56 protein-coding genes (2 of these 56 cut by a window edge) are annotated in these 57,671 nt (G+C 48.7%); 28 read left to right on the top strand and 28 right to left on the bottom strand.

Annotated features, from left to right (window positions below):
• The 8 genes from KGF70_RS02520 to KGF70_RS02485 all read right to left on the bottom strand — a co-directional run.
• Positions 1-3,176: the 5' portion of a WxL domain-containing protein gene (locus KGF70_RS02520; RefSeq protein ID WP_367114978.1), read on the bottom strand. Its footprint begins 106 nt before the window's first position; 3,176 of the gene's 3,282 nt are visible here — the first part of the coding sequence; its start codon is at positions 3,174-3,176; its stop codon lies beyond the left edge, outside the window.
• Complete coding sequence (locus KGF70_RS02515) at positions 3,173-3,541, bottom strand: LPXTG cell wall anchor domain-containing protein (protein WP_088769675.1); 369 nt, start codon at positions 3,539-3,541, stop codon at positions 3,173-3,175. The genes KGF70_RS02520 and KGF70_RS02515 overlap by 4 nt, the downstream gene beginning before the upstream one ends.
• 42 nt (positions 3,542-3,583) lie before the next feature.
• The gene (locus KGF70_RS02510; RefSeq protein ID WP_216767613.1) at positions 3,584-4,633 is read right to left on the bottom strand and encodes a DUF916 and DUF3324 domain-containing protein; all 1,050 of its coding nucleotides are present in this window, start codon (positions 4,631-4,633) and stop codon (positions 3,584-3,586) included.
• Between the two features lie 9 nt (positions 4,634-4,642).
• Positions 4,643-5,320 carry a WxL domain-containing protein gene (locus KGF70_RS02505; protein ID WP_216767612.1) on the bottom strand — a complete coding sequence of 226 codons (678 nt, stop codon included), beginning with the start codon at positions 5,318-5,320 and terminating at the stop codon, positions 4,643-4,645.
• Positions 5,321-5,338: 18 nt separating this feature from the next.
• On the bottom strand, positions 5,339-6,052 hold the full coding sequence (locus tag KGF70_RS02500) for a WxL domain-containing protein (protein ID WP_216767611.1): 714 nt from the start codon (positions 6,050-6,052) through the stop codon (positions 5,339-5,341).
• Positions 6,053-7,227: 1,175 nt separating this feature from the next.
• Entirely contained in the window at positions 7,228-8,124 is an 897-nt protein-coding gene (locus tag KGF70_RS02495; protein WP_050340036.1) for a peptidylprolyl isomerase PrsA, read from the bottom strand.
• 235 nt (positions 8,125-8,359) lie between these two features.
• A complete protein-coding gene (locus KGF70_RS02490; RefSeq protein WP_216767610.1) occupies positions 8,360-8,719 on the bottom strand; it encodes a YtxH domain-containing protein in 360 nt (119 codons plus the stop codon).
• Positions 8,720-8,734: 15 nt separating this feature from the next.
• On the bottom strand, positions 8,735-9,187 hold the full coding sequence (locus KGF70_RS02485) for an HIT family protein (protein ID WP_216767609.1): 453 nt from the start codon (positions 9,185-9,187) through the stop codon (positions 8,735-8,737).
• A 196-nt stretch (positions 9,188-9,383) separates the two neighbouring features.
• Between KGF70_RS02485 and KGF70_RS02480 the strand changes: the two genes are divergently transcribed.
• The 10 genes from KGF70_RS02480 to KGF70_RS02435 all read left to right on the top strand — a co-directional run bounded on the left by KGF70_RS02480 (position 9,384) and on the right by KGF70_RS02435 (position 18,201).
• Entirely contained in the window at positions 9,384-10,121 is a 738-nt protein-coding gene (locus tag KGF70_RS02480; RefSeq protein WP_050340038.1) for an ABC transporter ATP-binding protein, read from the top strand.
• Complete coding sequence (locus KGF70_RS02475) at positions 10,114-11,319, top strand: ABC transporter permease (RefSeq protein ID WP_216767608.1); 1,206 nt, start codon at positions 10,114-10,116, stop codon at positions 11,317-11,319. The genes KGF70_RS02480 and KGF70_RS02475 overlap by 8 nt, the downstream gene beginning before the upstream one ends.
• Before the next feature lie 136 nt (positions 11,320-11,455).
• Positions 11,456-12,241, top strand: coding sequence for a phosphotransferase family protein (locus KGF70_RS02470; RefSeq protein ID WP_050340040.1), 786 nt, complete (start codon positions 11,456-11,458; stop codon positions 12,239-12,241).
• Between the two features lie 81 nt (positions 12,242-12,322).
• Positions 12,323-12,967, top strand: coding sequence for a tRNA (guanosine(46)-N7)-methyltransferase TrmB (gene trmB / locus KGF70_RS02465; protein WP_003638472.1), 645 nt, complete (start codon positions 12,323-12,325; stop codon positions 12,965-12,967).
• A 263-nt stretch (positions 12,968-13,230) separates the two neighbouring features.
• Positions 13,231-14,016: a hypothetical protein gene (locus tag KGF70_RS02460; protein WP_216767607.1), complete on the top strand. Its 786-nt coding sequence runs from the start codon at positions 13,231-13,233 to the stop codon at positions 14,014-14,016.
• Positions 14,017-14,082: 66 nt separating this feature from the next.
• A complete protein-coding gene (locus KGF70_RS02455; protein ID WP_216767606.1) occupies positions 14,083-14,499 on the top strand; it encodes a GHKL domain-containing protein in 417 nt (138 codons plus the stop codon).
• Positions 14,489-15,232: a LytTR family DNA-binding domain-containing protein gene (locus KGF70_RS02450; protein ID WP_216786394.1), complete on the top strand. Its 744-nt coding sequence runs from the start codon at positions 14,489-14,491 to the stop codon at positions 15,230-15,232. The genes KGF70_RS02455 and KGF70_RS02450 overlap by 11 nt, the downstream gene beginning before the upstream one ends.
• 13 nt (positions 15,233-15,245) lie before the next feature.
• Positions 15,246-16,022 carry a hypothetical protein gene (locus tag KGF70_RS02445; RefSeq protein ID WP_216767605.1) on the top strand — a complete coding sequence of 259 codons (777 nt, stop codon included), beginning with the start codon at positions 15,246-15,248 and terminating at the stop codon, positions 16,020-16,022.
• Positions 16,023-16,250: 228 nt separating this feature from the next.
• A complete protein-coding gene (locus tag KGF70_RS02440) occupies positions 16,251-16,715 on the top strand; it encodes a PH domain-containing protein (RefSeq protein WP_050340044.1) in 465 nt (154 codons plus the stop codon).
• Entirely contained in the window at positions 16,705-18,201 is a 1,497-nt protein-coding gene (locus KGF70_RS02435) for a PH domain-containing protein (RefSeq protein WP_216767604.1), read from the top strand. Before KGF70_RS02440 ends, KGF70_RS02435 begins: the two co-directional genes overlap by 11 nt.
• Positions 18,202-18,245: 44 nt before the next feature.
• Here the strand turns inward: KGF70_RS02435 and KGF70_RS02430 are convergent, their stop codons facing one another.
• Positions 18,246-18,569 carry a PepSY domain-containing protein gene (locus KGF70_RS02430; protein ID WP_003638476.1) on the bottom strand — a complete coding sequence of 108 codons (324 nt, stop codon included), beginning with the start codon at positions 18,567-18,569 and terminating at the stop codon, positions 18,246-18,248.
• A gap of 167 nt (positions 18,570-18,736) precedes the next feature.
• Here KGF70_RS02430 and ytpR point away from each other — a divergent pair, with 167 nt between their 5' ends.
• The 3 genes from ytpR to murC are packed head-to-tail and all read left to right on the top strand — an operon-like array spanning position 18,737 to position 23,878.
• Positions 18,737-19,378 (top strand): YtpR family tRNA-binding protein, encoded by a 642-nt coding sequence (gene ytpR, locus KGF70_RS02425; protein WP_216767603.1) that lies wholly within the window; start codon positions 18,737-18,739, stop codon positions 19,376-19,378.
• Positions 19,379-19,411: 33 nt separating this feature from the next.
• Positions 19,412-22,507, top strand: a complete 3,096-nt coding sequence (locus KGF70_RS02420) for a DNA translocase FtsK (RefSeq protein WP_216786393.1) — start codon at positions 19,412-19,414, stop codon at positions 22,505-22,507.
• Between the two features lie 60 nt (positions 22,508-22,567).
• Positions 22,568-23,878, top strand: a complete 1,311-nt coding sequence (murC, locus tag KGF70_RS02415) for a UDP-N-acetylmuramate--L-alanine ligase (RefSeq protein WP_065674675.1) — start codon at positions 22,568-22,570, stop codon at positions 23,876-23,878.
• A 142-nt stretch (positions 23,879-24,020) separates the two neighbouring features.
• Here the strand turns inward: murC and KGF70_RS02410 are convergent, their stop codons facing one another.
• The 3 genes from KGF70_RS02410 to KGF70_RS02400 form a co-directional block, all read right to left on the bottom strand.
• A complete protein-coding gene (locus KGF70_RS02410; protein WP_003638480.1) occupies positions 24,021-24,185 on the bottom strand; it encodes a FeoB-associated Cys-rich membrane protein in 165 nt (54 codons plus the stop codon).
• Positions 24,186-24,383: 198 nt separating this feature from the next.
• The gene (gene feoB, locus KGF70_RS02405) at positions 24,384-26,372 is read right to left on the bottom strand and encodes a ferrous iron transport protein B (protein WP_216786392.1); all 1,989 of its coding nucleotides are present in this window, start codon (positions 26,370-26,372) and stop codon (positions 24,384-24,386) included.
• A gap of 1 nt (position 26,373) precedes the next feature.
• Positions 26,374-26,595: a FeoA family protein gene (locus KGF70_RS02400; protein ID WP_003638482.1), complete on the bottom strand. Its 222-nt coding sequence runs from the start codon at positions 26,593-26,595 to the stop codon at positions 26,374-26,376.
• Between the two features lie 254 nt (positions 26,596-26,849).
• On the opposite strand from KGF70_RS02400, the gene sufC reads away from it, so the two are divergent.
• The 6 genes from sufC to KGF70_RS02370 are packed head-to-tail and all read left to right on the top strand — an operon-like array spanning position 26,850 to position 33,132.
• Positions 26,850-27,647 (top strand): Fe-S cluster assembly ATPase SufC, encoded by a 798-nt coding sequence (sufC, locus tag KGF70_RS02395; RefSeq protein WP_003638483.1) that lies wholly within the window; start codon positions 26,850-26,852, stop codon positions 27,645-27,647.
• Positions 27,648-27,660: 13 nt separating this feature from the next.
• On the top strand, positions 27,661-28,962 hold the full coding sequence (gene sufD / locus KGF70_RS02390) for a Fe-S cluster assembly protein SufD (protein ID WP_216767600.1): 1,302 nt from the start codon (positions 27,661-27,663) through the stop codon (positions 28,960-28,962).
• Entirely contained in the window at positions 28,946-30,184 is a 1,239-nt protein-coding gene (locus tag KGF70_RS02385) for a cysteine desulfurase (RefSeq protein WP_216767599.1), read from the top strand. The genes sufD and KGF70_RS02385 overlap by 17 nt, the downstream gene beginning before the upstream one ends.
• Complete coding sequence (sufU, locus tag KGF70_RS02380) at positions 30,171-30,638, top strand: Fe-S cluster assembly sulfur transfer protein SufU (RefSeq protein ID WP_003638486.1); 468 nt, start codon at positions 30,171-30,173, stop codon at positions 30,636-30,638. Before KGF70_RS02385 ends, sufU begins: the two co-directional genes overlap by 14 nt.
• Positions 30,635-32,041: a Fe-S cluster assembly protein SufB gene (gene sufB / locus KGF70_RS02375; protein WP_003638487.1), complete on the top strand. Its 1,407-nt coding sequence runs from the start codon at positions 30,635-30,637 to the stop codon at positions 32,039-32,041. Before sufU ends, sufB begins: the two co-directional genes overlap by 4 nt.
• Before the next feature lie 23 nt (positions 32,042-32,064).
• Positions 32,065-33,132: an ABC transporter substrate-binding protein gene (locus tag KGF70_RS02370; protein ID WP_216767598.1), complete on the top strand. Its 1,068-nt coding sequence runs from the start codon at positions 32,065-32,067 to the stop codon at positions 33,130-33,132.
• Between the two features lie 337 nt (positions 33,133-33,469).
• On the opposite strand, the gene KGF70_RS02365 is transcribed toward KGF70_RS02370, so the two are convergent.
• From KGF70_RS02365 to KGF70_RS02355, 3 genes are read right to left on the bottom strand one after another with little or no spacing between them, the layout of a single operon-like run.
• On the bottom strand, positions 33,470-34,240 hold the full coding sequence (locus KGF70_RS02365) for an ABC transporter ATP-binding protein (RefSeq protein ID WP_216778927.1): 771 nt from the start codon (positions 34,238-34,240) through the stop codon (positions 33,470-33,472).
• Positions 34,237-35,238 (bottom strand): iron ABC transporter permease, encoded by a 1,002-nt coding sequence (locus KGF70_RS02360; protein WP_050340054.1) that lies wholly within the window; start codon positions 35,236-35,238, stop codon positions 34,237-34,239. Before KGF70_RS02360 ends, KGF70_RS02365 begins: the two co-directional genes overlap by 4 nt.
• Before the next feature lie 3 nt (positions 35,239-35,241).
• Positions 35,242-35,697: a flavodoxin gene (locus KGF70_RS02355; protein WP_050340055.1), complete on the bottom strand. Its 456-nt coding sequence runs from the start codon at positions 35,695-35,697 to the stop codon at positions 35,242-35,244.
• A 1,222-nt stretch (positions 35,698-36,919) separates the two neighbouring features.
• Between KGF70_RS02355 and KGF70_RS02350 the strand changes: the two genes are divergently transcribed.
• The 6 genes from KGF70_RS02350 (at position 36,920) to KGF70_RS02325 (ending at position 41,164) form a co-directional block, all read left to right on the top strand.
• Positions 36,920-37,321, top strand: coding sequence for a molybdenum cofactor biosynthesis protein MoaE (locus tag KGF70_RS02350; RefSeq protein ID WP_216767596.1), 402 nt, complete (start codon positions 36,920-36,922; stop codon positions 37,319-37,321).
• Positions 37,322-37,323: 2 nt separating this feature from the next.
• Positions 37,324-37,569 (top strand): MoaD/ThiS family protein, encoded by a 246-nt coding sequence (locus KGF70_RS02345; protein WP_050340057.1) that lies wholly within the window; start codon positions 37,324-37,326, stop codon positions 37,567-37,569.
• Positions 37,570-37,606: 37 nt separating this feature from the next.
• The gene (gene moaA, locus KGF70_RS02340; RefSeq protein ID WP_101873660.1) at positions 37,607-38,605 is read left to right on the top strand and encodes a GTP 3',8-cyclase MoaA; all 999 of its coding nucleotides are present in this window, start codon (positions 37,607-37,609) and stop codon (positions 38,603-38,605) included.
• Positions 38,606-38,608: 3 nt separating this feature from the next.
• Positions 38,609-39,799, top strand: coding sequence for a NarK/NasA family nitrate transporter (locus KGF70_RS02335; protein ID WP_120768394.1), 1,191 nt, complete (start codon positions 38,609-38,611; stop codon positions 39,797-39,799).
• A gap of 105 nt (positions 39,800-39,904) precedes the next feature.
• Positions 39,905-40,243 (top strand): metal-sulfur cluster assembly factor, encoded by a 339-nt coding sequence (locus tag KGF70_RS02330; protein WP_003638496.1) that lies wholly within the window; start codon positions 39,905-39,907, stop codon positions 40,241-40,243.
• A gap of 42 nt (positions 40,244-40,285) precedes the next feature.
• On the top strand, positions 40,286-41,164 hold the full coding sequence (locus KGF70_RS02325; RefSeq protein WP_105961874.1) for a helix-turn-helix domain-containing protein: 879 nt from the start codon (positions 40,286-40,288) through the stop codon (positions 41,162-41,164).
• 280 nt (positions 41,165-41,444) lie between these two features.
• On the opposite strand, the gene KGF70_RS02320 is transcribed toward KGF70_RS02325, so the two are convergent.
• The 13 genes from KGF70_RS02320 to KGF70_RS02260 all read right to left on the bottom strand — a co-directional run bounded on the left by KGF70_RS02320 (position 41,445) and on the right by KGF70_RS02260 (position 51,943).
• A complete protein-coding gene (locus KGF70_RS02320) occupies positions 41,445-42,344 on the bottom strand; it encodes a hypothetical protein (protein WP_216767595.1) in 900 nt (299 codons plus the stop codon).
• A gap of 15 nt (positions 42,345-42,359) precedes the next feature.
• The gene (locus tag KGF70_RS02315) at positions 42,360-43,340 is read right to left on the bottom strand and encodes a hypothetical protein (RefSeq protein WP_065674677.1); all 981 of its coding nucleotides are present in this window, start codon (positions 43,338-43,340) and stop codon (positions 42,360-42,362) included.
• Positions 43,341-43,350: 10 nt separating this feature from the next.
• The gene (locus KGF70_RS02310) at positions 43,351-43,671 is read right to left on the bottom strand and encodes a hypothetical protein (protein ID WP_088769654.1); all 321 of its coding nucleotides are present in this window, start codon (positions 43,669-43,671) and stop codon (positions 43,351-43,353) included.
• Between the two features lie 430 nt (positions 43,672-44,101).
• A complete protein-coding gene (locus KGF70_RS02305) occupies positions 44,102-44,755 on the bottom strand; it encodes a response regulator transcription factor (protein ID WP_050340064.1) in 654 nt (217 codons plus the stop codon).
• A gap of 249 nt (positions 44,756-45,004) precedes the next feature.
• The gene (locus KGF70_RS02300; protein WP_216767594.1) at positions 45,005-46,039 is read right to left on the bottom strand and encodes a sensor histidine kinase; all 1,035 of its coding nucleotides are present in this window, start codon (positions 46,037-46,039) and stop codon (positions 45,005-45,007) included.
• On the bottom strand, positions 45,972-46,457 hold the full coding sequence (locus tag KGF70_RS02295) for a GAF domain-containing protein (RefSeq protein WP_253955596.1): 486 nt from the start codon (positions 46,455-46,457) through the stop codon (positions 45,972-45,974). The genes KGF70_RS02300 and KGF70_RS02295 overlap by 68 nt, the downstream gene beginning before the upstream one ends.
• 937 nt (positions 46,458-47,394) lie before the next feature.
• Positions 47,395-47,655, bottom strand: coding sequence for a hypothetical protein (locus KGF70_RS02290; protein WP_216786391.1), 261 nt, complete (start codon positions 47,653-47,655; stop codon positions 47,395-47,397).
• On the bottom strand, positions 47,645-48,214 hold the full coding sequence (locus KGF70_RS02285) for a molybdenum cofactor guanylyltransferase (RefSeq protein WP_216767592.1): 570 nt from the start codon (positions 48,212-48,214) through the stop codon (positions 47,645-47,647). Before KGF70_RS02285 ends, KGF70_RS02290 begins: the two co-directional genes overlap by 11 nt.
• Positions 48,215-48,230: 16 nt before the next feature.
• A complete protein-coding gene (gene moaC, locus KGF70_RS02280) occupies positions 48,231-48,722 on the bottom strand; it encodes a cyclic pyranopterin monophosphate synthase MoaC (RefSeq protein ID WP_050340068.1) in 492 nt (163 codons plus the stop codon).
• Between the two features lie 5 nt (positions 48,723-48,727).
• Positions 48,728-49,231: a molybdopterin-guanine dinucleotide biosynthesis protein B gene (gene mobB / locus KGF70_RS02275; RefSeq protein ID WP_216767591.1), complete on the bottom strand. Its 504-nt coding sequence runs from the start codon at positions 49,229-49,231 to the stop codon at positions 48,728-48,730.
• Positions 49,210-50,424 carry a molybdopterin molybdotransferase MoeA gene (locus KGF70_RS02270; protein WP_216767590.1) on the bottom strand — a complete coding sequence of 405 codons (1,215 nt, stop codon included), beginning with the start codon at positions 50,422-50,424 and terminating at the stop codon, positions 49,210-49,212. The genes mobB and KGF70_RS02270 overlap by 22 nt, the downstream gene beginning before the upstream one ends.
• Before the next feature lie 20 nt (positions 50,425-50,444).
• Entirely contained in the window at positions 50,445-50,912 is a 468-nt protein-coding gene (locus KGF70_RS02265; protein ID WP_216767589.1) for a MogA/MoaB family molybdenum cofactor biosynthesis protein, read from the bottom strand.
• Positions 50,909-51,943, bottom strand: coding sequence for a HesA/MoeB/ThiF family protein (locus tag KGF70_RS02260; RefSeq protein ID WP_216767588.1), 1,035 nt, complete (start codon positions 51,941-51,943; stop codon positions 50,909-50,911). The genes KGF70_RS02265 and KGF70_RS02260 overlap by 4 nt, the downstream gene beginning before the upstream one ends.
• A 307-nt stretch (positions 51,944-52,250) precedes the next feature.
• Here KGF70_RS02260 and KGF70_RS02255 point away from each other — a divergent pair, with 307 nt between their 5' ends.
• The 3 genes in view from KGF70_RS02255 to narJ are tightly spaced (each overlapping or abutting the next) and all read left to right on the top strand, a layout consistent with a single transcriptional unit that may run on beyond the window.
• Positions 52,251-55,922, top strand: coding sequence for a nitrate reductase subunit alpha (locus KGF70_RS02255; RefSeq protein WP_216767587.1), 3,672 nt, complete (start codon positions 52,251-52,253; stop codon positions 55,920-55,922).
• Complete coding sequence (gene narH / locus KGF70_RS02250) at positions 55,912-57,471, top strand: nitrate reductase subunit beta (RefSeq protein ID WP_216767586.1); 1,560 nt, start codon at positions 55,912-55,914, stop codon at positions 57,469-57,471. The genes KGF70_RS02255 and narH overlap by 11 nt, the downstream gene beginning before the upstream one ends.
• Positions 57,464-57,671, top strand: partial view of a nitrate reductase molybdenum cofactor assembly chaperone gene (gene narJ / locus KGF70_RS02245; RefSeq protein ID WP_088769646.1) — the start only. The gene runs 362 nt beyond the window's last position; the window shows 208 of its 570 coding nt (coding positions 1-208); its start codon is at positions 57,464-57,466; its stop codon lies beyond the right edge, outside the window. Before narH ends, narJ begins: the two co-directional genes overlap by 8 nt.

Here is a 57,671-nt window from a genome sequence, read left to right as displayed (position 1 = left end):
CAGACGTTGGTTGAAAGGTCTTTCCCCACGTTGGCCGTTGCTGGGGCTGCAAAGACGGGTTGTTCGGCGGTTGTGAGATCGACCGCGTAGCTTTTGAGCTGGCCCGTAGCGCGTTCATTATAGGTCTGCCCGGCAGGAATGTGTAACTTCGCGCCGGTGAGTTGGGCGCCACTAGTACTAGTAAAAGGACTGTTCTGACGGGCAGTGACGGTCCAACCGTGAGTTGCTAACCGATTATCCGAAACTTGGAGCCACTGTTTCGCGACACCGTTGATTGTCTGGGCGGCGTAAGTTTTAGGCTGCATACTTGTTGTGACACTGCCAAAGTTAAATTGGCTTGGCGCGTAGTCTAAACGAAGTTCGCCCGTATTACCGGTCCCAGTGTTTTCGCTACCACTGGTATTGGTCGTACCAGGGTGCTCGGGCTCAGTTGGTGCTGTCGGGCCGATTGCCGGTGCGACGGTGTATTGGGTAGCGGCGGCAAACGTGGCATCATGATAAGTTGTACTGGTGACCGGATTTTCGTTCCCCGCACTATCTTTCACAAAAATCTGAATGACGTCGTTAGCTTTTAATTTAGTGGCTGGCATCGCAAGGGACCAACTCCCATCACTGGCAGCGGTTGCTGTGATGGCATTGCCGTTGCTATCAGCTGCGGAGGTCCCGTTAACCGTGTAACGAAGTGTGTTACCAGCCGTCGTCGTGGAACCGCTGGCAATCGTTTTTTGGTCGGCAACGATTTTTCCATCTTTAACGGTTACCGGCGTCGGTGGCGTCTTATCCTGGACGGTTATGGTGACAGGATCTGAAGTATAGGTGGTCGTTGCTTGAGCTGTCATAGTCGTGCCGGCCGTTGGAAAATGATTTAAGGTGAAATTGACGTAACCACTGCTGTCGGTCGTGCCAGTTTGCGTTGCACCCTGATCATCCGTCAATTTGACGGTGGCAGTCCCAGCACCTGCATAGACCGGTGTTTGTGCGCCGTTCGATTCAGTATAACCGGTAATGACGCGAACACGAACCTTTTTATCCGCATTGGTCACGAGCTGAGCGTTCAAATCACTCGTATACGGTGAACTGAATTGGACCGTGGGTAATGCGAGGGTGTTCGCAATTCGACGGGCAGCGGAGAAGGTGAGCAGTCCAGGTAAGACGCTTCCGCTGTTCGTAATCAGGGCCCCGTTTTGTTCAATTGCGGTAATCCCTTGATAGGTCACACTCGCACTCAGCAGGTTCAGTAGTGATAATGACCACATACTGAGGTTACTATTCGTGATTTTGAAACTCTTGATGGTGGTCTCCACGATGGAGCCGGTTTGAACGAGGAGCGCAAAGTCCGTATTTTTAATATCATAGGCCTTCGGTGAATCTAGCAGAACGCTCAAACCGGACATGTAGCCGCCGAAGATTGGGGCCGAGCCACTACTGGTAATGTACAATTCACCGCCAGTGACCGTAAACGTACTGTTATTACCAAGGGGAATCAGCGGTGTGACGTAGTAGAGGGCATTACTACTGGTGGTGGCTAGGTTTTCAAACGTGACCTTACTACCAGCGTTGGCGGTGAAGGTGTTGGCAGTTTCTGCGCGATAAACATTACCATACATCTTAGCCGTTAGTATCGCGTTTGTCTCCACGTTAACGGCATCATACTGATCATAGAAGATCCCGCGCGTCGCATCCGACGTACTTCCCAACAAGTTGACATTGGCTGCGCTCCCAATGTTGACTTTCCGGTTCCCAGTACCGACCGTGCTGGTTGCGGTAAAGTTGAAGAACGCCTTATTTGCAGCACTACTGCTGGCTTTGCGACCAACATAGGTGCTACTAGCGGCAAAGGTCATGCCACCGGTAATCATGTTTTCGGCGACGGTCGTAGCAGTGACAGAACCGCTGACGTTGACTTGATTACCTGGCGCGTTGACGAGCCGATAGACGTCACTAGTGGTAATCAGGTCGGCGACTGTAATTGTCCAACGGGCACCACCGGCATTGGTGCCAGCGTCAACCCCACTTTGGATAAGGCCAGCCGCACCGCCACTACTGGTTCCACTGGCGATTGCCCCGCGAATACTCGCAAAGTTTTTTAGTGTCATCGTCTGGGCGGTGGATGTGGTACCAAGCGTGAAGTTCCCGATACCCAGATCAAGGCTGTGGTTTTGACCATCAATGGTGAGGCTGGTCGTGCGTGTGCCCAGTTCTGTTACGCTGGTTGAAGTGTGGGTAATCGATGCCCCTAATTTAATCGTCGTGACGGCAGTATTCGTATAGGCTGATTTTAAGTCATCGTAGGTTGAAACGGTGGTGCTCCCATCTGGGTTAACTACGATTGCTGCAGCTGCAATGTCACTCGCTTTTTTGGGATCAGCTGCCTTGGTTGTTTGTGTCGACTCATCGGTGGCTGCTGACGAATCCGATGTTTTAGCGCGATCAAGTTCAGTGTCATTGTTAGCAGTTGTGCTGGATTCATTGGCAACTTGGGATGACGAGTTGGTTCCTTGGGTATCATCAATTTCGTTATCCTGTGCCGATTCATCCTCGGTTGACACTTGCGCTGAATCAGCACTTGAACTGTCATCAGCCGCCTGTGCATCGTTGGAAGTCTCAAGATTGACGTCGGCGGATGGCTGGCTCGATGTTTCGGTACTGGCAGGCGTCACCGTGAAAGTGAGTGGTTCGGCCGTGATGGTTTGCGTCATCGACTTATCCGCACTTGAGTCGGTGCTATCAGACACTGCAGCTAACGGTGGTCCGCTAATCAGCGCCTTGGCAGTCAATCGGTAGGATTTAGCCTCGCGAGCAGTCAGTACCAAATCAAAAGTACTAGTGGGTGATGAATCTGAGACGGTCAAGGTCAAGCGGCGTTGCTGTTCATCAAACTCCAGGTCGGCCAGGGCTTGTTTGTTGGCTTTGCGCGTTTGCTCTTGATTGACAGTGAGCGCCTCGGGAATCGTGACCACGATTTGCTGCTCCTGGGGATCCTGTAAAGTGAGTTGAATCGTGAATGCTTGGTCGACAACTAATTTTTCTGGGGCCGATTGAAATTTAAGTGGGGTGGCCGTTGTGGTCGCGGTTGCATAGATGGTACCCCCGTTCACAACGAACAGGCCCATCAAGAGAATCAGCAATCCGAGCCAAGCAGTCACTGATTGGCGTAATCGATGCAAATGAATCACTCCCTTCGGCGTTGTTTGAGCCATACCAGCCAGCCGGTCAAGCCCGCAATGACCAGCCCTAACCAGGCCAGAAACTGATGGGCTTCATCAGTTTGCGGTAGTATTGATAAGGCGCGCGGCCTTGTCTGGTGCGGTGCCTGGGTTGAGGCTTGTTGATTAGCCGTTGCGATAACATTGGGTACCGCCAGATATTGATTGGGATGTGGGTGCTGAAAGTTAGTCAGATCAGTCCCCGTTTGCCAGTCAGATAGTCTCACGGTCGTCTGAGTAGTTGTCGCCGCGTGGGCGTCGGGACTCCGACAACCACCAGCGAGGGCTAGTCCGATGCCCAATGACACCAAAACCAGCTGCTTAAATTGCGCCATAATGGTAACCTCCTCGGGTCTCAAATTGAAAGTTGCTTGCAATCATGAAGCGTCATGATGGTGACGTTTCATGATGAAATAGACGATTCCGGCAGATAAGCCCGCAATGACCACGACGATTAAGAGATACCACCAGATACTGATTGGCGCAGCTGGATCGTTTTTGGCTTTTTGATTATTTTGACGGGCTTGTTCGCTCGTAATCGTAAAGTCGCGAGTCCAGCGCCAAGTCTTCTTAGACCACTTTGAGTCAGTGGTGGTCGCGGTGACAGTCAACGTATAATCGCCAGCGCGCATCTTTTGATCATCCAGGAAAGTTGGGTAAGTGAAGCTCGAGTTTGGTGCCATGATCAAGTGGTCGCTTTTATTCTGGTAGTGGACCTTGGTGCTTCCTTTTTTCGTGATTTTGGTGGTCAGTTTCAACTCAGAAACCACGGCAGGTTCTGGGTTGCGAATCGTTGCGAGGACGACTTTGCGGTAGTTGCGTAATCCGGGGGTGACTTTGCCTAAAGTCAGTTTGGGTTGTGCAATTTCTTTAGCCGTTAGTTTGACGGCTAAAGCGTAACTGTACTTTTGGTTAATGTTGACCCCTTTAGTGGCAGTATTGGTGCCTTGTCCCGTCTTTTCGAAATACCATGAGCCTAAGATGACCCCGTTATCGAAATTCTTCGGAATATTGATAGTCGCCGTCACGACGCGATTACTTTTGGCAGGGACGGTGACTTTGTCAGAGCCACGAGCTAAACTGGCGATTTGATCAAAACGATATTTTAAACTTGGATCGTATCGTTTCGCCGTTTGGGTGTAGGCAATTTGACCCGAGTCGTTCGTGAAGGTGGTCAGCAAACGGGTCTTGACGGTAATTTCCTTGTCAGTTGGGTTGTAGATACGCGCTTGAATTTGACGTGTCGTTCCCGCCTTGGCCTTCAAGTCGAAAAAGGGACTGCTGGCATCAACTTCTTGACCAGGATTGATTTTATTCACACTGTATTGAACTTCGGCATTGGCATCGGCGGCCTGGATTTGTCCTGAGGTGAGACTCATGAAAACCAAGCCACCGATTACGCCGAATAAGCACATTAACTTTTTCATGATACCCTCCTAGTTGGTGGTCGCAGCGACTAGTGTCCAGACTAGACTGTTCGTATAGTTACCAACGCGAGCAGTTAGTTTGGGAATGGATAGGGTGACGGCGTTCGCGTTCCAAGTGGTGGTCGAAGTGGCTTTTCCGACACCGGCGAGATTTGCCGCGTTAAAAACAACTTGGTCGGAATTGGAAACGCTTACGGCGTTAGTGACAAGGTTGGCATCGGCGGCTGACGCGGGTTCATTTAAGGAATTACGTGGGGTCCCTTTTGGCAAATGAATCACCGCGCCAGTGAGCACGTGATTATTACTATCATTAGTTAACGTGCGATCCTGTTTAACATTGACTTGCCAACCGTTGGCAGTGGTGCGTTTATCTGAAACTTGCAAGTACTGATAATAGGTTCCAGTTGCATTGTAAGTTTTGGCAGCATTGGAAGTCGTGACCGTCCCAAAGTCAATACTTTTGGGCGCAACGTCCAGCGTCAACGTCCCCGTATTATTAGTTGCTGGGTTATTGGGGTCAGCCGGAGTTAATGGGATGTTGGGACTCGTTGGGTCGACAGGGGCAGTGGCACTCGTGTCATCTTGAAAAGTCACGGTACCAGTCGTAGTTGCTGCCGTGGCGGTCAATCCAATAGGAACTAGCCCCAGGACAACCAGTCCAACGCGGATGCTAACACGGGTGAACATGGGCCATCCCTCCTTGTGCTAACTTGAAACGTTGGCGGTCAACGTCCAAGTCAACGTATTCGTGTAGGTTCCTGGTTTGGCAGTATTCTTAGGAATGGTCAACGTGACATCAGTTGGATCCCAGGCTTTTACCGATGTGCCTTTTCCTGCATTCTCTGCCGCAGTCGTGCTGAAGACGGTCACTGCGCCACTGGTATTGGTAACGTTGGCGACCGTCGCATTCAGATTTGAGTCAGCGGCGGTCGGGTCAGTTGCCAGACTGTTACGGGCAGTCCCGGCAGGCACGTGAATAGTCGTTCCAGTTAAGACGTGTGAGGCATCACCACTGGTTTCGGTTAAATCTTGGTCCTGTTCGACGGTCACTGTCCAGCCTTGCTCGTCAGTCCCACGATTATCAGTGACCTGCAAGTATTGATAGCCACTGGCCGTCGCAACTGCCTTGTAAGTGTGTTCGGCCGCATACGTTTGAACGGAACCGAAGTTAAAGGTTTTAGGTGCAACGTCTAACGTTAAGGCTCCGGTATTACCGGTAGCGGGGTTATCTGGATCGTCTGGATCTTGGGGATTTGTTGGGTTGGTTGGGTTGGTTGGGTCGACTGGAACGGTTGGACCCGTGTTTTCAGTCAATTCTAGAGTAGTGTTCGTGTTCGCACTGGATGCAGCATTCGCCGTAATGGCAGGGGTTCCCAGTAAGCCTAGCAGCATGGTTGCCGTAATCACTGTTTTTTTCATGATAGCTCGCTCCTTTTTTTGCTGTTCGTGCCTGCGCTCATCAATCAACATACAGTAACGATAATAAAATTCTGGCCAGAATATTACTTGTAGCGTATCGTTGACATTAGATTAGCATAAACCATCCGAATCCAGCTAGCGTTATGCATGTTGATGATTGGCACGCCTTAGCAAGGCGTTATCTTGCCAAGGCGACAGACTGAAGGCAGCGCATTGTTTACTTGCGAGGAGAGTGGGGGAACTTCATCTGCAAGTCTTGTTGGATTAACAGCGTGCGACGATACCGAAATCAAAAGAAAATAGCGTCCTTAGAATGAACTAATCATTAGCACTACAGATGATTAAATCATGCCATCGTTTGGCGTACTGTTCGTCAGCCGGTGAGCTCCCTACTCCGACTTCCAGGGCCGGCTGACAATTGCTGGAACGTAAGCCGACATCGATTTGAACTCACGCAGAAACCCATTGCGCAATTTCAAATACGAGTCTTATTCTAAGCCGGAAGAAAATCACTTCCGACTAAGAATAATTTGGCTACTGAGCATTGTCAGCCAGCCCCTACAGTCGGGAGGCCGCTCGAATGGCGGATGAACAAACACCTATCTGGGTGCAATTGACCATTGAATATTAGGAGACAGGTCTTTCAGGCAAACTATGAATCAGTATTGTATGTTGGTTTATGGTATTTAAATACTGACAAGACGATTTGAAGATTACAGACGAGTTTCAATGAAAATCAATCCTGAAGATAGACGCTAGAGTTGTTATTAGTTCAGAATTCAGAGTTTTACTCCGTTAGCTGACTCAAAAATGCTGGCAAGATAACTTAGCTATTATTTGGAATCAGCCATACAGTTGAATGCCAAGATGACTGTGTACTAAGAGCCATCAACCGGTTCATTAAAGGTTGGATCCACACGTATCCGTCTTTCGAATGCCTGGAAGCTGGTGTAGTCTCACGTCTATTCATCAGTTTATGCTAACTCGCTTTGTTTCCAGCGGTCTCAAGCTGGCTGCTTTTGAACTTAACAATTGGCATGATTTATAATCATCTATTGTGCTAAAGAGTAACTAGCACGACGCATAATCATTGCCAATCAGCTTTTCAATTGAAGTCAGCACACAAAAAAACCACCCGAACCTAAACAGGTCCGGGTGGTTTAATAAGCTAAAAATTAGTTAGAGCTTGATGAAGATGAGGTTGAGAGGTATGACGATAAGATATCCTTCAAATCGCTATCCTTGATTGAAACATTCCCACCCTTAAGCACTTTAGAAACAACGTTTTGTAAGACAGTTGAGTCACTCATGTCGTTGTCCCAAATTTGCTTCTTCAATTCGGCAGTGTGATCAGACATCTTGCCCTTACCAGGGTTCTTGATCATCCGAATGATTTCGTAACCGTTGCTAGTCTTAACAGCAGAAGTGGTGTATTCACCGTTCTTCAGCTTGAATGCGGCGGTCAAGAATTTAGATGAGTAGCTGGTGTTCGTGTTATCGAAGGCAGCTAACTTCCCACCCTTGTTCTTAGTGGTCGTATCAGTTGAATACTTCTTAGCTAACTTCGTGAAGTTGGCTTGGCTAGAATCCTTCTTCAAGGCGTCTAAGACTTTGTCAGCAGTGGCACTCTTAGCAACTAAGATGTGTTGAACAGTCACTTCAGGTTCGTAAGACTTCCATTGTTTCTTCAAAGCCTTGTCAGTGATCTTAACCTTGTCTTTAACGGCTTCCTTCAATAGTAAGTTAGAACGTAATTGTTCCTTGAAGGTCTTGGTCGTCAAACCATTTTGGGTTAAGACTGTTGAGAATGAACTACCGTATTGTGACTTGTAAGTATTGTATTGCTTCGTAACTTGTTTCGTTGAAACTTTGTCGCCGTAGTCCTTTTCAAGCACCTTGTTTAAAATCATTTGTTGTAAGACTTGCTTACCAGAGGAGGTACCCTTCATACTACTATAATATTGGCTTTCGGTAATTTTACCACCGGAAGTTGTTGCAACGGTCTTGCTACCGCAACCAGCCAAGGTGAAGGTTAGTAAGACACCAGCAAGGGCAATGAGCCATTTCTTCATGCTTAAAACACATCCTATTCTTGAAATCGTTCTGCATCAGCAGACTTCACAGACTACTATACCATAACTATGAAAGCTTCTGCAGGCATATGGAAATCTTTACAAAATATTCAGAGATTTCACAGCGTCTTCATAAAGTTTACCTAATGTGTCAGTGAATTTAAACGAAACCAGCTTGTTCGGATACCAAACAAAAGAATCGTGAAACCAGCAATTAGGGTTTCACGATTCAGGTTTAGGACTGCTGATGAGGGTCAGTATCATCGCCAGTCAGTCGGTCTAAAGTCGACTGCAGATGTTCCGCGCGTTTCTTCATAATCGCCACGTGGGGTTCGATTTGAAACTGAAACTTGTCGAGTTCCGTTTGAATATCATCGAACACTTCAGCAGCATGGGCCATTTGAACACTGAGTTCCGATTGGGCATCACTGAATTCTTCACGGGCATCTTGTAAGTTGTCGGCAGCATCTAAGACGTCTTGGACGTAACTTTTGATGTCATGATACACCGCTTTGGGCGTCTTCTGATTGACCAGCATGTAAGCGGCGGCGCTGAGGCCTAAGCCAATTAGACTGTTGCGAATAAATTTTGCCATGGGCGTCCTCCTCGGTTAGTGTGCTAATTCAGATTTGATGGCATTCTGAAGGCGCGTGTAGTCCGTTTCATCATATTTCTTAGCGTTATCCTTGAAAATCATCCGGAAATCATCCTTATCGCTGTACCGTGGAATCAGATGGAAGTGCGAATGGAAGACGGATTGATAAGCGACCGCACCGTTGTTGTTAACGATGTTCATGCCAATGATGTTTTCGTCAGAAGCCTTGATTGCCCGCGCAATTTCAGGAATCCGTGCAAAAACGATGCTAGCCAGGTCACGATCATAGCCTAAGATGTCAGCGACGTGGGTCTTAGGAACGACTAACGTATGGCCGGGCGTCCCTTGAGAGATATCAAGAAAAGCTTTGACCATGTCGTCTTCGTATACCGTGTAGCTTGGAATATCACCTTTGATAATTTTACAAAAGATACAATCGTCATCGAGTTTTGGTTCAAAAGCTGTCATATGATAACCTTCTTTATTTATTAGTTGGGTTCATTATACACTATCGGCGCGACTGCAATCAAAACACGATGGCGTGGTGGGCGAAAATGCTGAATTTTCTTTAAAGACGATTCGTCTGAATGACTCCAGTACGGATTCCAGCCGGAGCTATGCTATAATAGGAACACTTATATCAACACAGAAAGAGGTTAACGTAATGGCATTAGCGGTACAGCACTTAGTTGGTGGGTATTCGCAAATTCCCGTCCTAAAAGATATCAGTTTTGAAGTCGAACCAGGCGAGCTGGTCGGTTTGATTGGATTAAACGGGGCTGGTAAGTCAACAACTATTAACCATATTATTGGTTTGTTAACGCCGATGAAGGGGACCATCAGTCTCAACGGCGTCACGCTTGCCCAAGACCCACAAGCGTATAAGCGGCAGATCGCTTATATCCCTGAAACACCCATCTTATATGAAGAATTAACACTCAAAGAACATTTAGAAATGACGATGTTGGCCTATGGTTTGGACCAGACCAAGGCATGGCAACGCGCAAACGACCTGCTCAAAACTTTCCGGTTAGCGAATAAGTTAGACTGGTTTCCAGCTAACTTTTCTAAGGGGATGAAGCAAAAGGTCATGATTGTCTGCGCCTTCATTACGGACGCCAAGCTGTTCATCATTGACGAACCATTTCTAGGGCTGGACCCCTTAGCCGTTCATGATTTATTAGCGCTGATTGCGGACGTGAAGCAACAGGGTGCGGCAGTTTTGATGTCGACCCACGTCCTGGATACGGCCGAAAAAGCGTGTGATAAGTTTGTCCTGCTACATGCGGGTGAGGTTCAAACGCAGGGGACGTTCGCGGAAATCAAAGCTAATTATCCGGATGCGGGTGAATCATTGAATGACATCTACCTTTCATTGACCGGGGTGACCCGCGATGAGTGAGTTATTTCAAACCCGGTTACAGCAACACTTGCGACGGATGTTGCGCTACTTGCGGCTGGTCTTTAATGACCACTTCGTTATTGCTCTGATGTTTTTTGTCGGTGGTCTTGGGTTGGCCTATTCCAACTGGCTGAAGACGCTCGGACCACAAAGTACTTGGTTAGTGTACGTCTTAGGCCTCATATTATGGGCTGGCTTGGGGCTGAATCACGTGGCGACGCTGCTAGAACCGGCCGACACGGTGTTCCTGTTACCGCGCGAACACGATGTGCATGACTATCTCGTTCGCGCCTGGCGCTACAGTTGGTGGCTGGCCCAACTCGTGCAAGTTGTTTTGGTTGGACTGACCGTACCGCTGTTGATGATTGTCGATCAGATTACCGGTTGGTCGTTATTGGCACTGCTCGTGACACAGCTTGCGCTCAAGGATGCGCAACTAACGTTAAGTGTGACGCGTCTGTACCAAATCCCGCTGAAGTTGCGGCGTTGGCTGCAGCTGGGCAATTGGGCATTGGCGTTAGTCGTGCTTGCACTCGGTCTGCTGATCACGCCATGGCTCAGCCTGGTGCTTGCGCTAGTGGTAGCTCTCGGACAACGTTTGCTACATCAACGACTTTGGCCGACAACCGTGATTGCTTGGCGGGATGATATTAGGGCCGAGGCCAACCGTATGCTGGGGATCTACCGTTTCTTCAATCTATTCACGGATGTGCCAATGGTCCAGGGCAGTGTCAAACGGCGCCGGTATTTAGATTGGTTACTCAAATGGTTACCGCGCGACCAACAGCACGCCTTTGGCTATTTGTATACCCGCGGCATGTTACGTGGCACCGAATTTAGTGGATTGGTCGTTCGCCTGACCGTCATTGGCGCGATACTGTTGTATTTCAGCGGTCATGGCTGGCTGGCAATGGCATTAGACGTGCTCTTTATTTATTTGATTGGGTTCCAATTGTTGCCGTTTTACAAGCAATACGATAATATAGTTTTTACGCACATTTATCCGTTAACGACGAAACAACGCCTGCAAAACTTCCAACGGCTCTTGCGAAACGTCTTGGGACTGACCGGAATTATCTTTTTAGCGGCGTTTTGGATAAGCAACGCACCGTTAGCTCAGGTGGGCATTTTAGCGGTAATCAACGTCATTGAAATCTATCTCTTAGTTACTTGGTATCTGAAAGTTAGATTAGCTTAAAACCTTGGTGTATCAAGGGTTAAAAAGGACTTGACGGATGCGGTTTTCGTCTATAGAATGTGATTGTTAAGTGAAATAATCATGTTAAGTGAAATGATAATGTGACATTAAATAAATTTTGAGAGGAGTGGGGCTGATGGATTTCGAACTTGATGATGGCTGGGACGTTTATCCGATATATGGGAATACGAATAAGGCTTTCATGGGCAAAAAAAATCACCAACGATTGTTCTTAAAACGAAACGCCTCGCCGTTCCTAGCGGCGCTGTCGATGGAAGAAATTACCCCGCGATTGATCTGGACGAAACGAATCTCAAGTGGGGATACGTTGACGGCCCAAGAGTGGCTAAACGGTCAAACTTTAACGAAGCAACAAATGCGGCTGCCTGATGTGGCGCATTTATTGGCACGTGTGCACAATTCCGAGTTGCTTCACCGGATGTTAAGAAAAGTCGGTGGTCAGAGCGTTCGACCACAAGATTTTATTCAACAATACTTACAAGATTTACCTGATGATTTGAGACATCACCCGCTGATGGCACGGGTCCTAGAAGAATTAAAAGGGACTTTGCCAAGCCTACCCGTTGCAAAATATCGGGTCTGTCATGGGGACCTCAACCATAAGAATTGGTTGTTATCTGATCGCCAGCAGCTCTATTTAGTTGACTGGGATTCCGCACGTTTTGCCGATCCAGCATCAGATATTAGTCTCTTGTTGTGCGAATATATTCCACTCAAGGACTGGCAACAATGGTTTAGTGCTTACGGCGAGACGATGACCACCGCACTACGAACACGGGTCGTGTGGTATGCCAAGATTAATTTGTTGTTGAATATCAAGGACAATTATTATCGGAACCAGTATCATCAGATGAACCATGAAATCATCTTTTTAGAAGAACTATCGCAGTACGAAGTATAATGACAAGTTACCGATAGCCGCGAGTCCCAGTCGGAATTCGCGGCTATTTTACTGAATTAAGCTTAAGAAGGAGTCAACGTTATGCGTGTCAGAAACAAACCATGGGCGCCCAAATTGATTGCGGCCCATCCCGAACTAATTACTGAGGACCCGACGCAATTGAAAGGTCAGTGGCAGAGTCGCTTTGCCAAGCAGCAACCGTTACAGATTGAAGTGGGGAGCGGCAAAGGTCAATTTATTATTGAAATGGCCAAACGCCACCCAGAAATTAATTACGTGGCCATTGAAATTCAAACTTCGGTGATCGCCATTATTTTGAAGAAGTTGGTTGAAGAACCCTTACCAAATCTGCAGTTGGCGCACGCTGATGGCCAAGCAGTGACGGCATTTTTTGAACCCCATGAAGTCGACCGCCTGTACTTGAACTTTTCTGATCCATGGCCGAAGTCGCGTCATGAAAAACGGCGCTTGACCTACAAGTCGTTTCTGGCTGGCTATCGAGAAGTGCTGAAGCCCAATGGCCAGATCGAGTTTAAGACCGACAACCGGGGCCTGTTTGAGTTCTCATTAACGAGTATGAACAACTTCGGCATGCAGTTTGAACAAGTCTGGCTGGACTTGCACGCGGTCGCAACGCCTGAGGACAACGTCGAAACAGAATACGAACAAAAATTCAGCCAATTTGGCCCAATTTATAAGATTATTGCCACATTCCCGGCCAAGTAAGGGGACAATTGCAGCGATGCTCAGTAGAGATCGCTGTTTTTTTGTCGATTCGCGGACTGGCCGAAACTAGGCTAGTGCCATTATGTTGATGAGCTGATGGTGCGCTTGCAACTAAACTTGGCCATGATTGTTCCTGTTCTTCAAAAATGAGTCGATAATGATTAAAAACGATGGTTTTATGATAAAAATAGTGATTGCCGGCTGGAATTGATAAGATAGGTGTAAGCAAGTGCAAGAGATGACGACAGAATGGAGGCGTACAGATGATACAGTTGGAAATTATTATTGAGGGGCTCTTGTTAGGCGCTTTTGCCAAAATCGTGACGCAGCGGTATCGATTCGATTGGTGGGACGGTGGATTCATTGTATGGGCGGTCATCACCGCATTCGTGTGGCCGAATACGGCAATTATGTTATTGGTACCGGGTGTGATGATTTTAATCGGCGGGCCAGACCAAGAGGTGATTGACATCAAGGCGACGGTAGTCCTGAGTTTTGAGTGTACCCTCATCCTGTTGATTGTGAGTCACTTTGCGGCACTGTTCGCTAAGATGATTGGCCAGACTAGTTGGCAGCTCGGGTTGACGATGATACTTGGAATTGCGGTCGGTGGGTTGTTAGCACTGATTTATCGACCGCAAAAGACCGGTCCGGGGCTACAACAGTTTAAGCTTACTGAGGCTGTGTTAGCCGTCGTCACCTTACTGATCGTCTATGAATATCTTAATTTTACCGGTCGTAATTATCCGAAAAGTCCGGGTGTGTTGTTCGACTTAGTCTTCTTTACGACCGTGAGCCTGATTGTGATCTGGTTACAATGGGAACATCACCAAATGCAGCTTAAAACGGCGACTTTGACGCACCAGCAGGAATTATTGGTCAGCAATGGCCGTTATACGGATGAAGTGGAAGCCCATTATGATCAGCTACGACGCTTCCGGCACGATTATCAGAATATGTTGTTGTCGCTTGATGAATACCTGGCTACTGATGATATTGATGGTTTGAAAAAATATTATTACCAAGCTTTGCGTCCCGTCAATTCGTGACTCACTTCGGAAAAATACGCGTTAGAAGATCTGGGCCGGTTACAAGTAAAAGAAATTAAGAGTCTGGTGTTTAATAAACTCAGCGCTGCCCAAGAAACGGGGACCAAGACGCGTTTCGAATGTCGAGAAACCGCCCCGACTGTTGGCGCAGATCCGGTCAGCCTCGTCATCGCGCTGGGAATTGTGCTGGATAATGCCGTCACGGCAACCGCCCACCAGCCTGATTCGGTTATTGAAATGGCCATCATGACTGATGATTACGGCTTAGTATTTGCGGTGCGGAATACCATTCACACGGAATTACCGCCGTTATGGCAATTAAAACGCAAGAATTTCTCAACGAACGGTCCCGGTCGCGGACTCGGGCTAACCAATTTGCAGGCTATCATCGACCAACACGCCGCTTACATGTTGGACACCGCGGTAACGGCACACCACTTTACCCAGAGAATCACAGTCAAACTGGGTGATCATGATGATTGATGTTTATATTTGTGAGGATGACGTCAAACAACTTGAACAGATTCAAACGATCGTGCGCCGCTACCTGATGATTGAAAAACTTGATATGCGGATTGCCATGGCAACGGCCGACCCCCAAGCGATATTAGCAGAGGCCGACAACCAGCATCAACGGTTGTATTTATTGGATATTGAACTCGGCACCCCGATGAATGGGATTGAGTTGGCGCAAAAATTACGCCAGGTCGATGTGAATTGTAAAATCGTCTTTATTACGACGCATGCTGAAATGCTGACCTTGACGTTTAAGTATCAGTTAGAAGTGTTGGATTTCATTATTAAAGACGAGCCAGAAGCGCTACAAGCCCGTCTGATTCAAATTTTAAATTTAGCGCAAACCAGACTAACGTCGTCTCAGCACCACCAAGCGGCGTACGTCCAGTTTAAAGTTGGGGAACAAGTGCGGTCGGTGCGTGCTGATGAGGTCTTGTTCATCGAAAGTGCTCAGGTTCCGCATAAGTTAATCGTTCATATGGCGAATGCACGATTTGAGTACTATGGCACGATTAAGCAGGCAGCGACACTCAATAAAAATTTTTATCGTTGTCATAAATCAATCGTCGTCAATCAGACCTGTATCACTGTGATCAATAAACGGTTGCATCAGCTGACGGTCAGTAATGGTGAAACCATTGATTGTTCGGTTGCTGCCAGCCGCGCACTAGCAAAATTAGTGCGTGTCTCGAAGATGTAAGGAGGAGATTCATTTGTTTAACATAATAACAGGCACGCGTCGTCGTGATTATCGGATGATTGCCATGGTCGCACTGATTTGGTTGTTGCCACAAATCGACCTCGCAATCTCAGCTTATGAAGAATTCAGCAATTATATGGGTGCCAAGTGGTTACTGACGCCAGCACTCGCAACGATGCTCGGAATGGGTGGTCATGGTGCCATCAGTTTACCGGTCCTTTATTTGGGCTTACCAATCATTATTTTGATGTTAGTGGCTGACCGACCAATTAGGACCAAAGCGGCCTGGAAAGCCTCAGCGGGAGGCACCAAGTTGGGCGACCAAGCCATGCGAGTCCGCGATGCAGTGCTGGTGTCAGTGGTCAACTTTGGCGGCTCTTTGGGATTGAATCTAATCCTGGCAATGATCGTTTTTCACAACGGCCGGTCATTTCAGGGCCTGTCCGTGAATGCTGCAAATGGTATTTTTGCTAAGTGGGAGTTGACGCATTCAATTACCGCTGTCCTCATTCGAATCATCTTATTCTTAGCAGTGATTGCCTTCATCACTAGTGTGGCAGTTATTTTAAGCCTAACGATTCAGAATTATGCCATTGTTTACGCACTGACCTTTATCTTATGGATGTTCATGATTCAAATTGGCATTGACCGGGTGCTTCAGCCCTTCACTGAGTACAGTTTGATTACCGGACTGCCAGTGGTTGGGGGGATGTTACTGGCCGGTGGCGTGTTGATTGGCCTTGGGCTAGGCTATCAGCAGTTACAACAGCGGCGGAGAACCAATTATTGACAGGTTATGCTGGTTAGCATTTTGCATTAAGGATGAGTTGAAAACATGTCATTTTTCGAGCCAATAGCACTCATTGCTGAAGGCTGAATGAGGAGGCGCACTGGCTGACGAGTAGTGAGTCAACCAATTGGCACGTTTTTAATCATGATTCAGATCAAATCAACCGCTCCTCGACGGTCGTGCTCAGGTATGCGATACTTGATTTAAGACTAACTTGGAGGGAATCGCATGACAGAACAGTTGCCAAAAGAAATCAAACACGTTTGGGTCGCGAGTATCGTGCTGAGTGGGGGTATCGGGTTGCTGCTGGCAATCGGTGTTTGGTTCGGCCATCTTTGGTGGCATTGGTGGTGGTGGCTAGCAGTAGTCGTTGGCGGTTTAACGATTCTAGATATTATGGTTGAACTTGCAATGGTGCCATATCGGTATGCTTTTTGGCGCTATCAGATTACAACGGATGCCGTGTATTTGCATCATGGTGTGATAATGAAAAGAGTTATTGCGATTCCAATCAGGCGTATTCAAAACGTGACGCTTGAAGCCGGTCCGCTACTGCAGTGGCAACACCTTCAGAAGGTAGTCGTGGCGACTTCTGCTGACAGTTATGAAATTGATGGTGTGGTACCGGAAGTGGCTAATCGATTGCGTGACCGAATCATGCAGCTTGCACGGGAGGCCCGCGATGAAGCCTAATCACTTGTCACCGCTCGCGTTACTACAGTTTAGCTGGCAAGCCATTCAAGTCGCATTTTATCTGGATGTGGGTATCGCCTTTTTAACAATGAAATGGCTAAAATTGTGGGAGCGCTATTCAACGCTAATCGTTAGCCTAATGGGGGTGATTGCTGGTGGCGCATTACTGCTGGCGGCGATTCGTTACTGGCGTTTTACTTATCTATTGACGGATGGCGGTCTTACAATCAATAAGGGCCTTGTTAATCGTCAAGTTCAGCATATCCCTTATCGTCAGATTCAAACGATTCAGCGGCAACAGTCGTGGTTTTTGCAACCTTGGCATCTAGAACAACTGACTATTGATACCGCAGAAAAGGTGAGTGAAGATGACCTCATTCAGTTGCCACTAGTCCGGCAAACGGTCGGGGATGAGTTAATTGCTCATCAGCGTCAAAGTCAAGACGCAACTGCATCCAAGCATAGTGACCAATCGGTACAATCAGAGCCGGCTACACAACGTTTACGGGTCAGCTGGCATGATTTAAACGTGTACGCCCTCAGCTCGGTGAACATCGTTCTAATCATGGGTGTGGTGGCCTGGTTCGGTCAGCAGGTCTTTGATGTTGGTCGTGGTGGTGTTTGGCGACGGATGACCAGTCTAGTGGGTCAGTGGTCGGTTTGGCAAATCAGCATGGTAGTGGGCGTTGTCATGCTTGTCAGTTACGCGTGTGCCTATGCTCAAATCATGGCACAATATTATCATTTTACGATTGAAAGACGTGCCACGGTGGTGACCGTGACGCGGGGCTGGTTGCAACGACGAGAAGCAAGCGTTGCACTATCACGTATCCAAGCTGTCAAATTGCAGCAGAATTGGTTGCGACAGTGGCTATATCTGACCACCGTCCAAGTGGTGACGGCTAGTCAGGTCGGGGATACTGAAGACAATAACGAATTGAAGTTGTTGCCAGTCGTGCCCCAATCACAAGCATTAACAACAGTCAGTCGCTTTATTGACTGGGTACCAACCATGATTACTAATTTAACGTCGCTCGATCGACGAGCACGTTGGGCCGTGATTCGCAATTGCCTGCTGTTATGGAGTAGTTTATTGTTGGTCGTTGGCCTGATTGTTCTAAAAATTGGCCGGCAATCCCTCAGTTGGTTGCTCATCAGTCTACCGATATGGGTCGCCGTTGCGGTGTTGCAGGGCAGCTATGCCAGTCACTGGCGGGGTGCAGCAATCAGTTCAGACGCGATTTTGATTTTAAAAACGAGTCACTTTTTCACTCGGCAACAGTGGGTACTACCGCGTAGTCAAGTTCAGGCACTAATAATTAAGCAAAGCTGGTGGATGCGTGCCAGTCATAGTGCACATCTGCAGGTTTCAATTCGCGATGGCCGCCATGAGCGAACAATTACGGTGCGTTATTTGCCGACGACGATGGTGCGTCAGATTCAAGCATGGTATGTGCCCAATGATAAAGCATTAAATGTAAACTAAAAAACTTTCGCACTTTTCATCATGAAGTGCGAAAGTTTTTTGATTTAAAGTCGGTAAATATCTAAAATACTGCCCGTATTGGCGTCCGCTAAAAATTCGTACTGTACCAGCTGGCCGTCTTCATAACGGGTAATGCCGCCATAGTAGACATCCGTGCGCAAGGCAAATTTTTGTAGTGGCGATTTTTTCATTTCGATCCATGAGCCTTCAATCGGTGCTTCTTTAAGAAAAGCACGTTTCACTTGTCCGAGGATTTGGTTAGGGGTGGGACGGCGCAACCGCTTGAACAGGCCGCCAACGGAAAAGCCCCCGGCGATACCAGCCATCCCAACCGCTAACAGGCCGCCATACTGTAATTGTTTATTCATGATGCTGCGTCTCCTTTCAGCTAACTTGACTAGGAAATGTTTCTTTAAATTTAGTATACCAATGATTGACGAGAATACAAAGAAAAGTCATAATTAATCAGTATGATTTAAGTAAAATACGCTATAATAATATTTGAACGCTAAAAATGAGAGTAAAGGGGTTTCACATGTTAATTACAAGTTATAATCCATCCGAATTAGGTGACACGTTAATCACTATCTTACGACCAGATACGGCCACCCAGACGATTGAAACACATGCCAACGTCACGCGTATTAGTGACGCTGACAGTGGCGAAACCTTGGGCTATAATTTTTTTGACGTTTCCAAGACGCTTGGGTCTTTGGATGTCAATGGTCAAGTTCACTTAACTGCCGAACAAGTTGATCAATTAAATAATTTATTACAAACGAACGATTTTGAGCCTGAATTAGTCTTAGATACAGATCCTAAATTTGTGGTCGGCTACGTCCAATCTGCCGAAGCCCATCCCAAATCTGATCATTTAAAAATTACGAAGACCGACGTTGGTGCTGATGAACCACTCCAAATTGTCAGTGGGTCACCTAACATGCAGGCGGATATTTTAGTTGTGGTTGCCAAAGTCGGTGCCATGATGCCAAACGGTTTGATTATTTGGCCCGGTGAATTGCGGGGCGTTAAGAGTAACGGCATGATCGTCTCTGGACGTGAATTACAACTGCCAAACGTGCCACAACGTCCCGGCGCGTTAATTTTGCCAGCAGACTATCAACCAGTCGGCGCAGCCTTTGATTTCGACCGCGCCCAAACGTTATTTACTGCTTAGACTTGCAGACATTAAAAATTAGGATGATTGAAAATGAACCATTATGATGGCCCGGCATTTTTCCGGAAATATCGATATAATCAACGACAAATGAATAATTCAGCGGCCAGTCAATCAACTCCAACAGCAGTGTCGGCTAGTTCTCAAGCGGCCTCTAGCGCTGCCAGTGCCGTTGAAACGCCTGCCCGCGCGGCGAGTCCTGTCCGTTCAAGCAGTGCTGGTGCGGATACCACAACGCTGTTCAATGGCGGCACCCATGGCGATTTCCATCCATCACGGGTCCCCGCACAGTTGACCAGTGCGTTAACTAATGGGGGCATTATTCAGGATAACGATGATCGTAATTACTTAGAAATTCAAGCCAGCTTGCACAAACGGCCTGAATCGTTTCTATTGTTTGCAGACGAGACGACGGCCGATTTGCCACTAGTCGACTTACAAGCGCCACAGACGAGTGCGTCATCGTTCAGCCAAACGCCATTAAGTCAGGCATCATCAAACAAGGCGGACAGCGCTATGTCTAATGAGCCAACTCGTCAGTCGATGGCTGCTACTTCGGCAAACGCGTCTGAGGCCACCGCAACTGCTGAACAGTCTGCAGCTGCATCGCAGGCAACGGTTGCAACTGCGAGCGTAGCGCCAACTGAGGTGTTTGAACCGAGTGATCCTGAGTTAGCGGCCTCAGCAGCGGCGATTAATCAGTCACGTGCAGCTGAATCTCAAGTCGCACGGCCAACGGAAATCTTCGAACCGAGTGATCCTGAATTAGCAGCTTCAGCAGCGGCCGTTAATCAGTCGCATGTCGCTGAGCCTCAAGTCGCACGGCCAACGGAAGTCTTCGAGCCGAGTGCCCCTGAGTTAGCAGCCTCGGCAGCGGCGCTCAATCAGCCACATGTCACTGAGCCTCAAGCCGCACGGCCGACAGAAGTGTTTGAACCGAGTGATCCTGAACTAGCGGCGTCAGCAGCCCAAGTTAATGCCCAATCAGCTGATTCGACAACGGATGCGGCAAGCGAAAGTGCGGCGGCTAAACCCGCCCATGGCTTAGGACTGTCCCTCGGCGATATTATGACCGCGGAGCACGATGCACAGGCGGATTTGGCATTGTTTAAGGACCAGCCGGCAACAACTTCAGAAGCAGCGGCACCGGTATCTTCAGCTGCCAAAACTTCAGACGCAAATCGCCTCGTGTCAGCTGCCGCAGATTCTGCAACACAGGAGTCTGAAGTGACTGATCAACATTCGTCAGAAGTAACAGAATATTCAGAAGTACCAGTTGGTTCCGAAGCGTCCGATGAATCGGATGATTTTAATGGACAAGCGCAATCGACATCAAATACAGAAGCCGGTTCACAATCGACAGATTCCATCACGCACAATAACGGGAGTGGGGGAGCGTCAACAGCTCCTCGTTCGCAGGCGCCACAACCCGATGAGCTGTATCAGCCAGTCGGTATGCGGCCCGCATCGAGTACGGCCGTGACGCCAGTTTCAACAACCGCATCCGCGACGACTTCCGCAACGTCTGTTCATCAAAGTCACGCTGACGCCACGACGGGAAATCGGCCAGCACCGTCAACCGCGGCAACTTCTGCGGTAACGGCACCGACGCCACATGCCACTGTTGAACAGACTTCTGATGAAGACCAGCCGGAATTAGTGCAAAGTGGTGAATCGGCAGCGCCAGTGTTGGAAGATAAAGAGCTGGCGGCGTACCATTTGCCACCATTGAACCTGTTGAAGGCGCCAATCGTGCCGAATGAATCTGAAATGGATGATTGGATCGAACAAAAAGCCAGTGCTTTAGATGAATCGCTGGATGCGTTTGGCGTCAATGCCAACGTGGTCGACTGGACGATTGGTCCGACCGTGACACAGTTTCAGGTCAAGCTCGCCCGCGGTGTCAAAGTCAGCAAGATTACTAACTTAAATGATGATTTGAAGTTGGCCTTAGCGGCGAAGGACATCCGAATCGAAGCGCCAATTCCTGGCCGTAACACGGTTGGCATTGAAATTCCAAACATGAAGTCACGGCCAGTCATGCTGTCAGAGGTACTGGATACGGATAAGTTCCGGCAGTCTAAATCCCCATTGACAGTCGCACTCGGTGTTGATTTATTCGGCAAACCACAAGTGACCGATTTACGTAAGATGCCGCATGGGTTGATTGCGGGGGCTACGGGTTCCGGTAAATCAGTCTTCATCAACAGTATTTTAGTTTCGATTTTGTACAAGGCCAACCCGCAACAGGTCAAGCTATTGTTAATTGACCCGAAAGCCGTGGAATTGGCACCGTACAATGAAATCCCGCACTTACTAGCACCAGTTATCTCAGAACCGAAGGCCGCTTCGGCCGCTCTTAAATGGGTCGTCGATGAAATGGATAATCGGTATGATAAGCTGGCAGCGGGTGGGGCGCGCAATATTGAGCAGTTTAATCAGCTGGCCGAAGAACATCATGAACCTGGCTTGAAAATGCCGTACATCGTGATCGTCATCGACGAATTAGCAGACTTGATGATGGTCGCGTCGAGTGAAGTGCAAGATTACATTGCGCGAATCACGCAGAAGGCCCGGGCAGCCGGGATTCATTTGCTGGTTGCCACCCAACGGCCGAGTGTCGACGTGGTGACTGGGTTGATCAAGAACAACATTCCGACCCGGGTCGCCTTCATGGTTGCGAGTCAAATTGACTCGCGGACGATTCTGGATAGTAGTGGCGCTGAACGCTTGCTTGGCCGTGGGGACATGCTGTACCTCGGTAATGGTCAAAGTAACGCCGTTCGCTTGCAAGGAACCTTCGTGGATAGCGAAATTGATTCGATTACTCAGTTTGTTCGCGACCAAGCCGCGCCACACTACGAGTTTCAGCCGGATAGTTTGTTGAAACACGAGGAGGCGGCTCGTAATGAGGACGACTTGATGCCAGAAGCCTTGGCCTATATTGCCAATGAAGACACGATGTCGACGTCCAAGTTGCAACGGAACTTCTCAATCGGCTACAACCGCGCGGCAAACATTATCGATGATTTGGAGAACCGCGGCTACGTTTCAGCGGCCAAAGGATCCAAACCACGTGATGTCTACTTTACTGCGGATGATTTAACTAGATTACAAGCCAATTCATAATTAAAAATAAACGATTCACCGGATGATTGATGAATTGTGAATATGGGAGATTATTTCATAATGGATAAAACGACGGTTTACTATTTTGTTGGGATCAAGGGTTCTGGGATGAGCTCGTTAGCGTTAATTTTGCACGATAAGGGTTATCAAGTGGAAGGCTCTGATATCGAGCAATATACGTTTACCCAAAAGGGCTTAGCCGCAGCCGGTATCAAAATGTTGCCATTCTCAGAGGAAAATATTCATGAAGGTTTGACGGTGATTGCTGGGAATTCCTTTACGGATGACCATCCTGAAATCAAGAAGGCCCGGGAGATGGGCTTACCAGTCTACCGTTATCACGAATTCTTGGGTAAATTGATGGAAGGCTTCACGAGTATTGGGGTTGCCGGCACACACGGTAAGACCTCAACGACTGGCTTGCTTTCACACGTTTTGAGTCACATTGCACCAACGAGTTACTTGATTGGTGATGGGACGGGTAAAGGCACGCCGGATGCCCGCTTCTTCGTCTTTGAAGCGGATGAATATCGCCGGCACTTTGTGGCTTACCATCCCGATTATGCGATTATGACCAACGTCGATTTTGACCATCCAGACTATTACAAGGATTTGGCCGACGTTCAATCTGCCTTCCAACAATTTGGTAATCAAGTTAAGAAGGGTATTTTTGCCTGGGGTGACGATGAAAGCCTGCGTAATTTGAACGTTGATACACCAATTTACTATTACGGGACTAGTGATCGTGATGATTTCCAGGCCGTCAATATTCAACGGACGACGAAGGGGTCTTCATTTGAAGTCAAGTACCATGACGAATCATTGGGTGAGTTCGAAATTCCATTGTTCGGTGAACATAATGTTCTGAATAGTACGGCCGTCATTGCGGTGGCGTACTTTGAAAAGGTCAACTTAGACGAAATCCGACGTGAATTGTTGGACTTCAGTGGGGTTAAACGGCGCTTCTCTGAACATGAAGTCGGCGATATGGTCATGATTGACGACTATGCGCATCATCCATCTGAAATCAAAGCGACGCTGGATGCCGCACGCCAAAAGTACCCGGATAAGGAAATTTTGGCCGTGTTCCAACCACATACGTTCTCACGGACTAAGGCTTTGATGGACGGGTTCGCCAAGAGCTTAAGTATGGCTGACCACGTCTTCTTAACGAATATTTTCAGTTCAGCCCGTGAAAAATCTGGCGATGTGTCATCGAAGGATTTAGCTGCCAAGTTGCCAAATGGCGGTGAGATCATTACGACTGATGATATGTCTGCATTGACGGCTTACCATAATGCTGTTGCAGTCTTTATGGGTGCCGGTGACATTCAGAAGTATGAAAAGATTTATGAAGATCAAATGAAATAGAGATAATTTAAAGCGCTCCGCTCTTTTGCGGGGCGCTTTTCTTCATGCGACGAGACTAAAAAGTCGCCACCAACATTCAAACGATGTCGATGGCGACTTTTTTGGTGCTGTTTAAATCTAGCGGCTGGCTGGCGCAACAACATTAACCATGCTGTTTCTGCGCCTTATTGAGCATTTTCTTGGCTTCACAGTCATAATCACATGCCGCACATTTGCCTTTCTTAGCCCGCTTGACGACCCGGACGATTTGATAGCCGGCTGCGCCAATAATCAGTGCAATAATCAAAATATTAATTAATAATGCCATTTGAATCAGACTCCTTTGAGATTTGGTTGGTAAGTGTGGTCATCATAAATACTAAGTTAAGTGGGTTGTGTTGGCTAATTTGTCATCAGTTACAAGTGGAGCAGGTCGTTTCTAAAGTTCGATGGTAGCCGGCACCGAGAGTCGAATCAGGGAGCGCATCAGTTGGCCATCAGTCAACCTACCCAGTCATCCATAACGTTAAATAAACAAACTGCCGACTTGATAAATAATGAAGGCTAAGCCATACGCAATTGCGAGACTGGAGAATACCGAGTAGACGGCCCATTTTGTGGAACCAGTCTCGGACTTGATCGTCCCAATCGTGGCAAAGCAGGGCACGTACAGTAGGATAAAGACCAGCATCGCGTAAGCGGATAGTGGGGTGAAAAAGCGCCCCATCATCGCAATCAACCTAGCTTGATTGGCACTGTGGAACATTACCATCATGCTGGAACTGATGACTTCTTTGGCGAGAATCCCGGTGAATAGTGCGGAGATCACTTGCCAGGCAGTGACGCCAAGTGGTGCGAACAGCGGCAGCAAGGTTTTACCAAGTGTGGCTGCAAAGCTGCGGTCGATATCGTTGACTAAGCCGCTGGTCCCAAATGAAGAGAGCAACCAAATCAAGACGGTCCCTGTAAAAATAATAGTCCCGGCTTTTTTGATGAAGCCCTTGCCCTTATCCCAGGTGCCACGCCAGATGATGTCGGCGCGTGGAATGTGGTACTGCGGAAGTTCAACGATGAAGACTGAACTATCGTCGACGTTGAAAATGACTTGGTAGAATTTCGCCATCGCGAGTGCCACCGCGATACCGAGAAAGTAAATCGATAAGACGATCAGCGCTTGGTTACTCGGGAAGAACGCGGCGACGAACAGACTATAAATCGGGAGACGGGCTGAACAGCTCATAAACGGTGAAATCAACGTGGTGATCAACCGTTCCTTGGGCTGTTCAATCGTCCGCGCTGCCATGATTCCGGTCACGTTGCAGCCAAAGCCAATGATCAGTGGGATAAAAGCCTTCCCGTTTAACCCAATCATCTGCATCAAACGGTCGGTGACTAGTGCGGCCCGCGCCATGTAGCCAGAATCTTCCAAAATCGAGATACATGCGAATAAAACGAAAATTTGTGGAATGAAGACTAAGACACCACCAACGCCGCCAATCAGTCCGTTGACGATGAGTGACCGTAAAATCGGTATCGCACCGGCAATCGTTAACCAATGGCTGACCGTCGTCGATAACGGCCCCGAAACGAAGCCATCCAGTAAATCTGACAGTGGCGTGCCAATCCAATCGAATGAGAGCTTGAACATCAAGTAGAAGATACCGACAAAGACGGGCAGTCCGAGTAACGGATGAGTGATCCACTTGTCGATTTTGGCCGTCATTTCAACGTGACTGGTGCTGGCGAGATTCTGACTGGCGCTCGCTAACGTCTGCTCGATAAAAGTCAGCCGGGTTTGAAAAATCTGGTCGTCAAATTGCTGTGCATCGTAATAAGCGGCCTGACTCAGGAGTGGTTTTAAATCCAACTGCTTGGCGTATGTGCGAATCCGTTTGTTTTGATTAATGAATTGAATCGTGAGCCACCGCGCAAAGTCGGGGGTGCAGTCGTAATCATTCACGAGTTGATTGCTGGCCTGACGAATCGCCTGTTCGATCATGAACGGATAGTTGAGCTTGAGCGGACTCGCGGCGGGCGTGGGTGCTGCTAATAATTCTTCACGTAGCTGGGTTAACCCTTCCTTATTACGTGCGTTGGTCGCTTTGATCTGACAACCTAATTGTTGTGCAAGCGTCTTAAAATCATAGTAGTGGCCGGTGCGCTTCAAATCGTCAATCATGTTGAGTGCGATGATCACCGGGGCACCGAATTCTAGGACTTCAATTGATAGTAGCAAGTTTCGTTTGAGCTGACTGGCGTTAGTGACATTTAAAATCAGGTCAGGGTGATTGTGCAGTAAGTAGTTCGTCACCACGGCCTCGTCTTTGGTGATCGGATTCAGCGAGTAAACGCCGGGTAGGTCGACGACTTCCACTTCAGAATGACGAATGCGACCCATTTTCTTCTCAACCGTGACGCCCGTCCAGTTGCCGACGTACGCGTACTTGTCCGTCAATTCGTTGAACAGCGTGGTCTTGCCAGTATTCGGATTTCCTAATAGTGCGACGGTTGTCATGTCACTTGCCTCCAATTAACGTCTGGAACACCGTATAGCGAATGCCGATACGTTGCTGGTCGATTTGAATAATCACTGGGCCGTGAAACGGGTAGTAGCGGACTGGCACGAGTTGGCTGCCAACGTGTAGTCCTAAACTGTGCAAACGTTGGACGGTTTGCTCATCCAAACCTGTGAATTGTTGAATATGTAACTGCGAGCTTGTGACTGATTGACTTAGCATGTGACTCAGTCCTTTCTGAATATTCCTATCGTGAATAATTCGTCAAAAATATTATACCTACATGATAGCATGAAAGGGCTTTTAATAATATGGGGAAAAGCCTTATTTTCTTTTGAAATGAAAACGGTTATACTTTAGGTATAGAATACAGAAAGCCCGATTTTTCGGTATTTTTGTTGAAGCTGTTAACGATTCGTTATATACGAAAGGAATAACGGCTAGCGTTATAAATTGAATTGTGGAGGATGATTTACATGGCAACCTTGGAAGTTAAAGATTTACACGTTGAAGTGACGGATGATGAGCAACAGAAGTCTCGTGAAATTCTAAAAGGCGTTAATTTATCGATGAAGACCGGTGAAATTCACGCGATTATGGGCCCAAATGGGACGGGTAAGTCCACTTTATCACAAACTATTATGGGACAACCAGCTTACCATGTGACGCAGGGGGACATCCTATTAAATGGTGAAAGTATCGTCAACATGCCAGTCGATGAACGGGCACGTAAAGGCCTCTTCTTGGGCATGCAGTATCCAGCTGAAATCCAAGGGGTCACGAACGCCGAATTTTTACGGGCAGCGATGAACGCGCGGCGAGCTGAAGACGATCAAATTTCGGTCATGGCCTTCTTAAAAGAGTTAGATAAGAATTTGGCCTTACTAAATATGAGTGAATCGATGACGGAACGGTATCTGAACGAAGGCTTCTCCGGTGGTGAAAAGAAACGGAACGAAATTTTGCAATTATTGATGATCAAGCCATCCTTCGCTTTACTTGATGAAATCGACTCTGGACTCGATATCGATGCCCTCCAAGTGGTTTCAAAAGGGGTGAACTCAATGCGCGGCGATGATTTTGGTTCATTGATTATTACCCACTATCAACGACTACTGAACTACATCGTGCCAGACGTTGTTCACGTTATGATGGGTGGCCGGATCGTGAAGACCGGTGGCGCTGACTTAGCCAAGACGCTTGAAAAAGAAGGTTACGCTGGATTACGTGATGATTTGAACTTGGACGTCAAGCTTGTTGATGACGAAGACTAGGGGGTGTGAAGCGATGGAAGCAACTGCTGATTATGAAGCAATCAAAACAACGTTAGCTGACGCGGCTAACGAACACGGCGAACCGCACTGGCTCGTTGAACGGCGGTTAGCCGCTGTCGATGCGATGCAGGGCTTGGCCGTTCCAAAAGCCGACCGGTTCAGCATTCGAGACTGGCCGCTCACCCCAACGGAGCAACCCTTAAAGTTCAGTCGCTCAGACCGGACGCTGGCAACCGACGTGACCGCTGAAGAAGGTCACATCCAAATCGTGCAGGTCGGTCAGACAACGGTGACGGTCAACTTGCCAGATGAACTCGACGAACAAGGCGTGATTTTGACCGACATGTTCACCGCTTTTCGTGAACATCCGCAATTAACTGAAAAACACTTTATGGCCAAAGTCGTTAAAACGGATGAAGACCGCCTGACTAGTTATCACACCGCCTTTTTGAATGCGGGGGTCTTTCTCTACGTTCCGAGGGGTGTCACGATTAAAGCGCCCATTGAAATCAACACGATTCAAGACAGCACCCGCACCCAGCCACTGGTCAGCCACGTGCTGATCGTGGCGGAAGCGGACAGCCACTTTGCCGTTACCCAACACCTCACGACTAAGGGGGATGTGACTAACATTGCCAACTGTGTCGTTGAAATCTTAGCGCGTGGTGACAGTGAAGTGCACTATTCCGCTTTTGACGAACTCGGTGCCAATACGACGGCTTACCTCAATCGGCGGGCGTCAATCAGCCGTGGGGCAAAAGTCGACTGGGCGATTGGGATGATGAACAATGGCAATACCTTTGGTGATTTTGATTCCGAACTAATTGGTGAAGGCGCCAAGTCGGATGCCAAAGTCATTACGGTCACCACTAAGTCGCAAGATGTCTGCATCAATACCCGGGTCACTAATCGCGGCAAGAAGACCGATGGCAACATCGTTCAACGCGGGGTCATCATGGAAAAATCAAATCTGATTTTTAATGGGATCGGTCATATTATCCACGGTGCATCTGGCGCCCATGCCGAACAAGAAAATCGGGTGTTGATGATGTCCGATGATGCCCATGGGGATGCCAACCCAATCTTGTTGATTGATGAAAACGATGTCTTGGCCGGGCACGCAGCCAGTGTCGGTCAAATCGACCAGAATCAGATGTACTACTTGATGAGTCGGGGAATCGACAAGGCCCAAGCCCAGCGACTCGTTATTCGGGGATTCTTGAGTACCGTGATTGGTGCGATCCCATCGAAGACGGTCCGGACGCGGCTGACGAATACGATTGAAAGGAAGCTTGAAGATGGTATCGAACTTTGAGGAACATCGCGCAGATTTTCCAATTTTAGATCAGCAAGTCAACGATGAACGACTCGTCTACCTCGATAACGCGGCGACCGCGCAACGGCCCAATCAGGTGGTTGACGCCCTGGTTCATTTTTATCAACACGACAATGCCAACGTGCACCGCGGTGTCCATACTTTAGCTGAACGGGCGACGACACAATATGAAGCCGCTCGCGCCAAGGTTCAAGCGTTCATCAACGCACCGAAAACTGATGAGATCGTCTTCACGAAGGGCACGACCGATAGTTTGAACTTGATTGCGAGCACTTATGGTGAAGCCAACATTCAGGCCGGCGATGAAATCGTGATTTCAATCATGGAACATCACAGCAATTTGATTCCGTGGCAGCAGTTGGCCCTCAAAAAGCACGCGACCTTAAAATACATCGAGTTGACACCGACCGGCGAATTGGACCTGGCGGATGCGCAACAAAAGATTACGGCTAAAACGAAAATTGTCTCAGTCACGCATGCCAGCAACGTGTTGGGTACGGTCAATCCAATCAAAGAATTGGCACAACTGGCGCACGCAAATGGCGCCGTTATGATTGCGGACGGGGCCCAAGCAGCGCCACATATGCCAGTCGATGTCCAAGACCTCGACGTTGATTTTTACGCCTTCTCAGGTCATAAAATGATGGGGCCAACTGGTATCGGTGTCCTCTATGGCCGCGAAGCCCTATTACAAGCGATGCCACCGTATCAATATGGCGGTGAGATGATTGGTTTCGTTCATCGTGACAATAGTACGTGGGCAGAATTGCCTTGGAAATTCGAGGCCGGGACACAAAATATCGCTGGTGCGATTGGATTAGGCGCCGCCATCGATTATTTGAACGCGATTGGCATGGCCCAGGTCCAAGCCCATGAGCAGCAGTTGGTCGATTACTTATTACCGAAGCTGATTGCGATGCCGGGCGTGACCGTTTACGGCCCTCAAGATCCACAACGGCATACCGGGGTGATTGCCTTCAATATTGATGGGCTACATCCGCACGATGCCGCAACCGCGCTGGATATGGAAGGCGTAGCGGTTCGTGCTGGTCATCACTGTGCGCAACCGCTGATGGAAGCACTCGGGGTGGTGGCGACCGCCCGCGCTAGTTTTTATCTATACAACACGCAAGCTGACGCTGACCAACTATTAACGTCACTCCAAGCAACAAAGGAGTTTTTCAAACATGGGACTGTCTAAATTAAGCGGCTTGTATCGTGAAGTGATTCTCGATCACGGTGATCATCCGCATCATAAAAATGCGCTCCCAAATGCGACGCACGCGATTACCTTAAAGAACCCGACCTGTGGCGATGTGATCAACTTATCGATTCAATTAGATGACACAGACAAGATTGAAGACATCGGCTTTACCGGGGAAGGTTGTACGATCAGCCAAGCATCCGCCAGTATGATGACCGATGCCGTGATGGGTAAGTCGAAGGAACAGGCCTTGGCAATGGCGAAGACCTTTTCGGACATGGCAATTGGCAAGCAGCATTCACAAGCGGATATCGACGCCTTAGAAGATGCCGCCATTTTATCAAATATTATGCAATTTCCGGCACGTATCAAATGTGCCACGCTAGCTTGGTGGGCCTTGCAACGCGCATTGCTCGCTGAAAATGGCAAAGAGGAGGAATCAGAAGTATGAGTGAAGTACCTGACGTGGTCAAAAATGACCGTGATTATGAATATGGGTTCCATGATGATGTGCAACCAGCTTATTCGACTGGCCGTGGCCTAACAGAGGAGACGGTGCGCGAGATTTCAGCGGCCAAGCACGAACCACAATGGATGCTAGATTATCGGCTGAACGCTTATCATGAATATTTGAAGATGCCGATGCCGAAGTTTGGTCCTGATTTGACCAAGCTGGATTTGAAGGACATGTTGTACTACCAGAAGATGACGGACAAGAAGTTCCGTGACTGGGATGAAGTGCCTGCTGATTTGAAACGGACGTTTGACCGGCTGGGTGTGCCGGAAGCTGAACGTAAATATTTGGCCGGTTCATCCGCACAATACGAATCCGAAGTGGTTTATCACAACATGCGTCAAGATTTCGAAAAGCTTGGCATCATTTTTACGGATACCGATACGGCCTTACACGACTATCCAGAACTCTTCAAGAAGTGGTTCGGCAAGCTCGTTAAGCCAACCGATAACAAGTTTGCGGCCCTAAATGCTGCCGTTTGGTCCGGGGGCTCATTTATTTACGTGCCGAAGGGTGTTCAGACCAAGACGCCAATTCAATCCTACTTCCGGTTAAACGCTGAAAACTCCGGTCAATTTGAACGGACCTTGATCATCGTGGAAGACGGCGCCAGTGTGGATTACGTTGAAGGTTGTACGGCACCTAACTATTCATCAGATAGTTTGCATGCCGCCGTCGTGGAAGTCAACGTTGAACCCAACGCTTATTGCCGCTATACGACGATTCAAAATTGGTCGGATAACGTGTACAGTTTGGAAACCAAACGGGCTGCGGCCGCTGAAAACGCGACGATGGAATGGGTCGACGGTAACTTAGGTTCTAAAGTCACGATGAAGTACCCGAGCGTTTATTTGAACGGTGAAGGTGCGCGCGGCACGATGTTGTCGATTGCGGTCGCTAGCAACGGGATCCACCAAGATTCTGGGGCGCGGATGATCCACAACGCCAAGAACACGTCCAGTTCGATCGTTTCCAAATCAATCGCCAAGACTGGCGGGGCGACTGATTATCGCGGAACGGTGCGGTTCGCCAAACATTCTGACGGCTCTAAGGCCCACGTGGAATGTGACACGATCATCATGGATGACCAATCCTCTTCGAACACGATTCCGTATAACGAAATTGATAGTGCCAATGTTGCCATGGAACACGAAGCCAAAGTTTCGAAGATTTCGGAAGAACAACTCTATTACTTGATGAGTCGTGGAATTTCAGAAGCTAAGGCCACTGAAATGATCATCATGGGCTTCGTTGAACCATTTACCAAGCAATTACCAATGGAATACGCGGTCGAATTGAACCGGTTGATTAGTTTTGAAATGGAAGGTTCAATCGGTTAATTCGGTTACTTTGGAGTAGGCATATGAAGAAAACACAACGAATTTTACTGGGACTGGCGCTCGTTTTCGGAATCAGTGTCGCTGCGGGTTGTCAGTCTCAGACGAAACCAGCTAAATCGACGGCCGCGGCTTCTTCAACGACGCGCACGGTCACCGATATGAGTGGTAAACGGGTTCAGTTACCGGCTAAAGTCACGCGGGTCGCAGATTTATGGCACGCCAATAACCAAGTGGTCTTGTTACTCGGTGGTCAGAAGAAGCTAGTCGCGACGACTCAGATGATCAAGCAGTCACCGTGGTTCAAGACGATTGATCCCAGCATCAGCAAAGTCACCGCACCGTTTGCGGGCGACGACTTGCAGTCCGAGGAACTCCTGAAGACCAAGCCGGATGTCGTGATTGCGGCGGACCCGGCCCAAATCAAGCAGGCGAAGAAGACAAAGGTGCCCACGGTCAACGCGATGTATCAGACGTTTGCTGGACTGCGGCGGTCGGTCAATCTGACGGCACAAGTCCTCGGTGGCCAGGCACCTAAAGTGGCGAAACGCTATCAACGCTTACTGAATGGCAACTTGGCATACGTTAAGCGGCAGCTGAAAGGCGTGACGACCAAACCAAAAGTGTTGCATTTTGTGAACGCGACTAACCTGAATCAGGTCGATGGAACTGGTACGATCGTCGATGAATGGATCAAAGCTGCCGGGGGTCAGAACGCCTTGAAGCAATCCGGCAATATGATTTCCGTCACAACGGAGACCCTGGCGAAGTCGAATCCGGACGTGATTATCGTCGGTAGTGCCACCACCGCTCAAGCTCGAGCTGCGCTGAAGAAGAACGCGGTCTTGAGTAAGCTCAAGGCGGTCAAGACTAATCACGTGTATGGTAATCCGCAGGGAACCTTCCCGTGGGATCGCTATAGCGCGGAGGAAGCCTTGCAAGTCTTCTGGGCCGCACAAAAACTACATCCAGCTCAGTTTAAACAACTGGATATGGTTGCCAAGACGAAGGCCTTTTATCAGGAATTTTATCATTATCAATTGAGTACCGCCCAGACCAACCGACTGTTGAGCGGGGCGTCGACGCCTAAGTAAATAAATCGGGCGCACAATGAAAAAGCTAAGCGAACCAACTGACGAGAGCCTTCTCGTGGTTGGTTCGCTTAGCTTTTTTCGGGTGTACGGTTATTTGCGTTTTGAATTTCGAACGCTGGTCGCGGTAGCCTGATGAGCGGTACGACGTCGGGTGCTACGTGATTGGCGATAAGTTGAATTCAACTGGCGAGCAAACGATTAAGCGACCTGTTGCGGTTAATTTACGATCAGTCGCCTTGAAAAATCGAGTGGTGAAGGTCGGCGGCCAAATGCTTAATGTGAACACGGTCAGCATTGCCGAGTCTTCTCTTGCACTTGCTCACTAACCAGCAAATCGTTAAAATTCACAAATCATCCGCCCAAGCTCAGGGACGTACAACAGGTGTAGTTTGGTCTGGTAGGTGGCTTGCAGCCGTTCTTCGGTCAATAGTTCGACGCCACCCGTCCGAAAGTCGCCGTGCGCGCCAAACAAGCCGACGTGCTGCTTCAAAATCAGAGCATGGTTGGGATTGTGGGTCGTTAAAATCACCGCAATGCCAGATGCAGCAAGCTGTTGTACCAGTTGTAAAATCTGTTGCTGACGTCCAAAATCCAAGGCGGCGGTCGGCTCGTCCAGAATGATCAGTTGTGGTTGTTGGACTAACGCGCGGGCAATCGTGACCAACTGAGCTTGCCCACCACTCAAGGTATTGATGGCGCGGCCCGCTAAGGCAGTCAAGTGAAGTTGAGCCAAGACGTCGTTCGCTAATTCTTCATCAGTGGCGCCTGGAGACTGGGCAAAATTCAGATATGGTGTCCGACCCGTTAGTAAATAATCGCGTACACTCAGGCTAGTCGTCACCGGGATGGTCTGCGGCACGTACGCAATGATTTGCGCGCGTTGTTTGGGCGTCAGTGCTGCTAATGGTTGTCCGATGAGTTCAAGTTGGCCGGCTGTCGGTGTCAACAGGCCCAACAGACATTTCAAAAGTGTGGATTTGCCGATGCCGTTGGGTCCAAGTAACGTCAAGACTTGGCCACGGGCCAGTTCGAGATTTAAATCAGTGAACAAGTCGGGCTGTTGGCCATAGTGGAAGGCCAGGTGTTTGCCAGATAATAGTGCGGTCATAGGGCCACCTTCTTTGAAAGTAAGATTGCAATAAAAATCGGGGTGCCGATAAAGCCAGTCAAAATGCTGAGCGGGATCTCGCCAGCAGACAGCGTCCGGGCGAGCGTGTCGACGACTAATAAAAAGATGGCACCAATCAATCCAGCCAGTGGCAGGGACCACTTGGTGTTTTCACCAATCACGATGCGTGCCATGTGCGGGACAATCAGGCCAATCCAGCCAATCGTTCCGCTCAAACAAACTGCGCTGGCTGTCAGCATCGTTGCGCTCAGGATGACTAGGCCACGTTCCAAACGAACGTTGATCCCTTGGGCCAGTGCGACCTGATTGCCCAACGCCAATACCGTCAGTCGCCAGCGCATGATCAGTAAAATGAGCATGCCGATAATAAATAGCGGTAGAACGGCACCAAGACTGCCGAGATTGACTTTTGCTAGACTTCCAAGTTGCCAGTAGACGATGTCTTGTAACTGCGAATCAGGGTCAGCCAGATATTTGAGTAAGCCTAAAATTGCTTGCATCAGTCCGCTGATCACGATTCCGGCTAGGACTAACGCCAAGGTGCTCGACTGATGAATCAGCCGTGGAATGCCGACACTGAGCAATACGGCCACGAGTCCGAGGACGAACGCCAATAGTTGTGTGCCGACCGTGTGCCAACCCAGTAAAATTGCGAGGGCGGCCCCCACTGCGGCCCCATTTGAGACACCGAGCAGGTCGGGCGAAACCAGTGGATTTTGAAAGATACTTTGGTAGGCCGTCCCAGAGATGGCCAAGGCGGCGCCGATTGCAACTGCCGCTAGAATCCGGGGTAAACGGAGACTGAATACAATATTGTGAATGACTGGACTAACGGTAGCTTGTCCCGTTAAGGTAGCGGTTAGTTCTTGTAGGCTCAATTGATAGCGTCCCAGGCAGAGCGCAACGAACATCAGGACGAGTAACGTCACCAGTGCGAGCGTCAAAATACCATAACCACGTGTACGAGTTTTAACCATTCGCTAGACCTCCAGTTGCGTGGCGGTTTGAATCAAACTAGTGGTAAACGCCGCCAGCCGTTGTTCGTCTTCAGCTTCCGGATGTAAATCGATGAAGACTGGTTGCGCCCCACGTGTGGCCTTCGTACCCGCAAGTTGTTGGTCAAATTCCGTGACGGCTTTGCAGTATTCATCCGCATACCATTCATCACCGGACCCGGCGACGCCAAAGACGACACCGGCCAAATCCGCATCTAGTAAGTCTTCATAAAAATCGAGACCTTCTTCGGGTAAATCGCCCTCACCATACGTGTAGGGGACGACAATCGCCAAATCTGCGGATGAGAGTTCAAAGGCGTCCGCCTGACTGATTTCAATCAGCTGAGTCTGAACCCCCTGTTCCTGTAGTTGTTTTTGAATAATTTCAGCAACTTCTTCATTGTTGCCAGTTAATGAAGCGTAGATAATCGTTGCGTTCATGGTGGATTCCTCCTCTGTTATACCGAATGGTCACTGGACCCATTATCGCAAGGTGCGCTTGTCAGTGCAGCATGTCACGTACTTCAAAGTCGTTCAAATAGCCCAGTATACCCATTTATGCCTTAAACGCATTGTGCTGGTTATTGTTTCGCATTATTGATGATTAAAAAATGTCAGTTCTTAAGGTCAAAAGCAGCCAGCTGAGACCCGCTGGAAACGGTGCGAGTTACCGTAAACGTGCAGTGATCGGATCGTCCTACGCCGGCTTCCAGGCATTCTGGGCAATGGCCGGAAACGTGGTGGACACAGATTTAAGCCGATAGCCCACGTCTTAAATACTGGTCTTTCACTAACCAAGCACACAACGCTTGCTAAGTGAAATTTCACCACTGGGCCTTGCCCAGAATACCTTCCAGCCGGGATGGTATTCGAAAGGCAGGCATGTGTGTACCCAACTTTTCGTTAGATTGGTCGTTGGTTCCTTGGTACACGGTAATCTTGATATTCACCTGTCAGACAGTTTTCTAACAATCACTAAACATTCTTATCCATGATTTAATGATTCGGACACAAGACTTCACTGAACTTGTCAGAATTTTCTCTAGTCGTCTCAAATAACAAAGTCTTAAATTCTAAACGACGACAATTTTATCGACTAATTTCAAGACCAGTAGCTATAAAAACTAGAAGTAATATTCAGGAAATCTTCTCACTACTCAAATTTCGTAAAGCATAATCGATCTCGGTTAAAAGTTTGCTTGAAGGACCAGTCACCTAATATCCGTGGTCAATTGTACCAAGTTAGGTGGCCGTTCATCTGCCATTCGAACGGCTTCCCGACTGGAGGGGCTGGCTGACAATGCTCAGTAGCCAAATTATTCTTAGTCGGAAGTGACTTTCTTCCGGCTTAGAATAAGACTCGTATTTGAAATTGCGCAGTGATTTTCTGCGTGAGTTCAAATCGATGTCGGCTTACGTTCCAGCAATTGTCAGCCGGCCCCGGAAGTCGGACCAGGACGATCGCCGGCAGACGAACAGTACGACAAATAACCAGTGCGTTTTAATCACACTTCATGCCCAATTAAGCCACACAATACGTGCTATAAATATATGATAGCATTTTCACGAACTGACCATTATTAGGGATTTGACTAATTCATTTTAAAAGTGGGCTCTGACATAATAGAAGGGTAAGCAAATGAGGTCAAAAGGAGGGTGCGCCATGGCGAAAATCAAATTATCTGCGACGCCGTTGGATGTCAACGCGCTGTATCAGGCGTTGAAGGCACCGGAATATGGGGGAATCGTGACGTTCGTGGGGACGGTTCGCCAGTGGACGGGGGATATTGAGACTCAGTCAATTGAATACTCAGCCTATTCAGAAATGGCAATCAGTCAATTAGAGAAATTGGCCGAACCGATTGAAGCTCAGGGTGCCCGGGTGGTCATTGCACATCGCGTTGGTCATTTGGAATTAATGGACGAGGCGGTATTTATTGGTGTCGCTGCGGCGCATCGTGCGGAAGCTTTTGAGTGGTGTCAGTATTTGATTGATACGTTAAAGCAAGAAGTCCCAATCTGGAAGAAAGAATTTGATACCGATAAGGTTCGTTGGGGGGATTGAAGATGAAACTGACAGTTAAGCTCTTTGCCATGTTGGGCGAACAGCTGGGGCCGACCGTGACGATTGACGTCGCGCAGCCCAATACCGCGGCAATGGTCAAACCGGCATTGTGCCAGCAAGCACCAGCATTGAAAACGCTGATTAATAATGCGCGCATTGCCGTCAATCAAGAATTTATCGTGGACGGGCAACAAGTCCTACAGTCCACCGACGAGGTTGCACTGATTCCGCCAGTAAGCGGGGGCTAGGCGCAGCGGGTTAGTGACAACGAAGGAGGATGAACAAATGGAGAAATTATATGATAGTTTTGACCGGCTCCATGATTATGTCCGGTTATCGATTACTGATCGGTGCAATTTGCGGTGTGTTTACTGCATGCCCAAGGAAGGTTTGCCGTTCTTCCCGACTGACCGGGTGTTATCGCAGGATGAAATCGTCCAGATGATTGAGAACTTTGCCGCAATGGGTGTTTCAAAAGTGCGCATCACCGGGGGCGAACCATTATTGCGGACTGACGTGGTCGAAATCGTGCGGCGCATTAAGGCCGTTGACGGGATCAACGACGTCTCGATTACGACGAATGGCCTGTTTTTGGCGAAATTAGCGAAGCCACTCAAAGAAGCTGGTTTAGACCGACTCAACATTAGTTTGGATACGTTCAAACCAGACCGGTACCGCAAGATTACGCGTGGTGGGAATATTCAGCAGGTCTTAGACGGAATCGCAACGGCCAGCAAGTTACATTTTAAGAAAATCAAATTAAACATTGTGTTGATTAAAGGTCAAAATGACGATGAAGTGCTAGATTTTCTGCAGTATACCAAGGATCACGACGTCAATGCCCGGTTTATCGAATTTATGCCGATTGGTAATTCGCTCAAGACGTGGCAAAAGGAGTACGTCGGCTTGAAGAGTGTCTTTGACACTTGCGATGAAAATGGCCTGACTTACCATCCAATTGAACTGCGAGGTAACGGTCCATCGGATAATTATCAAATCGACGGTTACGAGGGGAGCTTTGGTTTGATTCATCCAATCAGTTCCAAGTTCTGTGAAAACTGTAATCGGTTACGAATCACGGCAGACGGCTACGTGAAGGCATGCCTCTACTGGAACGAAGAAATCGACATTCGTGCGGCCATCGGTGACCCAGCGGCATTTCGTCAATTGATTCAAAAAGCCTTAGATAACAAGCCACTCAACCATGAAATGGCCATGAAGGAGACGGACCGAATTATCGACAAAGCCCCAACATGGCGTCATATGAGTCAGATTGGAGGATAAATCATGACTGTTGAAGAAGCACAAACCAGTAATCGGGGGCGCGCGTATTTGGCGCTGGGACTGGCAACTGTTGCAATGATCGTTTGTTTTATGTCGTGGTCGAACTTTGCACCGCTCGCGGGGGAGTTGGCGACGAAGTTTCACCTTAGTGTCTCACAACGGACGCTACTGTTAGCGACACCAGTTCTGCTCGGCTCCATTATGCGGATTCCGGTGGGGATTTTGAGTGATCGATATGGGGGCAAAAAGGTCTACTTAATTTTGATGGCTTTTATTCTCATTCCGTTGATTATGATTACGAAAGTTCACACGTACGGCATGTTACTCGTGGCGGCGCTGCTTGTCGGGATGGCCGGCACATCATTTGCCGTGGGAGTCTCCTATGCGTCGGTCTGGTTTCCACCAGAAAAACAAGGGCTTGCGCTGGGAATTGTCAGTATGGGGAACATGGGTAACGCCGTCGCAGCGTTGACGCTACCTTCGATTTCAACGTCCTATGGCTTTAACATGGTCTACTATTTCTTGATGGTTTTAACGGTGATCTTAGCCGTGTTATTTGCGATTTTCTGTCGGGAAATGCCGGTCGACAAGACCAAGACGGTCACAGGAGCGTTAGCGGTCGCCAAAGAAAGCAGTACTTGGTATCTGTCATTATTCTATTTCTTGACTTTCGGGTTGTTCGTTTCATTTACAAATTTAACGCCGCTCTTCCTAGAAGATATTTTCAAAGTCCCACAAGTCACGGCTGGATTATACGCGGCTTTGTTCGCAGGACTATGTACGATTGTCCGCCCAATCGGGGGCGCGGCAGCTGATAAGTGGCGGCCGATGCAGATGCTCCAGTGGATTTTTATTGGGATCACGGTCTTTGCCATCATCATTACCTTGACGTTCAGTAATCAGTCACTGTTCATCTTTGGTATCGTGGGTGCCGGTTTGATCGCTGGTTTCGGTAACGGGGTCATTTTCAAGATGGTGCCGTACGTTTCAAAGGGGAATACTGGGGCAGTGACCGGTTTTGTTGGCGCACTGGGTGGCCTCGGTGGCTTCTTCCCACCGCTACTCGTTGGTTGGATTCATACTTGGACCGGGAGTTACCGGTTAGGCATCGTGCTACTAGCCTTGACTGGGTTGGTCTGCTGGTACGCATTGTGGCGCCGATTCATTCACGGGGACGTGCATATCGTGAAGTAAGTTGTAATCGATTACAGTTGTGTGTCAAATATTAGCAATTGACATAAAAACGCTTATAAAAATGGTATAATTAAACGCATAACAGTTAGACAGGAGTGTGGCAGAATGGCAGATGGCATTGGTGAAGGCGAAGAATTCTCGCCGATTGAAGACGCGGTGATGAAATCACTTGAGGATGTAATCGATCCAGAATTAGGTATCGATATGGTCAATTTAGGCCTGATTTACGATATTCACGTTGATGATGGCGGTAATTGTGTGGTTACCATGACGTTAACGACCATGGGCTGCCCACTTGGGAACTTATTAGCCGACCAAATCAACCGCGCGGTGACTAGCGTTGACGGTGTGACGGGCTGTGAAATTGATCTAGTCTGGGAACCAGCTTGGGATATGAGCAAAATGAGCCGGTTTGCGAAGGTCGCGTTGGGTATCCACGGTTAAGTGGTCGCCAGGATTAAATTGTGAAATGGGGTTGAAACGAGTATGGACATTCAAAAATTTGTGGCCCGTCGTAAGGCCCTGAAAATTTCACAAGTGAAGCTATCGACTGGCATTTGCACGCAAGCGACCCTCAGCAAGTTTGAGCGACGTGGGCGGGTGCCATCACTAGCGATTTTGGAACAACTGTGCGGCCGACTCGGGCTGACGGTCGATGATTTAAACGAAAGTCGCGACCACTCAGTGACTCAAGTTCGTGCGCAACTGGATGAGATCGAACGGCAGTTGATGATGGAAAACTACCAACCTGTTTTACAGGCGTTAAAACAAGTACAGGTCGCGCAAATCGAGGCGGTCCCACTAAAAATGCAATTCTACTATCTCAGTGGGCTACTTAAATCATTGATCAATGGTGCCGCCAGTGATGTCTGTTTTGATTTTGATCAAATCCTAGACGACCTGGACCAGTCCCACGAGACCGTCTTCACCCCGTTAGCCTATGTTGGGCTAGGCGTGATGTACAGTCGGCTGGCCGAATTGGAAAAGGCGCAGTTTTATTTTGAAAAGGTTCATCAGGCGATCGAACAGTTAATGGCGGCAGTTGCTGACCAAGACTACTTGCGACTGCTGACGATGATTTTCTATACGGCTGAGTATTACAGCATGCGTGCCGACTTTGCGACGAGCAACCAATTGATCGACGATGGTGTCAACCTGTGTTCCAGTCAACACGTGACGTACTATTTGCCACGGCTCAAATATTTGGCGGCGGCAAATGCCATCGAACGTCAGCGCCCAGCTGCTGAAATTCAGCAACTACTGAGCGAGGCGGTTGCGTTTGCCCGCATCAACCATAACCAAGTCGTGGAAGTCAAAACGGCCGCGTTACGAAGTCGGTATTTACGTGCAAGTAAACGGGCTTAATGGCGCAAGTTACTAGCGTGTCAGTTAGCATTCACATTAAAAAGCAGTTCGACCCGTATTCAAGACGAATGCGGGTCGAGCTGCTTTTAGACTATCGGGCCACAACTGGGAGCGGTTGAATCATGAACAATTGCCCAAACAACAGCCGCATCGAAGTGATCCACCTGGAGGACTTCGATGCGGCTAGTTGTTGATGTGAGATGAGGTTGAACCAGAATGATAACGATGAATATCCGCTAGCAACGGTTGTCGACGAGCCCATCAATGTTCGTCTCGTTACCTATGCTTCGCTGTTAGTTGCTGTCAGTCGTTCCAAGGCCCGTTCAACGCGTTGGCGCGTGTCACCGGCGGGTAATTGCTGGCAATCCAGACGGGCTTGATCGACCAGTTCATTGGCCATCGTGAGGGCGGGTTCCAGTCCAGTCGCGAGGACTTTTTGTTGGGCGGCCACGAATTGGTCGGCAGTGGGCTGGTGCGCTTGATGGAAGAAGTCGTAGAAATAACCCGCTTCATTTTCAAAGCCAAAGAGTAGCGGCAATGGGTAGTCGCCACGTAACAGTCGTTCATGAAAATCGGCGATCTGCCGCGTATCTTGAACGTCATGGTGAATCTTGGCGATGATCCCAATCGTTTCCCCGATGGCGCGGGCTAGGCCGCTCACAGCTGCGTCGGTATCGGCAAGACTTGCGGCGAGTTCCGCACTCAGACCAGTCAGTCGGGCCGAGCGATCCTTGGTATCCTTTAGAAAGTCGGCAATGCGTTCGCGCTGGTTGAAGTTCAGTCGCAACCGGTTGAGATTAGCGAGCGGTAACTCGGTGGCGGCCGTAAATAGGTCTTGTTTCGTGGTATCGGCTAGACCAGTCGCATGAACCACTAACTGATTGAAACGTTGGCCCAGATATTGACTGGCATAGGCCTGTGCTTTACTGATGGCCAAGTCGTTCAGGGTCGGTTTAGGTGTGAAACTGGCACGATTCAGATTGGTCGCCAGCGCCAAACACTCGACGGCTTGTGTCAATTCGGATGTCGGACTACCGGCACCAAACAGCGTGTAAACCGCTTGGCGCTCATGGTGCGCATCAGTATCGACGTCCGTTAATAAATCACGGACAGGGGCAGGTAGGTGGGCCAGTAATTGTTGAAAATCGTCTTCCAAGGCGACGTCATAATCTAGTAACATGCATGTTTGCCCCCATTAATCTTGAAATTGATCCACTTCGCGGGCCAGTTGTTCGGCAATTGGGACGAAAATATCGCTGAAATACTTGTCCATGTCGATTCGAGTTGTCGTATCATCCAGGGCCGCTTGTGCGCGCTGATAGGCATCGTTGCGCATGTTGATAATCAGTAGTTTTTTCTGATGATGCAGATGTTTGACGAGTTTGTCACCATTGGTCGTCTCACGATTCTTCTCGATGAAATAGTAAAGCGTCTCATAAAAAGTATTATCCAGTACCCAGAAGAGGGTGTTGCGTGAAACCTTGTCATTCATGACCTGGGCAAATAAATCGTCACCCAAAAGCTCATGTTTGACGAAAGCGGCTGCTGAAAGAACGATTGCCTGAATTTCGTGCATGTCAGCCATGTACGCGCTAAAATGGCCCAAGTCTTCGTCGGCTAATTCGAAACCTAATTTAGACTTCCGAGTGGCGGCATCCATCATCTTGAAGTTGTTTTGATACTCACTTTGGACATCGACACTATCGGCGATCAAATCGCGTTCCATTGTCACCAACAAGTTCTGATTGACTTGCAGGTCTGCTTTGACCACGGCCCAGATTTTGGCAAATTGCGTATTAAAGTCTGCGAATAATGCTTGCGTACTGTCTACGATTTGTTTTTGAACTTGGCCTTTTTCAGTATGAGGTGCAAATTGAACGACCAACGGAATTGAATCGTCATCTGCACTGAGACCAGCTTCTTCACGGCGTTTAGTTTCGTAGGCTTTTAATTCATCCAAACTCAGCAGACCCAGTGGCATGACGTTGATTTCACCATTCGTCGTCATGATTTGCAGTGAGAAGGGGGTGTCTGCGTGTTGGTTCATCGTGAATGACTTTAAAGTCTCGCTGAGCTTGCTACGGGTCCCCAATTCATCTTCAGGATCCGCATAGAAGCCAGCCGTATAAATGGCGATGTTATCATACTTTGCAGCTAATTTTTCTTGAATATCCATGAACGGCCTCCTATGCTTCTGGTTGGTTGTCAGTATCTGTCGCGGCGGCTGCTTCATTACCATCATTGTTATCGTTGGTATTGGTAAGGGCTTGCAATTTTGTCGTGCCCGCTTCAGTTAACGTCGCCTTGGTCAGGTCGATACTGGCCAAGGTATGACTGTAGTTGTCGTCCAGGGTCGCGTTGTTCAGGTAACCACGTTCAACAGCCACGCTCACTGTTTGGTAGAGCATTGAATTGGGATTGACTTGTCTTCCTTGGTGAAAACGGTGGGTCGCAACGTCCCGTAGGATTCCTAATAGTTCTTCATCTTGACTAACATTATGTGCCATGAGGTAGTGCTCCTTCCAAGTGCTTTTAACCCTAGTTTAGCGGACTGCATCGGTATTAGATATTGGGGAAATGACTAATATTACGTGGCGTGAATTTTGTTGGCGTGTTTCATCGAAAAAGGCTTAATTACGCCTGCTGAAGAATATTGGAAACCGTGTGAGCTGGCGTAGATTAGTGGTCGGCGTGGGCGCGAACTGGCTTTTTCGAGGACGAAATAGGGGCCCCATCGGTAGACGAACCCAAGCCAACTACTGCGCCCGTTTGAGATGCAAATAACGCCACTCGGCGAAGCGCCGGTTTAAGCATGAATCCATGACCAATTCACCCGTCTCAGACGTCCAGTAGCTAAATGTGGTTAAAAAAAGAACCCAGCCAGTGCTAGATTCTGCGGTGAAACAATTAAGTTAAAGACGCCACCCATCGTGCCGATTAGAAGTCAATCAAATGATGGTGAATAGCGTAGCGAATCAAATCTGCGCGGTTGTTGAGCGCTAGTTTATGCATAATATTGGCTTTATGCGCTTCAACCGTTTTAGTTGAAATAAACAGTTTGGCAGCAATTTCCTTGTTGGAGTAGCCTAACGCAACCAGTGGGAAGACTTCGCGTTCACGTTTGGACAGACCATTGTAGCCGGTCAGATTCGTGTCGACACCGTCTGAATTGATTTGCTGAACATCGGATTTGGTCATGACGATATTGGCATCGACATATTCCTCACCGCTCGCAACCGTTTTCAAGGCTTTCAGTAATTCATCGTCAGAAGAACTCTTCATGATATAGGACATGGCACCATTATGTAGCGCTTTATTGATGTACTCCTGTTCTTCGTGCATCGACAAAATTAAGATCCGGACATCCGGAAAATGTTCGTGAATGCGTTGGGTCGTGATGAGGCCACTTTCACCAGGGGGCATGCTTAAATCCATGACGAGGATATCCACGTCACCTTGTTCAACGCGTAGGTAGGTCGAAGTGCCATCCGCGGCTTCATCGATAACTTCAAAATTAGGTTGTTGGTTAATTAAGTAGGCTAACCCTGAACGGACGACGGCATGGTCATCCGCGATTAAGACGTGATACATGATAAAACAACTCCTCTATGTAAATTGGCAAATAGGCAAATATGGCAAAAGGTAACACTGGTGTCGTGCGGTTGGTAAACTTGGTGGGGCGGTAATGCAAGGCTTGTCCAGCCTGTTCAGTTGTGAGCGAGCAATCTCAGCGTGACTGCTTACTTGCCAGTTGGCTTCGATACACCAGGTTGACCCGCAATAGCTCTCGTTCGTGTCAGGCACTAATTAGCAACTAGGCACGAGCTTTTGATAACCGACTTAATTCGGTTCATTAGCCATCGGAAACTTTGCCGTAACGGTGGTGCCGTGTCCAGGTTGCGAATGAATACCAAACGTGCCGTTGAGTGCTTTGACCCGTTCATTCATATTCAATAGTCCCAGTGAGTGCCCGTTAAACCCGGATTGCGCAGGAACTGAAAAACCTTGGCCGTCGTCGATGACTTCGAGTGTAACGTAGTGATGATGGGCAACTAATAACAAATTGATTTCATTAGCGTGGGCGTGTTTAAGGGCATTATTGATTGACTCCTGGGCCAACCGGTAGAGCACGTTTTGCACGTCGGTCGAGAGCGGCATTGCCTTATCCTGGCCGGTAACGGTAATCGTGACGCCGGAGTTAGCCTGGAGACGTTTGGCGAGGGCCCGCAACGCGGCTAATAAGCCGAAATTGTCTAGGACTGAAGGTCGAATGTCCAGTGCCATACCTTTAACTTCGGCTAAGGTATCTTCCAGTTGTGTTTCAATCACTTGAGTCAAGGCTTGGGTCTGACTGGAATTCGCTTGATCATCGCTGATTCGACGCACGCCCATGATTGCGGAGTAAATTCCTTGGGCGATGCTGTCGTGAAGGTCCGCTGAAATTTTCTTACGTTCCTCTTCGTGTGCCCGGTTCACGTATGCGTTCAGTTGCCGTTGTTGCGCCAATTGATCCATTCGTTTGATGGTGCCCCGATTTTTGAGCGTCAGTGAGAAGACCCGCTCGTTTTTGTCGATGACGTGATAAATGAGAAAGTAATTGAGTGGGTGGGGCTTGTTGACCGCCAGCGTAATTGGAATCGAAATTTCCGGCATCAGATTGCGGATGACACAGTCAAAGCAATCATCAGTCGTATTAAATTTTTGTTGAACCGCGTTATCCGCGACTTGTACTAAATAATTGGGGTCGAAATCCAATTCCGCTTGCAAATCACGGGCGAGTTGATTACTGATGACGAGTTGTTCATCTTTAAAAATCAGCACCGCATCCGTTGCCTCTGCAAAGTATTGTTGAATCCAATGATTTGATTCTAGCAAAAAGTCGGCCTCCCTTCGCCGAATTAAAAAGTGGCCAAATAACGGGAAAGCCGACTAGCAGCACTCCGACGACTAATCGAAGGGGGGTCGCTAGAATCGGAATCGCTGCGGCCGCCGTCAATGATTCACTGGCGGCAATCGGGGTATACAGGGCATCACTGTAACTGGTGGCACGTAACGCATTCTTCCAAAATGGTTTACCCGTGCGAACCACTAATCCGGCAATGCCAATCCCACTACGCAATACGATATTACGAAACTGCTCACTTTGATTTCCGGCAACGTATTGCCAAGTAATCTGATGGGGCGGTTGCGCACTTTGTAGGGCAATACCGACAAAGTCAAAATCGCTTGTCTGGTAGAGTTGGTCAACGACCTGTTGATAATTTGGTCGATTGGCATTTTCAGCTAAGGTCACTTTTTATTCCTCCTTTATCATACCATGATTACAACGGTTTGAAACCGATTTACACATTTTTATTTTTTACAATTATACATAAATGGAATATTTTATCAGATTTATGCCAACTTATTTATTTTACCTTATTACTATAGTTAATGGGTAGCGTCTTGAAATCATTGTGCTAATTAAGTTGTCTTGAAGCATGATTAAATCATGCCAGTTGGTGGATTCCTGTCCGTCAGCCGATACGTGCCTTAGTCCGACTTCCGGGGCCGGCTGACAACGCTGGAACAGGGCGGACATCGATTTGAACTCACGCAGCAACCCACTGCGCAATTTCAAATACGAGTCTTCTTCTAGCCCGGGAAACCCGCCCGGACAAGAAGAACTTCGCCCTTGAGCATTGTCCGGCGGGCCGGCCAGTCGGGAACTCGCTCGAATGGCGGATGAACGGCCACCTATCTTAGTGCAATTGACCAATGAATATTTAGTTGCAGTAACTTCAAACAAACTTTGGATCAGCATTACACTGATTTGTCGCATTTAAATGTTACCCGACCATCCAAATGTTGGTAAAATGCCATGAAATTAGTCGATAGTCCTGGCTTTCACTTAGCATAAAGGTTTTGTCAGCTCAGGCGAGTAGATAAAATCTATACAACCTTCAGTAATGCTGCTGAGTCTTGTAATTAAACACGAGTATGATCGCTTTCGTCAAAAAATAGTCATAAACGGTTTATTACCAAAAAGACTGTTTACGAAGAATCGACGACTAGTCCGTTAAAAGGTTGGGTCCGCATATGTCTGCCTTTCGAATATTATCCAGCGTTGTCAGAAACGCCTGTAAGCCGGCTTAGGACGCGGACATAAAGCAACTTTACGCAAGCCTGAACTGTTCCCAGAGGGCCTCAGCTGGTGTGTTTTGATTTGGAAAGTAATATCAAAACAGCGCTTAAGATTCCCGGTATTGATCCGCAATATCTAATTTGAAATCAGGATCGACGAATTGCCGGTAGTGTTCGTAGTCTTGGCGGACGGCGCGTAGCTGCATATCGAGTTTATCCAATTGATCATCTTTTTCAAGTGAGCGCATTTCTTCGTTGACTTCACTGACGCGGTTTTCGAGCATGGTCTGGCGAAGTCCTAAGTCGGTCAGGGCCACCTGTAATAATTTTTGAAAATCACGGTCGGACATGTCTGCTTTAGTTAACATCTGTAAGTGCCTCCAGTTTATTTAAATTGATTAGTGCACGGCTAGCAGGAAAAGTGATGGGAACAGCCTGGCAAGTGGCGGTCATAAAGTGGCTGACCCGTAAATCACCTAATAATAAATCGTCGCGGACGATGGCTTGACTCGTTTGAAAGTGGCTGACGAGGTAGTGGTCGCGCGTCGGTGTGGCCGCGTAGCAGTTGGCTGCGGTCGTTAGAGTCGTCAAAATGGTCGTGGTCATTAGGGGATAGTCGACGGCTAATAACAAGTAGTCAGTGAGTTCAGGCGAAAGACAGGTTGCCGCGTAGATACCGCTGAGCGGACCTTGCTGTACAAACGGGGCTTGATCGCGGGTGACGGTCACGTGCTGGTCGCTTGCAAATTGGGCCGCGAGCGCACTGAAATTGTTGGCATTCGCGCTAACAATCACGTGCTCGCACAGTAGTTGTAACTTGGCCGCAGCCAAACCGACATTGTTGAGTGGCTGATTGGTCAACTGGTAACGGGCTTTATCTTGACCAAAGCGTTGCGATTGACCGCCTGCTAAAACGATTCCCAGCATTTCTAGGCCTTCTTTCTTATGATTCCGGTGTGTCGTGATAAACGAAGTGGCCGCTTTTGCCACCATCTTTTTCAACGAGGTGGATGTCACTGATCAGCATCCCACGGTCGATTGCCTTGCACATGTCGTAGATCGTCAGTAAAGTCACCTGAACGGCAAGTAACGCTTCGATTTCAACGCCGGTGACGTGTTTGGTCTTGACGAGCACGTCGACGGTGATGGTGTCGGTGTCATTATCGCTAAAATGAATGTCGACGCCCGTCAGTGGAATCAGGTGGCACATGGGAATCAGATTGCTAGTCTGTTTAGCTGCCATGATACCAGCCACTTGGGCGACTGCGAGTACGTCGCCTTTTTTTATTTGACCATCGTGAATCCGCTGAAGCGTCGCGGGGTGCATCGAGATTTGGCCGGTGGCGGTCGCGACGCGGTGAGTGACGGCCTTGTCGGTGACGTCGACCATCTTCGCGCGGTTCTGGTCGTTAAAATGCGTCAATGAATCTGTCATAGAAATCAGTCCTTCGTTTCCTTGAAATTAAAGTCCGTTAAGTAGTGCTGTTGAAACCAGTCGCAGATGGCTGGCGCCCCAATCAGCGTTGCGTCTGGATGGGCGGTTAAACTAGCGAACACTTGAATGTTCGGGTACGCGGCAAAATCGGTCGCGTGATCTTCTGGTCGTAGCAAGACCAACTTGGGGTAGTCGGCTTGCTTGAATCCTTCTAGTAAAATAACGTCGGTCGTCGCCGGGAGCTGCGCAATCAAAGCGCTGACGGGCGGCATTTGCAGTGTCGTTTGATGATAAAACGTGCCGTTGGCTGACTGTAGCAGGACGGCGTGGGCACCGGCGTCACTAAAACGTGCGGTATCGGTGCCAGGCACGTCCATACTGCTATCATGGGCGTCGTGTTTGAGTACGCCCACGCGTAATTGTTGTGCGCTGAGTTGCCGAACCAAAGCCGTCGTAATCAGCGTTTTACCACTTTTTTTATAACCAATTATTTGAAAGGTAAGAGCCATGTTTCCACCTCGGCATTGAGTGCGATCGGTTGGTTACTGTGTGGAATCTTAATCAAACACGTCGTCGTTTGTAGGTTGCTGAGCGCGCCTGAACGGTCAGGGCCATTCGGATAAGTGGCGTACTGGCCATCTTCAACGGTGTAAGTCGCGCGTAGGATGCGGTCGAAGCCGTTGGTCTTATGATATGGCGCGGCCAAGCGTGACGTGACTTTTTGCAGGCGAGTAGCTTGATGGACAAACCGCCGTAACAATGGTTCGACGTACAGGTAAAAGCCAGTGTAGCAGGCGCCCGGATTACCAGATAAGGCCATGACGAGGGTCTGGTCTTGCACGAACGCGGTGGTGACGCTACCGGGACGCTGCTTGATTTTATTGAACAACAATTCGTCAGCTTGACGTGCTGTATCGCCGATGAAGTCAAAGTCACCGACTGAAACGCCGCCGTCTGTGATAACAATGTCGTTTTCGGCAATGGCTTTTTGGAGCGAAGCTTGGAGCAAATCGTTGTCATCGACGAGCTGTTCAACACTCGTCACGATACCGCCATTTTCACGGACGAGTTCAGGAATCAAGATACCGTTACTATTGTAGATTTTACCTTCTTGGACGGGTTCGTCAGCTGCCATCAATTCACTACCAGTCGTGATGACTGCGACGCGTGGCTGCCGATAAACAGTAACCCTTTGAACGCCGAGTGCCGTCAAACCAGCCAGTCCGCCGGGATTTAATTCGGTGTCTTTTTCAATCAAAACATCGCCGGCCTGATATTCTTCGCCGATTTCGGTAATGTTGCTGTGCTTTTCTGGAACGACGATGTTGATGTGGTGATCGTCGAGGTCGCGGGTCTTTTCCAGCATGACAACGACACCAGCGTCAACTGGGACGTCCGCCCCCGTCATGATACGGACGGCTTCATTTTGGCCCAGTGGTTGATGGAAGGTGGCGCCAGCTGGGACGTTGCCGACGACTTTAAATTCATGTGGATAATCGTGGTCGTCCGCGTGGCGAATCGCGAAGCCGTCAACACCGGACCGCCGGAAATGCGGATAGGCGAAGGGGGCGGTCACCGTTTCAGCCAAGACGCGGTGATTGGCTTCTGCGACAGGAATCGTTTCGGTGACGGTTGGCAGTGCAACGTTGTTGATTTTAGCTTGGGCTTCGGTAATTGAGATCGGATATCTTCTAGTTAACATAGCGATTACTCCTTGTTTCGTTATTTGTGACGTTCATATAGCAAGTGTTCAAATTCAGGTAAGATCAATTGATTCAGGGCCGTGCGACAGGCATTAGTAGACCCGGGTAGGCAGTAGCAGAGCTGGTTGCGTACGTTGAAACCAGCTTCGGCTTTAGAAGCTAGCGCCCGGGTGCCGATTTCTTCAAACGACAGCTCTCGGAAGGCTTCACCAAAGCCTGGAATCATAGTAGGCAGTAACGGTGTCAGTGCGGCAATCGTCACATCGCGTTGCGCAATGCCAGTACCGCCATTCGTGACGATCAGGTCGGGTCCGAGTTGTTCAAAGGCCAGGAATTGCTGCTGAATGTCTACGATGTCATCAATGACGACGTGACGTGCCATGACAGTGACCCCATGGCTTTCAAGCTGTGAGGCAATCAATTTGCCAGACTTATCCGTTCGCAAGTCGCGGGTATCGCTGACGGTCAAAATACAAGCACGAGTCATGAAACGCTCACCTCCAGAAATGGGTTTAATTGGGTTTGTAACCGGTTGAATAATTGGGTTGCGGCTGTGATATCAGGTAGACCATAGAGCAGGATCTTACCGTTTTTGAAAATACTGACAGTTTTGTCTTCGGCGGTAAAGCTGACAAAACTGGCGTGGGCGTTGACCGTTAACTGACGGTCGACGAGCCAGTCACTGATTGCTGCGAGTTGGGGCCGACTATTCAAGCGGCCCTGATAGGTCTCCGTCCCACAGAGGACTTGTACCTGATTCGGAATCGCGGGCTCAGTCAAGTCCCAATCGGTGCGCTGACAAGTTGGACAGGCCGGATTCTTACGCACGCGAAATGCTTGTTGTGACAGTTGCCAATTGTCGACCGTGGTGAGTTGGTCGAAGTTGACCGTGCTGGCATCGACTAAATAATGTAGTGCGAGTGAAACTTGTAGACCAGCGATAATTGGAACGAGCGCCGTGTTGACACCCAGTAAGTCACAGTCAGTCTGCTGAAGTTCAGCAAGATTGGGGTAGACACAATTGAGGCAAGCGTGCTGGCGTGCTCGAATCGGCATCACGCTACCAAACGTCCCCGCACAGCTTGCAAAAATATAATCAAAATTTCGCACGAGCGCGGCTCGATTCAATAAGATCCGTGCGCCATAGTTATCTAAACAATCGAGAACCAGGTCGAACGTCGTTTCCTGTAAAAGGTCACCGGATAGCGATGTGGGCATTGCCGTGATGTCAACCTGATGATTGATTGCCAATAAATGACGTTTTGCTGCGTCAACTTTGAGGGCGCGCTGCTGCACATCGGCTTCCGTAAATAGCGTTTGACGCTGAAGATTCGTCAGTGACACCGTATCTGGGTCAACCAGAATCAAGTGACCGACGCCAGAACGGACGAGCTGTTCAGCCGCATAGCTACCCAAAGCGCCGACGCCGGCAATTAAGATGGTCGCCGCGCTGATCTTCGCCTGCCCAGCGGCACCAATGGCGGCCACGCGTTCTTGGCGGTCGTAACGATTTAGCATGTGCTCATCTTCTTTCTACATATTAAATATTGTGCGAATTTTGTGAATCATAATCTAAAGATGCTAATTTTAATGGTAACTATTCTTAAAATCAGACGTCTAATTTCATTCATGCGCCATAAATGGTAAAACCGCATCCGTTCGGCGTTGTTGACCGATAAGGCCCATTTAAAATTCAATGGCTAAAACGAAAAAATATAGGTGTTTCCCTAGTCGAAGTATAACAAAACGCCTGCTACCATAGATATTAGGGAAATGGCTTACTTTTAATTCAAGCCGTTTACACGTGATAAAGGAGGTCTTATCGGTGAAGAAATCTCGGTTCTTTAAAAACGTCGAGAAGTTCAACGGCACGTTCACACAGCTGGAAGAAAATAGCCGGCGCTGGGAACGACTCTACCGGGAACGCTGGTCGCATGATAAAGTGGTCCGCACGACTCACGGCGTCAACTGTACCGGTTCATGTAGCTGGAATGTGTATGTTAAGCAAGGCATCATTACTTGGGAACATCAGGCAACGGATTATCCGGAATGTGGGGTGAACATGCCTGGATACGAACCACGGGGCTGTCCGCGGGGGGCTAGTTTTTCTTGGTATGAATATAGTCCGGTTCGGATCAAGTATCCTTATATTCGGGGCAAATTATGGCAATTATGGACGGATGCCAAAAACGCGCACACTAATCCGTTAGACGCCTGGGCCAGCATTGTCGAAGACCCAGAAAAGACTAAGCTGTATAAGTCAGCTCGTGGTCATGGCGGCATGGTGCGGGTCCATCGCCCAGAAGCACTTGAATTGATTTCAGCCATGTTACTTTACACCATTAAAACGTATGGTCCGGATCGGTTGGCCGGGTTTACGCCAATTCCGGCGATGTCGATGATCAGTTATGCCTCCGGAGCTCGTTTCATGTCACTACTTGGTGGTGAGATGCTCAGCTTCTACGACTGGTACGCGGACTTGCCACCGGCTTCCCCACAAATCTGGGGTGAACAAACCGATGTGCCCGAATCAGCGGATTGGTACAACAGTCAATATATTATGATGTGGGGCTCGAACGTCCCACTGACGCGGACACCCGATGCCCATTTCATGACGGAAGCCCGGTATCACGGCGCCAAAATCGTGGCGGTCAGTCCAGATTATGCAGAAAACGTCAAGTTTGCGGATAACTGGCTGGCACCTAATCCGGGTTCCGATGCCGCTTTGGCACAAGGCATGACGCACGTGATTTTGCAAGAGTTCTACCAGAATCGCCAAACGCCAGAATTTTTGAATTATGCCAAGCAATATACGGACTTGCCATTCATGGTCATGCTGAAACCGAGTGCGGCTAATGATAGCGATTACACCTCTGGACGGTTCGTTCGAATCTCTGACTTACAAGGCAAGCAGTCAGCGGTGAATGCGGAATGGAAGCCAGTCGTCTTTGACCAGAATCAACAGCAAGTCGTCGTGCCAAATGGGACGCTTGGGCAACGCTGGGAAGCTGGTCAGCAGTGGAATTTGACTTTGAAAGACGCAGACGGCAACGACATCGACCCACAACTCACGATTAACGCCGAACAACAAGTCGTGATTGATTTTCCAACTTTCGATGCTGATGGAAATGGCGTGCTCAAACGCCACGTCCCCGTCCAAACGGTCACTTTCGCGGATGGTCAACAACAGTTAGTCACGACCGTTTACGAATTAATGTTGGCTCAATATGGGATCGACCAAGGCACGCACGATGAATTGGCAGCGAGTGGTTACGATGATGTCAACAGTCGCTACACGCCAGCATGGCAGGAGACGGTCACCGGGGTCAAAGCCTCATTAGTCGTTCAAATCGCCCGCGAGTTTGCCCAAAACGCCTTAGATACTGGCGGTAAGACAATGGTCATCATGGGTGCTGGTATCAACCACTGGTTCAACTCTGACATGACGTATCGTTCGATCATCAACAACTTGATGTTGTGTGGTTGTGAAGGCGTCTCTGGTGGTGGCTGGGCGCACTATGTCGGCCAAGAAAAATTACGGCCACAAGAGGGCTGGAGTACGATTGCCTTTGCCAATGACTGGCAGGCGGGTGGTGCCCGGCAACAAAACGGGACCTCGTTCTTCTACTTTGCTTCTGACCAGTGGAAGTACGATGAACTCGATAATGCCGCACAGAAGTCACCGGTCAGTGGCTCTGCACACGCCTATGAACATGCGGCGGACTACAACCAGCTTGCGATTCGGCTCGGATGGTTACCATCGTATCCACAGTTTGATCGCAGTTCGCTGGCATTCGCTAAACAGTATGACTCGACTGACATCAATGAAATCTCGAAGCACGTGGTTGAAGAATTGAAATCTGGTCAGTTGCACTTTGCGGCGGAAGACCCAGATGCCAATCAAAATCAACCGAAAGGCCTATTCATCTGGCGTTCGAACCTCTTTACCTCTTCTGGTAAGGGGCAAGAATACTTTATGAAACACTTGTTAGGGGCTGAAAATGGCTTGTTGGCAAAATCCAATAGTCGTTGTCAACCAGAAGAAATGGTGTGGAACGATGACACGATCACCGGTAAGCTCGATTTAGTCGTTGACATGGACTTCCGGATGGTCGCAACGCCGATGTACTCCGACGTGATTTTACCAGCGGCAACTTGGTACGAAAAAGCTGACTTGTCCTCGACGGATATGCATCCGTTCATTCACCCGTTCAACGCAGCCATCAACCCAATGTGGGAATCCAAGAGTGACTGGCAACAGTTTAAGACGTTAGCCAAGACGTTCTCTGATATGGCGAAAAAGTACTACCCAACGCCACAGTACGACTTGAAGACCCAACCACTTGGCCACGATTCCAAGGGCGAGATCAGCCAACCATTAGGTGAGATTCGTGATTGGAAGAAGGGTGAAATTGACGCGATTCCTGGTCAAACGATGCCAGCCTTGTCATTGATCAAACGGGATTACACCCAAGTTTATGACAAGTACATTGCGTTAGGACCAAATGCCCGCGGCAAAGTCGGTGGTCTAGGCTTCAGTTATGATGTGTCACCGGAATACGATGAACTCAAGGATATCTTGGGTGAATATGACCGCGGTATCAACGAAGGCTGTCCAAAGCTCGACCAAGACAAACGCGTCGTTGATGCGATCTTGCATCTGTCGAGTACGTCGAATGGTCACGTGGCCAAGAAGGCCTGGGCCAATGCTGAAACCGTTACTGGTCGGCCATTGAGCGATATTAGTGCCGGTCGGACTGAAGAGCAGATGACGTTTAAGAGTATTACGGTGCAACCGGCAGAAGCCATTCCGACGCCAATCTTTACGTCGGCTAAGCATGACGGCGACCGCTACTCACCATTTACGGTCAACGTTGAACGGTTAGTGCCATTCCGGACCTTGACTGGGCGGCAACAATTTTACTTGGACCATGAAATCTTCCAAGAATATGGTGAAAGTTTGGCCAACTATAAGCCGACCTTACCACCACAAGTTATGGCGCCTGGAGATACGGATGTTGCACCAGCCGACCATGAGCTGACATTGCGGTACATGACGCCACATGGCAAGTGGAACATTCACACGATGTACTACGATAATCTCGAAATGTTAACGTTGTTCCGGGGCGGTCCTAACGTCTGGTTGAGTCCGGTCGACGCCGATAAAGCCGGCATCAAGGATAACGACTGGCTGGAAATCTACAACCGTAACGGGGTCGTCACAGCGCGGGCCGTTGTTTCGCATCGGATGCCTGCTGGAACGATGTATATGTACCATGCACAAGATATGGAAATTCAAGAACCGTTGTCGACCATTACCGGTAATCGGGGTGGGTCACACAACGCGCCAACCCAAATTCACGTCAAACCGACTCAGATGGTCGGGGGCTATGGTCAATTGAGCTACGGGTTCAACTACTACGGGCCAATCGGTAACCAACGGGACCTGTACGTGAACGTACGGAAGTTAAAGAAGGTGAACTGGAATGAAGATTAAAGCACAAATTGGGATGGTCTTAAACCTCGATAAGTGTATTGGTTGTCATACGTGTTCAGTCACATGCAAAAACACTTGGACCAATCGGCCTGGGGCGGAATACATGTGGTTTAATAACGTCGAGACCAAACCAGGGGTCGGCTACCCGAAACGTTGGGAGGACGAAGACCACTATAAAGGTGGTTGGGAACTCAACAGCAAGGGGAAACTTCAACTCCGGGCAGGGAACAAAGTCAATAAGATCGCGCTCGGAAAGATTTTCTATCAACCCGACATGCCAGAATTAGATGACTATTACGAACCATGGACTTATGATTATCAAACTTTATTCGGTCCAGAAAAGTCGCATCAGCCGGTTGCGCGGGCCCGTTCCCAAATTACCGGACTGAAGATGGACTTGAAGACGGGGCCTAACTGGGATGATGACTTAGCAGGCTCACCCGAATATTTCAAGGCTGACCCCAACATGGAAAAAATCGAGACCGACATCAAGGTCAACTTTGAACAGGCCTTCATGATGTACTTACCACGGCTCTGCGAACACTGTCTGAACGCACCCTGTGTGGCATCCTGTCCTTCTGGTGCGATGTATAAACGTGATGAAGATGGTATCGTGCTGGTGGACCAAGAACGGTGTCGCGGTTGGCGTTTCTGCATGACTGGCTGCCCTTACAAGAAGGTCTACTTCAACTGGAAGACCCACAAAGCGGAAAAATGCACGTTCTGTTACCCACGGATCGAAGAGGGTGAACCAACTGTCTGTGCCGAAACTTGTGTTGGCCGGATTCGCTACATTGGTGCCATGCTCTATGACGCTGACCGGGTAGAAGAAGCTGCTGAGACGCCTGAAGAAGATCAACTTTATCAAGCCCAACTGGACTTATTCTTGGATCCCAATGACCCAGAAGTGATCGAACAAGCGTTGGCTGACGGGATTTCAGAAGAAATGCTGGAAGCGGCACAAAATTCACCAATTTACCGGATGGCAGTCGAAGAAAAAATTGCCTTTCCATTGCATCCCGAATACCGGACAATGCCAATGGTTTGGTACATCCCACCGCTGTCACCAGTGATGAATTACTTTGAAGGCCGCGATTCGATCAAAGACCCTGAAATGATCTTCCCAGGGATCGACGAAATGCGGATTCCAGTGGATTATTTGGCTAGTTTACTAACTGGTGGCAATGTGCCGGCAATCAAGCACGCGCTCTACAAGTTAGCGATGATGCGGTTGTACATGCGGGCCAAGACCAGTGGCAAGGACTTTGACGTTGCCAAGTTACAACGTGTCGGTTTGACCACGGGTACTGCCACCTCACTGTATCGCTTACTGGCAATCGCCAAGTATGAAGACCGCTTCGTAATTCCACAAAATCACAAGGAACAGGTCGAGGATGCGCAGAGTGAACAGGGTGGCTTAGGCTACGATGAATGTGCCGGCTGTGCCTTAGCACCACAACACGGCAGTATGTTCAAGAAGGCTGAAGCTGGTGAATCGACCAACCAGATTTACGCAGAAAGTTTCTACGGGGGGATTTGGCGTGATTAATTTTAAACAATTGACAACCATCCGACCGGCCTTGGTGACACTGTCGCAACTGGTTGATTATCCAGATGAGGAGACGTTCACCGCCAGTAACCGCGCGGCACTCATGAGCTATCCCATCAACGCGCAAAAAGCGAAGTTGTTGGCCGCCTTTGATGCGATTGCCGCTCAAACACCACTCGAACAGCAGGCCCATTATGCCG

Source organism: Lactiplantibacillus sp. 7.2.4 (assembly GCF_018991185.1).
GTDB classification, from domain to species: Bacteria; Bacillota; Bacilli; order Lactobacillales; family Lactobacillaceae; genus Lactiplantibacillus; species Lactiplantibacillus pentosus.
Note: the sequence above shows the minus strand (reverse complement) of the source record. Positions and strands in the feature narration are given on the sequence as shown.

Coding starts and splice junctions, on each gene's coding strand:
- KGF70_RS02360 (WP_050340054.1), bottom strand. CDS start 35,238: ATGGTTAAAACTCGTACACGTGGTTATGGTATTTTGACGCTCGCACTG.
- KGF70_RS02320 (WP_216767595.1), bottom strand. CDS start 42,344: ATGTTACTAGATTATGACGTCGCCTTGGAAGACGATTTTCAACAATTA.
- KGF70_RS02315 (WP_065674677.1), bottom strand. CDS start 43,340: ATGGATATTCAAGAAAAATTAGCTGCAAAGTATGATAACATCGCCATT.
- KGF70_RS02435 (WP_216767604.1), top strand. CDS start 16,705: ATGAAGCCTAATCACTTGTCACCGCTCGCGTTACTACAGTTTAGCTGG.
- KGF70_RS02430 (WP_003638476.1), bottom strand. CDS start 18,569: ATGAATAAACAATTACAGTATGGCGGCCTGTTAGCGGTTGGGATGGCT.
- KGF70_RS02440 (WP_050340044.1), top strand. CDS start 16,251: ATGACAGAACAGTTGCCAAAAGAAATCAAACACGTTTGGGTCGCGAGT.
- KGF70_RS02310 (WP_088769654.1), bottom strand. CDS start 43,671: ATGGCACATAATGTTAGTCAAGATGAAGAACTATTAGGAATCCTACGG.
- trmB (WP_003638472.1), top strand. CDS start 12,323: ATGCGTGTCAGAAACAAACCATGGGCGCCCAAATTGATTGCGGCCCAT.
- KGF70_RS02400 (WP_003638482.1), bottom strand. CDS start 26,595: ATGCTAAGTCAATCAGTCACAAGCTCGCAGTTACATATTCAACAATTC.
- KGF70_RS02450 (WP_216786394.1), top strand. CDS start 14,489: ATGATGATTGATGTTTATATTTGTGAGGATGACGTCAAACAACTTGAA.
- KGF70_RS02285 (WP_216767592.1), bottom strand. CDS start 48,214: ATGCTGGGAATCGTTTTAGCAGGCGGTCAATCGCAACGCTTTGGTCAA.
- KGF70_RS02515 (WP_088769675.1), bottom strand. CDS start 3,541: ATGGCGCAATTTAAGCAGCTGGTTTTGGTGTCATTGGGCATCGGACTA.
- KGF70_RS02510 (WP_216767613.1), bottom strand. CDS start 4,633: ATGAAAAAGTTAATGTGCTTATTCGGCGTAATCGGTGGCTTGGTTTTC.
- moaA (WP_101873660.1), top strand. CDS start 37,607: ATGGAGAAATTATATGATAGTTTTGACCGGCTCCATGATTATGTCCGG.
- KGF70_RS02410 (WP_003638480.1), bottom strand. CDS start 24,185: ATGGCATTATTAATTAATATTTTGATTATTGCACTGATTATTGGCGCA.
- KGF70_RS02480 (WP_050340038.1), top strand. CDS start 9,384: ATGGCATTAGCGGTACAGCACTTAGTTGGTGGGTATTCGCAAATTCCC.
- ytpR (WP_216767603.1), top strand. CDS start 18,737: ATGTTAATTACAAGTTATAATCCATCCGAATTAGGTGACACGTTAATC.
- murC (WP_065674675.1), top strand. CDS start 22,568: ATGGATAAAACGACGGTTTACTATTTTGTTGGGATCAAGGGTTCTGGG.
- narH (WP_216767586.1), top strand. CDS start 55,912: ATGAAGATTAAAGCACAAATTGGGATGGTCTTAAACCTCGATAAGTGT.
- KGF70_RS02290 (WP_216786391.1), bottom strand. CDS start 47,655: ATGTTAACTAAAGCAGACATGTCCGACCGTGATTTTCAAAAATTATTA.
- mobB (WP_216767591.1), bottom strand. CDS start 49,231: ATGGCTCTTACCTTTCAAATAATTGGTTATAAAAAAAGTGGTAAAACG.
- KGF70_RS02265 (WP_216767589.1), bottom strand. CDS start 50,912: ATGACTCGTGCTTGTATTTTGACCGTCAGCGATACCCGCGACTTGCGA.
- KGF70_RS02305 (WP_050340064.1), bottom strand. CDS start 44,755: ATGTATCACGTCTTAATCGCGGATGACCATGCCGTCGTCCGTTCAGGG.
- KGF70_RS02500 (WP_216767611.1), bottom strand. CDS start 6,052: ATGAAAAAAACAGTGATTACGGCAACCATGCTGCTAGGCTTACTGGGA.
- KGF70_RS02385 (WP_216767599.1), top strand. CDS start 28,946: ATGGTATCGAACTTTGAGGAACATCGCGCAGATTTTCCAATTTTAGAT.
- KGF70_RS02370 (WP_216767598.1), top strand. CDS start 32,065: ATGAAGAAAACACAACGAATTTTACTGGGACTGGCGCTCGTTTTCGGA.
- KGF70_RS02350 (WP_216767596.1), top strand. CDS start 36,920: ATGGCGAAAATCAAATTATCTGCGACGCCGTTGGATGTCAACGCGCTG.
- KGF70_RS02505 (WP_216767612.1), bottom strand. CDS start 5,320: ATGTTCACCCGTGTTAGCATCCGCGTTGGACTGGTTGTCCTGGGGCTA.
- KGF70_RS02270 (WP_216767590.1), bottom strand. CDS start 50,424: ATGTTAACTAGAAGATATCCGATCTCAATTACCGAAGCCCAAGCTAAA.
- KGF70_RS02325 (WP_105961874.1), top strand. CDS start 40,286: ATGGACATTCAAAAATTTGTGGCCCGTCGTAAGGCCCTGAAAATTTCA.
- feoB (WP_216786392.1), bottom strand. CDS start 26,372: ATGACAACCGTCGCACTATTAGGAAATCCGAATACTGGCAAGACCACG.
- KGF70_RS02460 (WP_216767607.1), top strand. CDS start 13,231: ATGATACAGTTGGAAATTATTATTGAGGGGCTCTTGTTAGGCGCTTTT.
- KGF70_RS02365 (WP_216778927.1), bottom strand. CDS start 34,240: ATGACCGCACTATTATCTGGCAAACACCTGGCCTTCCACTATGGCCAA.
- KGF70_RS02355 (WP_050340055.1), bottom strand. CDS start 35,697: ATGAACGCAACGATTATCTACGCTTCATTAACTGGCAACAATGAAGAA.
- sufC (WP_003638483.1), top strand. CDS start 26,850: ATGGCAACCTTGGAAGTTAAAGATTTACACGTTGAAGTGACGGATGAT.
- KGF70_RS02475 (WP_216767608.1), top strand. CDS start 10,114: ATGAGTGAGTTATTTCAAACCCGGTTACAGCAACACTTGCGACGGATG.
- sufB (WP_003638487.1), top strand. CDS start 30,635: ATGAGTGAAGTACCTGACGTGGTCAAAAATGACCGTGATTATGAATAT.
- sufU (WP_003638486.1), top strand. CDS start 30,171: ATGGGACTGTCTAAATTAAGCGGCTTGTATCGTGAAGTGATTCTCGAT.
- sufD (WP_216767600.1), top strand. CDS start 27,661: ATGGAAGCAACTGCTGATTATGAAGCAATCAAAACAACGTTAGCTGAC.
- KGF70_RS02485 (WP_216767609.1), bottom strand. CDS start 9,187: ATGACAGCTTTTGAACCAAAACTCGATGACGATTGTATCTTTTGTAAA.
- KGF70_RS02490 (WP_216767610.1), bottom strand. CDS start 8,719: ATGGCAAAATTTATTCGCAACAGTCTAATTGGCTTAGGCCTCAGCGCC.
- KGF70_RS02335 (WP_120768394.1), top strand. CDS start 38,609: ATGACTGTTGAAGAAGCACAAACCAGTAATCGGGGGCGCGCGTATTTG.
- moaC (WP_050340068.1), bottom strand. CDS start 48,722: ATGACAGATTCATTGACGCATTTTAACGACCAGAACCGCGCGAAGATG.
- KGF70_RS02260 (WP_216767588.1), bottom strand. CDS start 51,943: ATGCTAAATCGTTACGACCGCCAAGAACGCGTGGCCGCCATTGGTGCC.
- KGF70_RS02470 (WP_050340040.1), top strand. CDS start 11,456: ATGGATTTCGAACTTGATGATGGCTGGGACGTTTATCCGATATATGGG.
- KGF70_RS02420 (WP_216786393.1), top strand. CDS start 19,412: ATGAACCATTATGATGGCCCGGCATTTTTCCGGAAATATCGATATAAT.
- KGF70_RS02345 (WP_050340057.1), top strand. CDS start 37,324: ATGAAACTGACAGTTAAGCTCTTTGCCATGTTGGGCGAACAGCTGGGG.
- KGF70_RS02495 (WP_050340036.1), bottom strand. CDS start 8,124: ATGAAGAAATGGCTCATTGCCCTTGCTGGTGTCTTACTAACCTTCACC.
- KGF70_RS02330 (WP_003638496.1), top strand. CDS start 39,905: ATGGCAGATGGCATTGGTGAAGGCGAAGAATTCTCGCCGATTGAAGAC.